We start from the raw sequence: 57671 nt of genomic DNA on the forward strand, positions 1-57671 counted from the left end.
TTCATTCTGAAGCACTAAGTGAGTTCAAGCAAAATAGTTGAGACTAGTTAAGCGCCCACTCCTGGCTAACCTGACGCTGATAAGCACCGGGAGCGGTAGCCAGGTCATCAAAGCTTACAACTTCATACGCATCCGGTTGCGCCAGCAATGCCAGCAACAACTGGTTATTCATCGCATGCCCGGATTTATGTGCGGTATAACTGGCCAATAAAGGGTGGCCAATCAAGTATAAATCGCCAATGGCATCCAGAATTTTATGGCGAACAAATTCATTTTCGTAACGGAGTCCATCGCTGTTTAAAATCCGATACTCATCCATCACAATCGCATTTTCCAACGACCCGCCGCGCGCCAATCCCATTCCACGCAAAGTTTCAACTTCTTGCATAAAACCGAAAGTGCGTGCTCGCGCAATTTCTTTCACATATGAATCAATACTGAAATCGACTTCTGCCGTTTGACCAGTACCATCCACAGCAGGATGATTGAACTCAATAAAAAATTTAAGTTTAAAACCGTTGCATGGCTCCAGACGCGCCCACTTCTCTTTGCTGCCCTGTCCTTCACGCACCTCAACTGTTTTTTTGACGCGGATAAACTTCTTGGCGGCATTTTGCTCTTCCAGACCGGCTTGCTGCAACAAAAAGACAAACGAGGAAGCCGAACCGTCCATAATTGGAATTTCTTCGGCTGTGACATCAATAAAGAGGTTGTCAATACCCAAGCCGGCACAAGCCGACAACAAATGCTCCACCGTCGATACTCTATAGCCATCCTTGGCTAAAACTGAGGCCATGCGTGTATCGCCCACACCCGTCGCGATCGCAGGAAAATCAATCACAGGGTCGAGATCAATTCGGCGAAAAACGATGCCGGTATCGACCGCTGCCGGGCGTAACGTCAGCTCGATTTTGGTCCCGGAGTGAATTCCGATGCCTACCGTTTTGACAATTTTTTTAATGGTGCGTTGTTTTAACATCTGGACATTATAAATGTTACTGGGGAAATCTTCTGTAACTATGTGTAGCGCGATGTAGGTCGGAAACAAAAACGACGCACGCAGCGTCGTTTTTATCAGAACCAGTTTTATTAAAACTTATGCAAGTTGCGCCAGCAGAGTTTCTGCATTCGACACTTTAAACGAACCACCTTCTTCTACATTCAATTGTTTGACAACACCGTTGTCAATTAGCGCAGAAAAACGCTGTGAACGTGTGCCCATGCCAAACTTGCTGAAATCAGCATCCAGACCCAGCGCTTTAACAAAAGCAGCATTGCCATCAGCCAGAAAACGTACTACGCCAACGGCTTTTTGATCGCGCGCCCAAGCGCCCATCACGAATGCATCATTGACTGATACACACCAGATTTCATCAACGCCTTTAGCTTTGAACTCTGCGGCATGTTGAACATAACCAGGTACATGTTGCGCTGAACAGGTCGGCGTAAACGCACCCGGCAAAGCGAACAAAGCAATCTTCTTACCTTTGACTAAATCGCTCACATTAAAAGTATTAGGGCCGAGTGAGCAACCTTCTGTTTCTGTTTCGATGAATTCAGCCAATTGACCGTCTGGTAGCGTATCGCCGATTTTGATTGTCATGATGATTGTCCTTTTATTTCTGAATAATGTTTGGTCGCAAGCGCAGCCCCACAACCACTTTGGCTAGGCGTGATGACGCACTTACAAAAGAAAACGCCGCACCAACAACCAGTTGGCGCGGCGTGGAAACCGAAGTATGCCTTGTTCTACAAATCCTTGCAGAAGCAAGAGCGCATTCGGTTAGTCACTTTAAAACCTCTTATTAAGCGTAGCGAGCATCGCCAACTTGAACCTGTGATGCTCACCGTACCGAGGTACGGTGAGCATCACAGGTTCAAGTTGGCGCTGCGCAGTTGCTTAATCAGCTTGCTTACGTAAAAAGGCTGGAATGTCGTAAGTCTCCATACCATTTTTTTCCAATGCACGCACCGTATCCGAAGCCGATTCACGACGCCATACCGCTGGCGCTTTCATGCCTTCAAATGACGAACTGCCGTGTCCCATACTATGGGTGGCATGACCATGTTGCATCATCGGTTCGTTATGCGTTCCGGTACGCAGCATTTGCGGCTGTACCAGTTGCACTGATTTACGCGCACGACCCAAACCAGTGGCAACCACGGTAACGCGGATGTCATCGCCCATGGTTTCATCGTAAGCAATACCTTGGGCGATCGACGCGTCTGGTGCGGCAAAAGCACGAACAGTTGCCATCACTTCTTTGATCTCTTTACCCTTCAAGCTGCGGCTGGCAGTGACGTTGACCAACACGCCACGCGCGCCAGACAAATCAATCCCATCCAACAATGGCGAAGCCACCGCTTGTTCCGCTGCCAAACGAGCGCGATCTACTCCGTGCGCAGTCGCCGTTCCCATCATGGCTTTACCTTGCTCGCCCATAATGGTTTTGACGTCGTTAAAGTCAACGTTGATATGGCCTGGCACATTGATGATTTCCGCAATCCCGGCCACCGCGTTGTTGAGAACGTCATCGGCATGACCCAACCATTCCATCATGCTGTCGTCTTCGTAAATCTCTTCCAATTTTTCATTGAGAATGATGATCAGCGAATCAACGTTTTGCGATAACGCTTCCAAACCTTCATCAGCGACATCCATGCAACGCTGACCTTCATACGAAAATGGTTTGGAAACCACTGCCACGGTCAATGCGCCCAGCTCTTTGGCAATCTGCGCAATGATAGGCGCAGCGCCAGTACCAGTGCCACCGCCCATACCAGCAGCGATAAACACCATGTGCGCGCCACGTAATGCATCTTCAATTCGCGCACGCGATTCTTCCGCCAATTGACGACCCACTTCCGGTTTCATCCCGGCACCTAAACCGGTTTCGCCAATTTGGATGACGTTGTGCGCCTTCGATTGCAACAACGCTTGCGCATCAGTGTTGGCGACAATGAATTCCACGCCTGATACACCTTTGTTAATCATATGCTGAACCGCATTGCCGCCAGCGCCACCGACGCCAACAACTTTAATCACGGTACCCAGCGTCGCACTATCTAGCATATCGATTTCCATGATATTTCCTTATAAAGTTCAGTATCCAGTCGATAGGCATCACACTTATTCATAGGGCGTGAGGCCTAGCAACTGAGTACTGGTATTACATAAATAAAAAGCCGAAATAAAAATCTAAAATAAAAAACTGAAAACCAAATTCAACATCTAAGTACCCACTGCGCTACCTACTGCAACAGCAACTGCTCAACATAAATAAATCTAAACGACATTTAAAAATTTCCTAAAATCCATTCTTTCATGCGTTGAAAAATCGCCTTTGCCGAACCTTCCTGGCGCGTCACGATATAACCGCGTTGATATTGTTTTTTCGCTTCCAGCAACAAACCCAATACAGTCGAATAGCGAGGGCTACGCACCACGTCAGCCAACTGACCGCTGTAATGCGGTATGCCGATACGTGTCGGTTTGAGGAAAATATCTTCTGCCAGTTCCATCATTCCCGGCATTAATGAAGAACCACCCGTCAACACGATCCCGCTTGACAACACTTCTTCGTAACCGGACTCGCGTACCACTTGGTGCACCAGAGCGAACAACTCTTCCACGCGCGGCTCAATCACCGCAGCCAAGGCCTGACGCGACAAGGTTCGCGCATTACGCTCGCCCAAGCCTGGCACTTCCAATGACTCACTTGGGTCTGTCAAAATTTGCTTGGCAACGCCGTAACGCAGTTTGATTTCTTCCGCTTCCGCTGTCGGCGTACGCAATGCCATTGCAATGTCATTGGTGATCTGATCGCCAGCAATAGGAATCACTGCGGTATGTCGAATCGCTCCTTCGGTAAATACGGCAACGTCGGTAGTGCCGCCACCGATATCTACCAACACCACACCTAATTCTTTTTCGTCTGTGGTCAACACCGCATCCGCCGATGCCATCGGTTGCAAGATCAAATCGGACACTTCCAAACCACAGCGACGAATACACTTCACAATGTTTTGTACTGCTGACACGGCGCCGGTAACGATGTGTACTTTCACTTCCAAGCGTATTCCGCTCATTCCGATCGGCTCGCGCACATCTTCCTGGCTGTCGACAATAAATTCCTGCGGCACGGTATGCAACAATTGCTGATCAGTCGGGATGTTGACCGCCTTGGCGGTTTCTATCACGCGTGACACATCGGCGGCGGTAACTTCTTTATCTTTAATCGCCACCATGCCGCTAGAATTGAAGCTGCGAATATGGCTGCCTGCGATGCCGGTATACACATTATGAATTTTGCAGTCAGCCATCAATTCCGCTTCTTCCAAAGCGCGCTGTATCGATTCAACTGTGGCCTCAATATTGACCACCACGCCCTTCTTCAACCCCTTGGATTCATGCTGGCCCAGACCGATCACTTCATGACGACCATCGGGCAGCACCTCCGCTACGACAGCCACCACTTTGGAAGTCCCGATATCGAGACCAACAATCAAATTTTTCGCATCTTTAGTCATAGGATTCACTTATTTATTGTGCTGCTGTATTTAGCTGTCCGTATTTAGCCGTATCAATTTAGCTAGAATTATTTCGTTTTCTTCTTTAAAGCGGAGACCGAATCAATTGCCAAACCACTCGCCTTTAACGCCAAGCCATTTGCATAACGCATATCGATGCTTTCAATCCGGTCTTGCAAACGCTCCAACAACTGCGGATAAATCTCTACTAAACGATTTGCGCGATCGTGCAAAGTCATACTGTTTTTCTCGCGGCCCAATTGCACTTCCATGCCATTGTCGAGTTTGACACTCCATGCATAACGGCTGGACAAATTCACTTCTGTAGGCGTTAATTTCAATGGTCCAAACCAATTCTTAAAATCTGCTAAACGCGCTACTACATCTTTTTCACTACCTGCCGGCCCGGAAAATACCGGTAATTTTCCATCTTCTTCAGCCTCATCCATATTGGCGATAAAAATGTCGCCTTTGGTCGATATCAAATGCCCGTCATCATCCCAGGTACCCAGCGGTTGATATTCTTCAATATTGACCACTAGCTGATTCGGCCACTCACGCTGCACTGATGCCTTGCGTACCCACGGAACCGATTCAAATGCGGTACGGACCGTATCCAGATTTGTCGTAAAAAAATTACCTTTAATCCTTGGCAGTGCACTGGCGCGTATCGTTAATGGATTAACCCGTCGAACTTCATTCTGCCCTTCGCCCTGCACCCGAATTTCTTTTAACGTAAACATCGGCAACTGCGCGATCCACCAGATTCCAGCCGCCAACAAAACAAGCATAGCCAAGCCGATCAGCGTGTTTGCGATTGCGTTCAACATTTTGATGTCTTGCCACATATTCTCGTCTTCACTTCTTACTTTCAGAACTAGTCTGATTTACTTGTTTGCTTACTGGCGTGCTTTTTCGCTTAAAAGTAAAAATTCGTTCCAGGCCGAATTAAACTGACGTCCAATTTTTAGTCGGGTGCAAATCCAATGTCGCCGATTCCAAAATGGTGTTGCATATTTCTTCGTAACTAATTCCCGTCGCTTTTGCCGACATTGGCACCAACGAATGGCCTGTCATACCTGGCGAAGTATTGATCTCCAACAAAAGCGGTTCGTTATCTACAGTCCGCAACATAAAATCAACCCGTGCCCATCCTCTGCAATCCAAAGCGTTATACGCCTGCACCGCCAGCGCCTGTATCTTTTGGGTCAAGGCATCATCCAATGGCGCCGGGCACAAATATTGAGTGTCGTCAGTAAAATATTTGTTTTGATAGTCGTAATTACCTTCCGGGGCACGAATTTCAACTATAGGCAATGCATACGCTTTGCTCCCACGCCCCAGCACTGGAACAGTTAACTCACGGCCACTGATGAACTCTTCTGCCAGAACCGTTTCATCGTATTTTGCGCATAAGTCAAAACCGCTCTGTATAGCATCGACACTAACGACTTTGCTAATACCAATAGTCGAACCTTCATGCGGTGCCTTTAACATCAATGGCAAGCCCAACGCATCCGGCAATTGGTGCAATTGCTCACTGCTTGCTTCCGCCGCATTCAATACGACAAAACGCGGTGTCGGCAAGCCAGCACTTTGCCAAACCCGCTTGCTCATCACCTTATCCATGGCAATCGCCGATGCCATCACGCCGGGGCCGGTGTACGGAATATGCATTTGTTCCAATGCACCTTGCATGGTGCCGTCTTCACCGTAACGACCGTGCAACGCGATAAACACGCGATCAAATTTTTCCGCAGCCAGCTCTGCCAAGCTACGTTCGCCTGTGTCAAATAAGTGCGCGTCAATGCCACGATGTTGCAAAGCCTGGACTACGCCGTTGCCTGACATCTTAGACACTTCACGCTCGGCCGAGCGTCCACCGAACAACACGCCGACTTTTCCAAATTGACTGCTCATATCTTCTTTATCCTGCTTTTTTTAGGCATTTCTGCCCGTAATATTTCAACCCAATCACCGATTAATCCGGCAACGTCTGATTTGCCAACTGCGCTGGTACCGCACTGATCGAGCCTGCACCCATCGTCATTACGACATCACCGTCACGCACAATGTTCGCTATCGTCGCGGGCATGTCAGTGATATTTTCAACAAATACTAATTCGGCCATACCGGCCACTCGTAATGCGTGCGCCAATGCGCGTCCATCTGCAGCTACAATGGGAGATTCGCCAGCGGCATATACCTCCGCCAACACCAAGACATCAACAGTCGATAAAACTTTGACGAAGTCTTCAAACAAATCGCGAGTACGCGTATAGCGATGCGGCTGAAATGCCAGCACCAATCGTCGTCCGGGATAAGCGCCACGTGCGGCCGATATGGTTGCCGCCGTTTCGACCGGATGATGGCCATAATCATCGACCAGCGCATAAGTACCCGCTGTGCCGTTAGGAGCACCTTCTGCTGCCGGCAATGGAATCTCGCCATAACGGGTAAAGCGACGGCCAACGCCATTAAATTCAGTCAACGCTTTCTGAATAGCTTCATCAGCAACGCCCAATTCACGCGCAATCGCAATTGCGGCGCATGCGTTTTGCACGTTATGCATACCTGGTTGATTCAGACTGATTGCCATCGGCTCGAATTCATCTTGTATGACAGTGAACTGCATATAACCATCCACCGCTTTGGCATCGATCGCCCGCACTTGCGCTTCTTCATGAAAACCGTAAGTGGTAATCGGCTTGGAAATCTGCGGCATGATTTCACGTACATTGGCGTCATCTATACACAGCACTGCGGTGCCATAGAAAGGCAAACGATTGGTGAATTCAACGAATGCATGTTTCAATTTATTGAAATCATGATCATAGGTATCCATATGATCAGCATCAATATTGGTGATGACTTCGATCACCGGTGACAAATTTAAAAATGACGCATCGGATTCGTCGGCTTCTGCCACGATGAAATCACCAGAACCCAGCTTGGCGTTAGCTCCTGCGCTGGTCAGGCGGCCACCGATCACAAAAGTCGGATCCAAACCGCCTTCGGCCAACACGCTGGCGACTAAACTTGTAGTCGTGGTTTTGCCGTGCGTACCGGCAATCGCGATACCCTGCTTAAGACGCATCAATTCTGCCAACATCATCGCGCGCGGCACGATAGGAATTTTCTTATCTCGCGCAGCAACCACTTCCGGGTTATCGGCTTGTACTGCGGTCGACGTCACGATCGCATTGGCGTTTTCTATATTTTCTGCCGCATGACCTTTCAGCACTTTGATACCGAGCTTGGTCAACCGACGTGTCGCAGCATTGCTGCCGAGATCAGAACCAGAAATGGTATAACCGAGGTTGAGCAACACCTCTGCAATGCCGCTCATCCCACTACCGCCGATGCCGACAAAATGTATGTTCTTAACTTTATGTTTCATTCTATTTACCTGCCAATTCTTCTAAGACTTGCGCAATACTGGCATTTGCATCACGGCGACCATTGTCGTAGGCGGCTTGTGCCATCGCTACGCAATCCTGACGCGTCATTCGCATCAACATGCCAGACAAACGCTCTTTACTTAACTCTGTTTGCGGCAAATGGATTGCCGCTTGTTTCGATGCCATCCAACGCGCATTTTCACGTTGATGCGAGGTGGTCGAGACCATCAACGGCACCAACACACTGGCAACGCCAGCTGCCGTCAATTCCGATAACGTAATTGCACCTGCACGACAAATCACTAAATCTGCATCTGCATAACGGCGCGGCATATCGTCAATAAATGCCACCACTTCTGCCGCCACTCCGGCAGTTTTATAAGCGCTTTGCAAAGCCTCAATATGCTGCTTGCCCGATTGATGCGTCACGCTGGGACGCAATTCAGGTGGAATCAGCGCCAACGCTGCTGGCAAACACTCATTCAAGGCTTTCGCACCAAGACTGCCGCCCACAACTAACAAACGCAGAGGGCCGATGCGGCCGCTGTATCGTTGCGGGGGAGCTGGCAAATCCAAAATTTCCTGTCGCACCGGATTGCCGGTCACTTGCGCTTTATCCGCGGCTTTACCGAACTCTGCAGGAAAACCAAATAACACTTTTCGCGCCAGTGGTACCAAAGATTTATTCGACAACAGCAAGGCAGCGTCGGCATTCACCAGCGCCAGCGGCACGCCACGCAAACGCGCCATCACACCGCCCGGCACCGTGACATAGCCGCCCATACCCAGCACCACATCTGGCTGGCGTTTTCCGATAATCTTGAAACAGGCTGGGAAGCTCGCAAGCAAACGCCAAACGCCGCGCACAGTATGTTGCCAACCTTTGCCACGCAAACCGGAAAACGTGATCTTATCCATCTCGATGTCATGCGGCGGCACCAATGTGCCTTCCATTCCATGCGAAGTCCCCAACCAACTAACTTGCCAACCGCGCTCACGCATGGTTTCTGCAATTGCCAGTCCCGGAAAAATATGACCGCCGGTTCCGGCTGCCATAATCAGTAATTTTTTAGGAGGAGTCGTCAGCGCATTGCTCATTGCCGCCCCCCACGCATCAATACGCGATTTTCGTAATCTATTCTCAGCAAAATCGCCAATCCAATACAATTAATCAATACACCAGAACCGCCATAGCTCATCAACGGCAAGGTCAATCCTTTGGTCGGCAGCAACCCCAAATTCACCCCCATATTGATGAAGGTCTGCACACCGATCCAGATACCAATACCTTTAGCGACCAAACCAGCAAAAATTTGATCCATTGCAATCGCTTGCCGACCAATTTCAAATGCCCGTTTGACGATCCAATAGAACATCATGACCACTACCAGCACACCCGCGAATCCAAGTTCTTCGCCGATCACGGCCAACAGAAAGTCGGTATGCGCTTCTGGTAAATAATGCAGTTTTTCTACGCTGGCACCCAGACCAACACCAAATATTTCACCGCGTCCAAATGCAATCAGGGAATGGGTTAATTGATACGATTTACCCAAGGCATTTTCTTCACCCCAAGGATTCAGGTACGCGAAAATTCGCTCCCGACGCCACGGCGATAACCAGATCACACCTGAAAATATGGCCGCCAGCAACGCCGTAATGCCGCCAAACCAAACGCCATTGATACCGCCCAAAAACAGAATTCCCATCGCGATGCAAGCAATCACGCCGAGTGCGCCCAAGTCCGGTTCAAGCATCAGCAATAAACCAACGAAACCTACCGCCACCGTCATCGGCAAAAAGCCCTTGGTCAGCTTGTGCATCACTTCTTGTTTGCGCACCGTGTAATTGGCTGCGTACAATACGATGAACAGCTTCATCAATTCGGATGGCTGCAAATTGAACACTTTGAACGACAACCAGCGCTTGGAACCATTGACGCCCTTGCCCAAACCGGGCACCAGCACCATTACTAACAATATCAGCGTACCTACAAACAAATAAGGCGCCCAACGCTGCCAGGTCGACAACGGGATACGGAAAGTAAACATGCCGGCGACAATCGAAACGCAAATAAAAATCGCCTGCTTGATCACAAAATTCGAGCTGCTGTAATTCGAATATTTTGGTGAATCAGGCAAAGCAATCGATGCCGAATACACCATCACCAAACCGAACAACATCAGTAACACCACCACCCACACCAACGGTTGATCGTATTCCATCATTCTGGAACGCTGAACACCGGGAGTAATTCCATTGGCTGAACTAGTACGCGCACTTGAGCCAGTGCTTGTGCTACTGGCTTTTTTGGCATTTCCGGCCAAACGTGGAAAGGAAAGCGATGGGAATTTCATCAACTGATCTCCCCGCGTGCTAACGCCAATTCGCGTACGGCATCAACAAAAACTTCGGCGCGATGCGCATAATTACGAAACATGTCGAGACTGGCGCACGCTGGCGACAGCAACACTGCATCACCAGCATGCGCATATTCTGCTGCGCGTTGTACCGCCGCTTCCAACGTATCGCAAGCCACAATCTCAATATTTGCGGCCGATAATTCATTGCTGACAGCATGACGAATCGCATCGGCATCACGCCCGATCAAAATCAAAGCACGACCATAATGCGCCAACGGCTCTGCTAGTGGCGTGAAGTCCTGCCCTTTGCCATCACCGCCAGCAATCAACACCAGGCGGTTAGCACTGGCTGTACCGTCAGGGCCACGCCCCAAACCGTTGAGTGCCGCTACTGTCGCACCAACATTAGTCCCTTTGCTGTCATCGTAATATTCGACACCAGCAATAGTCGTAATCAATTCAACCCGATGTGCTTCACCTTGATAGTCACGCAAACCATGCAGTAACGCCGCAAACGGGAGATCTATCGCGCGACACAATGCCAATGCAGCCAAGGCATTGGTAGCGTTATGTTGACCACGTATCTTCAATGCGTCGGCTGGCATCAAACGTTTTATGACAACCGGTAAAACTTCTTCAATCTGATTTTTTTTCTTGCGCTTCTTTTCACCGTCTTCGGATTCAATCGCTTCTGCTACCGCCAGCCACTGCATGCCATTTTCGTTGTATAGTCCAAAGCAGTCGGCATCTTCCGGCGCATCGATGCCGAAAGTAATGCTATTCGCATTGCTGAACGTCATCACGGTAGCGTCATCACGATTCAATATGCGAATGGTGTCTTTGCCGAAAATACGCCCTTTGTCAGCAACGTAATCGGCCATTTCACCATGCCAATCCAAATGATCTTGAGTGATATTCAAAATTGTGGCGGTATCAGCCTGCAGACTGACTGTAGTGTGTAGTTGGAAACTGGATAATTCCAATACCCACACTTGCGGCAAAGTGTTTTCATCCAGGCAGGTACGCAATACATCCAGCGCTGTAGGGCTAATGTTGCCCGCTACCTTGGTCGTCAAACCGGCGCGTTGGCATAGCAAGCCAGTCAGACTGGTCACCGTGGTTTTGCCGTTTGTACCAGTGATGGCAATTATTTTTGGTGTATATGTCGCTGCCGCTTCGACTTTTGTCGATTCGGTTTCCGCAGCTTCTGTTTCTGTCGCGCCTGTTCCTGCGGCTTCTGTTTGTACCGCTTCTGTTTGTGTCGTTTCGACCGGCTGACGTAACGCAGTCAATGCCTGCGCAAATAATTCTATTTCACTCCACACTGGAATCTCAGCAGCCGCTGCTGCAGAAATAATCTCTTTCAACTCACGTAACGGCGACAAGCCTGGGCTGACAGCGACGAAAGTAATACCGTCCAATAACTGCGCATTGAATACGCCATCACTAACACTAACAAACTCAACATCCGGCACAGCCAATTTCAGTTGAGACAAACGATCCGGTGCATTGCGGGTATCGGCAACGCGCAAGGTCGCGCCGCAGCGCGCCAGCCACAATGCCATCGCCAGACCGGATTCTCCCAGTCCCAGCACCAAAACATGTTGTCCCGAATAATTCATTAAATTAACGCAGTTTCAAAGTTGATAAACCAAACAGCACCAAGATGATGGTGATAATCCAGAAGCGCACCACCACTTGCGTTTCTTTCCAGCCTTTTTGTTCGTAATGATGGTGCAGCGGCGCCATCAAAAATACGCGCTTACCAACGCCGTAGCGTTTCTTGGTAAATTTAAACACCATCACCTGCAACATGACCGACAAGGTCTCAACCACGAAAATGCCGCCCATGATGAACAGCAAAATTTCCTGACGTACGATTACTGCAACTACACCCAAGGCTCCGCCCAAAGCTAGCGCACCGACGTCGCCCATGAACACTTGCGCAGGATGCGCGTTATACCAAAGGAAGGCTAAGCCAGCTCCCGCCATCGCACCGCAGAAAATCAACAATTCGCCAGCACCTGGAATGTGGGGGATCAATAGATATTTAGCGTAGGTGACGTTACCCGTCAAATACGCAAACAAACCCAAAGCAGTGCCGACCATCACCGTCGGCATAATCGCCAAACCATCCAAACCATCAGTGAGATTGACCGCATTGCTGGTGCCAACAATGACAAAATAAGTCAATGCCATAAATCCCCATACACCCAAGGGATAGCTGACAGATTTGAAGAAAGGCACAATCAAATCTGCTTTCGGAGGCAAATTCAGATTAAAACCAGATTCGACCCAAGACAAAAACAAACTCCACACTTGATAGTTGGTCGACTCCGAGACCGAGAACGCCAAATAAATCGCTGCCACGATCCCGATCAGCGACTGCCAAAAAAACTTCTCCCGAGAGCGCATCCCGTTCGGGTCTTTATAAACCACCTTACGATAATCATCGACCCAGCCAATCGCGCCAAAACCCAAGGTCACCCACAACACAATCCAGACAAAACGGTTGCTCAAATCACTCCACAACAAAGTGGAAATAGCGATAGAGATCAAAATCAATATGCCGCCCATAGTCGGCGTACCGGATTTAATCAAATGCGTTTGCGGACCATCGGTACGCACTGCCTGTCCCACTTTCAGGCGCGCAAGCATGCGGATCACAGCCGGGCCGGCGATCAAACCTATCCCTAATGCGGTTAGGGTCGCGAACACTGCGCGAAAAGTGATGAAATTAAAAATCCGCAGGAAACCAACGTCCTGATGGAAATAGTGTGCTAACCATAGCAACATTAACGCGCTCCCTTTGTGGGTAAATTAGATGAATCTGTTATAGCCGTATGGCTATCGAGACCATCATTGACCAAATGTTGAACAACACGTTCCATTTTCATAAAGCGCGATCCCTTCACCAACGCCGTAACGTCAGGCGTCATAATGAGATCGACGGCGGAAATTAATTCCGCGATGTAAGAAAAATGTTGTCCTCGTACGCCAAATGCAGCACTTGCATCGATCGCCAGTGTGCCTAAAGTAAGTAAGTGAGTAACGCCTCGCTGGGCAGCGTAAGCGCCTATCTCTTGATGAAATTGTTTTCCTTGATCGCCAACCTCACCCATATCGCCTAATACCAACAAACGTGGAGCGGCGGCTTGTGCAAGCACATCAATGGCGGCGCGAACTGAATCCGGATTGGCGTTGTAGGTATCATCAATCACTAACGCCCCAGCGCAGTTTGGGCGCTGGGCCAACTTGCGCTGCAAGCGACCGCTATAGGGAGCAAAAGATTCGAGGCCACGCACGATCGCTGAAGCATCTATACCGATTGCCAGCGTGCAGGCAATCGCTGCCAGAGCGTTACGAACATTATGTTCGCCGGCGGCATCAAGATGGAGAGAGAATGTTTTACCTGGCGCAATAACATCCAGATCATTACCAAAAGTACCTGATTGATAAGTGCAACGCACGTCAGCATCATCAGAAAAACCAAAAGTAATGCAAGTTGCTGCGTGCGCGGCATAACTGCGCCACAATGCAGTGTACGTATCGTCGGCAGGAAATACCGCAATACCCTGTGCTGGCAAAGCGCGAATCACTGCGCCGTTTTCTTCGGCAACAGCCTCAACGCTCACCATGAATTCCTGATGTTCGCGTTGTGCGTTATTTACTAACGCAACCGTCGGTTGGGCAATCGTTGACAACAAGGCGATCTCGCCCGGATGATTCATACCAAGCTCAATGACTGCCGCCCGATGTGTCGCATTTAATCGTTGCAGCGTCAGCGGCACACCGATTTCATTATTCAAATTGCCGCGCGTAGAAAGATAACCTTCGTCACCAAATGCCGCTGTCAAAATCGACGCAATCATTTCCTTGACCGTGGTTTTGCCATTGCTGCCAGTGACACCGATCAACGGCAAGTTAAATTGACGACGCCAGCCATTCGCTATCGCGCCTAGCGCAACAGTGGTATCTGCAACCAGCAAAGCTGGCACAGCCAAATTTTCGTTTTTTCCGGGTATATGATCCACTACCACTGCTGCAGCGCCCAGCTCCACCACTTGATCGAGAAAATCATGCGCATCGAAACGCTCACCGCGCAAGGCGACAAATAGATTGCCCGCGACGACTGCACGGCTGTCAGTCACCATACCGTTCACACGACAATCAGCATTACTATCAACGCCGACAATGTGAGATTGCAACGATAATGGGAGCCATGATTGCAATGTGGCGAGCGATGTAGAAATCATAGGACTCCGCCTTTCATCACTCGCGATGCGAGTGCCAATGCCGCATGGTCGGCATCTAAGAACGGATATTTTTTCCCTTTGATTTCTTGATAAGTTTCATGCCCCTTACCGGCAAGCAGAACGACGTCGTTTTTATTCGCTTGCGTCACAGCACGCAAAATCGCGCCAGCTCTATCTCCTTGCGTTTGTATTTTGGCGCCCGTCTTCATCCCTTTGAGGATCTGTTCAATAATGGTCGCCGGCTCTTCGCTACGCGGATTATCGCTAGTAACAACGACGTGATCTGCCAGTTCCGCAATCGCGCCCATCTGTGGGCGTTTGCCTGGATCACGATCGCCGCCACAACCAAACACGCACCACAGTTCGCCACCGCGCTGCTCCGCGACCTGGCGCAAAGTCAGCAAAGTTTTTTCTAGTGCATCTGGCGTATGCGCATAGTCAATCACCACCAGCGGTGCCTCATCACCACCAAATTGCTGCATGCGTCCGGGCACGGCCGTTAGTTGTTCAATCGCAGCGATCGCAGCATCCCATTGAACGCCTTTGGCCCACAGTACGCCAAGTATGCCGAGCACATTGCTGACATTAAACTGCCCTACCATCTGAATCTTGATCTGGCCTTGACCAAATGGCGAAGCAAGATGAAATACCGTGCCGCTAGCACTAGTACGAATAGCAGATGCACGCAATATCGGCAACGCGGCATCGTCACTGAGGACACTGTCTTTACCATCACTGACTGTATAGCCAATCACCGATGTAGCACGGTTTTTTAAATGCCGCGCCAGACGCAATCCCATCGCATCATCGAGGTTAATTACCGCGTGCTGCAAATCCGGCCAATCAAACAAAATGCGTTTGGCCGCTTCATAATTTTCTTCGGTGCCGTGATAGTCGAGATGATCTCGGGTGAAGTTGGTGAACAAGGCAATGTCAATGTGCATACCGTCCATGCGGCCTTGCTCAAGACCGATAGACGATGCTTCCATCGCCAGTGCCTGAATACCTTTTTTTTCCATCGCAGCCAATGTACTTTGCATGAGTACGGCATCCGGAGTGGTATATCCGGTGGCATCAAACTGCACGTCTTGTCCTTGCGCAAAAATACCGATACCCAAGGTTCCCACCACGCCAGTCGGCTCGTCCAATAGAGACAAAGCGCGCCCCAGCCATTGGCTGCATGAAGTTTTACCATTAGTGCCGGTAACGGCAATCACCGTCATGGCCTTATCCGGCTGCTGATAAAAGGCATTCGCAATGGCGCCGGCTTTTCTTTTTAAACCATAGACAGCAAAGGATGGAACACCCCACGCATGCTTCCAAGTGAATGCTTCATCGTCATACAACACAGCAGCAGCGCCATTTTGCACCGCTTGTGCAATGTATAAACGGCCATCCGTGGCATCGCCCTGATAGGCAAAAAACACGTCGCCAGGCTTGACCTTACGCGAATCGGAAGTTAAATTTGCCGATGCAAATCCGCGCAGAAAATCAACTGCCGGATGTAACTGAATTTGAAGTTGTTTAGCTGTAGTCATCACATGCTCTCCGGTACTGGTTCGGATGGGATGATGATGTCCGTAATTTTTGAATCAGGCGGAACATTTAGCGCACGCAAAGCGGCAGCGGCCACCTGAGCGAAAACCGGTGCCGCAACATCACCACCAAAATGGGAACCGGTGCTAGGTTCATCCACCATCACTGCAATGATCAGGCGCGGATCAGATGCGGGGGCAAAACCAACGAAATCGGCAATATATTTTTTGACATACTTACCACCTTCAATTTTGTAAGCAGTACCGGTTTTGCCGCCAACCCGGTAACCGGGCACTTGCGCTTTTGGCGCAGTTCCGCCAGGCGCGGTAACAGTTTCCATCATGGCGCGCAATGTAAGTGCCGTTTTTTCCGAAATCACACGCTGCCCGACTGGAGGCGTATCAACCTTCTCAAAACTCAGCGGTATCAAATCACCATTACGTGCAAAAATCGTGTAAGCGTGCGCCATTTGAATCAATGACACGGAAATACCGTGACCATAACTCATCGTTGCCTGCTCAATTGGCCGCCATAATTTGAAGGGGCGCACACGACCAGCAACCGCTCCTGGAAAACCAAACTTTGGTTGCTGTCCAAGACCCACTGTCGTGAACATTTCCCACATTTCTTCGGGTAACAATTTTTCGGAGATTTGAACCGTTCCGAGATTAGAAGATTTTTGAATAATCTGCGCCACACTCATCGTCAACAATGGGTGAGGATGTGAATCCCTGATAATCGCCGGGCCTATCTTCATGGTATCTGGCACCTGAAAAGTGGTGTTTGGCGTCACGCGATTAGTATCCAACGCTAACGCAACTGTAAACGGCTTCAAGGTTGAACCAGGTTCAAACGTATCAGTCATGACACGATTACGCAATTGCGCACCAGTCAATATAGAACGATCATTCGGATTGTAAGATGGCAGATTAGCGAGCGCCAACACCTCGCCGGTTTTGGCATCCACCACGACGATACCGCCCGCTTTGGCATTACTTTTTTCAACCGCTTCTTTCAATTTGGTGAAAGCGATGTATTGGATTTTGCTATCAATCGACAGCACTAAATCTTTACCGTCGTGCGGCTCTTTCACCGCACTAATATCTTCAACAATACGACCCAATCGGTCCTTGATCACACGGCGACTGCCGGTGGTGCCGACTAATGTTTTTTGCTGCGACAGCTCCATGCCGTCCTGGCCGGCATCTTCAACGTTGGTAAACCCTACCACGTGCGCCATCACCTCGCCTTCGGGATAAAAGCGCTTGTATTCTGGTCGGGTTTCAATACCAGGTATCTTCAATTCGGCGATTTTGTCAGAGGTTTCTTTTTCGACCTGACGCTTCAAATAAACAAAGCTGCGATCAGAATCGAGCTTATTATTTAAATCGGCCATGCTCATACCTAAAAAATTGGCCAATTGCCCGAGCTTTTCTTTCGGCGCATCTTGCACATCGTCCGGAATCGCCCAAATCGCCTTCACCGGCACTGACGATGCTAAAACTTTGCCATTACGGTCGGTAATTTTGCCGCGTATGGCAGGCAATTCCAACGTTCTGGCATACCTTGATTCGCCCTGATCAATAAAAAATCCCGGGGAGATTATTTGTACCCATACCGCACGCGCGATCAAGGCCAAAAAAGCGGCGAACAACACGATCAACGCAACCCGCGAGCGCCATAGAGGCAACTTGACGTTTAAGACTGGATTGTTGGAAAAAGGCTGGCCTTTAGAAACGGCTGTACGGGCAGTGCGCCCGGTAGTTTTGCGATCTACTTTTGGGGGATTTTTGGTCACTTCGCCCCCATCGTCAGGTATTGCGTGCGATCCGGTGTCAATGGGACCATATTTAAATCGCCGCGTGCGATCTCTTCTATTCTGGCATTTTTGCCCAGCGTTGATTGATCAAGCTGCAATTGTCTCCAGTCGAGATCCAGTTGCCTCGCTTGACTTTGTGCACGTCCAAGTTCGATAAATAATTGACGCGCCTGATATTGCGAGTTAACGGTCGCCAGTGCGCAAAGCACCAAAGCGATAGTCAGCACGAAATTGATGCGAGCGTTCACGCTTGCTCTCCCAGCTTCCCGGGCAGACGCTCGCCCACACGCATAATGGCCGAACGTGCGCGCGGATTAGCGGCGACTTCGGCATCGGAAGGTTTTACTCTTGCAATCAATTTGAGTTGTGGCTGCGGCAAATCAACAGCGCGAATCGGCAAGCGACGGTCAGGCTGCGGCATGGTGGCCTTGGAAGCCATGTACTGCTTGACGATGCGGTCTTCCAGTGAGTGAAAACTGATCACAGCCAATCTCCCTTGCACAGCCATATGCGCAAACGCCTGATCCAGGACTACTTCGAGTTCTTCCAATTCTTTGTTGATGAAAATCCGTATCGCTTGGAAAGTGCGAGTGGCCGGATCCTTGCCCTTCTCGCGGGTTTTGACAGCGGATGCCACGATGTGGGCAAGCTGTCGTGTGGTTGAAATTGGTTGGATTGCCCTGCCAGCAACAATCGCCTTTGCAATCTGAATAGAAAACCGTTCTTCCCCATAATCACGCACTACCTTTCCGATTATTTGTTCATCCGCTACCGCTAACCACGCCGCTGCGGACATGCCGCGCGTCGTATCCATCCGCATATCCAGTGGTCCGTCAGCACGAAAACTAAACCCCCTGCTGGCATCATCCACTTGCGGTGATGAAATCCCTAAATCCAGTAATACTCCGTCGACTTTGTCGATATTGCGCTCTTGCAGTGCTGCCGCCAGCGTCGCAAAACTGTCATGCACAATCTCAAAACGCGGATCAACAATGGTGTTGGCAGTAGCTATGGCTTGCGGATCTTTATCAAATGCGATCAAACGCCCATTGCTGCCCAACTGCTCCAAAATTTTCCGACTATGGCCGCCACGGCCAAAAGTGCCATCTACATAAATGCCGTCCGCACGAACGCCGGTGATCGCCAAGGCATCAACCGCTTCGTCTAATAGCACCGTTTTGTGCCAGAATTCGCTCAATGATTCAGGCACCACATGTTCAGTCATTTCGCCGCCGTCAGAATGAGAAATTGCTTAACACATCGGGCATGCCGGCCGCCACTGCTTGCGACTCGCTCTCAGCCAATTTGGCCGCATCCCAGATTTCAAAATGACTACCCATTCCTAACAACATCACTTCACGCGACAAACCAACCGCCACGCGTAATTCCGGCGCGATCAAAATCCGCCCGGCCGAATCAAATTCCACATCACAGGCATTACCCAAAAAAATACGCTGCCAGGCACGTGCCGACATCGGCCAGCTGGCAATTTGTTCACGATGACTTTCCCAGGTAGGGCGCGGGAACAGCAGCAGACAGCCATGCGGATGTTTGGTGATCGTGACGCGACCTTCGCATTGCACCATCAGGGCATCACGATGCTTGGACGGAACAGACATCCGCCCTTTCACATCGAGATTTAACGCTGACGCACCTTGAAACACCGCCATCCCCTTTAATAAATTTACATTGCGAAATTTATTGCTTTACAAAATTCAGTGGAATTCAGAAAAATTCCCACAAAAAGACACTTTTTCACACTGAATACCACTTTAGATGATGGCTTCTCACAGGTCAAGCAGTTCGCACAAGAAAAGTGCAATTATTTGTGTAAAGTCAAGGACTTAGCGCAACTTTGGAGAAGTATGAAGAAGAAACGGAAAAGTAAATATTCCATTAAATGAAGGACTTACGGGGGACTGTAAAAGTCATGCTTTAGGTGGTGACAATATTTAACATGTATCACGATTGTTACACTTATTTATTACCGGCCTATCCAATCAATCGACCACCCCGCACCCGCAAACCTTTTTTAGCCAAAGCGGGTGCCAAGGCCCCCAAATTCGCCAGCGCTTCACCACTGTGAGCATGGCAAATCGCGACAGCCAAAGCATCAGCAGCATCAGTACCGGGTAAACCAGGCAAAGATAACAGACGTTGCACCATATCTTGCACCTGCCGTTTTTGAGCTTTTCCATGACCAGCAACGGCTTGCTTGATTTGTAGCGCTGTATACTCCGCCACAGGCAAGTCGGCACTCACCAATGCACAGATCGCCGCTCCACGGGCTTGGCCAAGTAGCAGAGTCGACTGTGGATTGACGTTGACGAAGACTTTTTCGATGGCGGAACAATCGGGCGTGTATGTGCGCACCACTTCTGAGACACTGGCCAGGATGACCTTCAGACGCTGCGGCAAGTCGGCATCGGGGGTTTTGATGGTGCCCGACGCAATATAGCTGAGCTTGTGGCCTTGCTTGTCGATAATGCCAAAGCCAGTAGTGCGTAGACCGGGGTCAATGCCAAGGATTTTCATGTATTCAAGAACAGTAGGATGGGTCGAGTTAGCGAAAATTATGCAGCCACACCCATCCTACACAACAAAGAACTATTAATGACGGAAATGCCGCGTGCCGGTCAACAGCATGACAACACCATGCTCGTCCGCCGCATCAATGACTTCCTGATCGCGCATGGAACCGCCCGGCTGAATCACGCAAGTTGCACCAGCATTGACGACCACATCCAGACCATCACGGAACGGGAAGAACGCGTCCGACGCCACAGCCGATCCAGCTAGCGACAGGCCAGCATTTTGCGCTTTAATCGAAGCAATCCGTGCAGAATCGACACGGCTCATCTGGCCAGCGCCGACACCTAATGTCATACCATTGCCGCAGAAAACGATCGCATTGGACTTAACAAACTTGGCGACACGCCATGCGAACATCAAATCTTGCAACTGTTGTTGCGTTGGCTGCTTTTTGCTGACCACTTTCACATCTGCCAATGCGACGTTTTTCGCATCCGGCGCTTGTACCAGCAAACCGCCGCCAACGCGCTTGAAATCGTAAGCGTTCAACGCCGTGCCAAGCGGAATTTCTAACAACCGAACGTTGAGCTTGCTTGCAAAAACTTCTTTGGCTTCTGCAGTAAATGAAGGCGCAATCAACACTTCGACAAACTGCTTTACGATCGCCTCTGCAGCCACACCATCAACTTCGTGGTTGAAGGCAATGATGCCGCCGAAAGCTGATGTAGGATCAGTTTGGAATGCTTTAGTGTAAGCCTCCAGCGGACTTGCCCCCACTGCAACGCCGCATGGATTGGCATGCTTGACAATGACACAAGCTGCGCTACCAGCACTCTCGAAAGTCTTCACGCATTCCCACGCCGCATCGGCGTCGGCGATATTGTTATACGAGAGTTCTTTACCTTGCAGTTGACGATAATTAGCCAATGCACCATCTACCTGTTTGACATCACGGTAAAATGCGGCAGATTGATGCGGATTTTCGCCGTAACGCATTTCTTGCACTTTTTCAAAATGCAAATTCAGCGTTGCCGGATAAGCGCTACGTGTTGCGTGCTGCTTATCGTCACCCAGAGAAGTGAAATAATTGGTAATCGCGCCATCATATTGCGCAGTGTGAGCAAACACTTTTTTCGCCAAGGCAAACTTGGTTTCGTAAGTCGCTTCGCCTTCATGCGCCTTCAATTCTGCCAGCACCGTCGCGTAATCAGACGGATCGCATAAGACGATCACATCTTTATGATTTTTCGCTGATGAACGCAACATGGCTGGACCACCGATATCAATATTTTCAATCGCGTCTTCCAGAGAGCACTGCTCTTTGGCGATGGTTTGCTGGAATGGATACAAATTCACGACCACCATATCGATGGTTGGAATCTGATGTTGCCCCAGTGCGCTGACATGCTCGGGAAAATCACGGCGCGCCAGAATCCCGCCATGCACTTTCGGATGTAAGGTCTTCACGCGGCCATCCAGCATTTCCGGAAAGCCAGTGTAATCAGCAACTTCAGTCACTTTGATACCGTTATCGGCGAGCAGTTTTGCGGTGCCGCCGGTCGACAAAATATTCACGCCTAACGCGGCTAACTCACGCGAAAATTCGAGAATGCCGGTCTTGTCGGAGACGGAAATAAGAGCTTGTTTAATCATGGTAAAAAAATAGAAAGATGAGTGAAGTTGCGGTGCTGCTTTTTACTGCCAATCGATTACTTATTGATTTACTACGCATTAATCTGCTGCAGTGTCTGACTGCGACTTATAGCAAACCGTGCTGCTGCAATTTTTTACGCAAAGTGTTGCGATTAACGCCCATCATCTCGGCGGCGTAGGATTGATTACCTTCTGCCCGCAGCATAATTGCTTCGAGCATCGGCTTTTCTACCGTGGAGATGACCATATCATAGACATTAGACGGTGTTTGTTCGCCTAAGTCCTTGAAATATTTTTCCAGGCTTTTTTTGACGACTTCTTGAATACTTTCTTTACTCATACTTTTTCTTTGCTTTTATTATTGATAAACTTAATTGATACGCTATGTTGGTACTGCTTATTCCAGCTCGCATTAGGGACAAACAAAGCGTGACGCCAAAGACAGTGCTCTTGCACAACAAAGTCAAACAACGCAGTTATTGCTGTTTAATATGAACCAGAATGTCGACTCGCTCCCCAATTTCTACAAGTCGTCACTTCTTTGAAACTTAACAACTTTTATTTCACGCTGCCAGCGCCGATTCGGCCAGCCCGTATTGTAACCGCTCACCATAGGTAAATTGCATGTCGAAGAAGCTTTTTACCGCTTCCAATTGTTGTCCGCAATCCTCAAGCAAATTCATGCGCTGGCGAAATGCTTCTCCACCTGGCAAATCTTGCACATACCAGCCGATATGCTTGCGCGCCGTGCGTACGCCAAGATAGTCACCGTAAAATTGATAATGTGCGCGCAAATGCTCATCCATCAAAAGCTGCACTTCTCGTACCAGCGGCTGTGGCAAATATTCCCCGGTACGCAAAAAATGGTCAATTTCGCGAAATATCCACGGCCGCCCTTGTGCTGCACGACCAATCATAATGGCGTCGGCCTTGGTGTATTCCAAAACCTGCCGGGCTTTTTCTGGCGTAGTGATATCGCCATTGGCCACCACAGGAATAGACACAGCTGCCTTGACCGCCGCGATCGTGTCATATTCGGCGTCACCTTTATAACCGTCAGCGCGAGTACGGCCATGCATGGTCAACATGGTGATACCGGCCGTTTCTGCCAGACGTGCAACCTTCAAGGCATTTTTATTAAGCCTGTCCCAGCCGGTACGAATTTTTAATGTAACAGGCACATCAACCGCGGACACCACGGCGTCCAAAATGCGCGCAACTAACGGCTCATCTTGTAGCAAAGCAGAGCCGCACCAGCTGTTACACACTTTCTTAACCGGACAGCCCATGTTGATGTCAATGATTTGCGCACCGTGATCAACATTAAACTTTGCGCATTCGGCCAGCATTTGCGGATCGGCACCCGCAATCTGCACTGCGCGCGGCTCCATTTCTCCATCGTGATTGATGCGACGGGAAGTTTTTTCGGTTTTCCATAGACGTGGATTCGACGCCGCCATCTCTGATACGGCATAACCGGCACCGAGCTCTTTGCAAAGTTGTCGGAAAGGCCGATCCGTGACACCCGCCATCGGTGCCACAAAAACATTATTACGCAGGATATAAGGGCCAATATTCACGACAATGGACGCAATGCAAAAGAAAGATATTTCGTGGAAGGGCGTATTTTATCGCGAATGCGAGATGGCGCTCAAAAAATAAGCAGAAATTAATGATTGATTAACTAGTCAATTTCGTCGGAGCACGTGATATTACAAAAACGCATCGCGCCCGAATGACCCACTGATGCCGAAGCAAACGGCGCGCAATAAATTGCCCCCCCCCCTACAAATCCACGAAATTCATCGATCGACTTCATCCAAAGACTGAGCTTGTAAGTGCTCAACATCTCCCCAGCCCGTAATCCGCAATTGCCGTCCATCCCACGCCATGCGATTAATGCTGGCATTGAAAATATCAAAATCTCTGTGTCGCACTAAAGGAATGTTGAGGGCATAACGATAGAAACAATCAAGCACACCACCATGCGTGATGATGGCTATACGCCGATGTGATTGCTGTGACTGCTGCGATTTCGCCAGATCAACGATGCGATGCAGGGCTGCGGTAGTACGCTGAAAAAATTCATTCAAGGTTTCGGCGATATGCGAATCGGGTGGCGCACCGGCTGGATAACGCATATCCACATCGCGCTGGTCCAACGCAGCGTAGGCAGAAGGGAATCGGCTTTTGATTTCCGGGCGGCACAAACCCTCCAGAGCGCCATAACAACGTTCACGCAATCCGGCATCAAGCTGTACTGCTATGCCACTCGCACGCGCCAATGGTGCAGCCGTTTGTTGCGTACGTTGCATATCACTAGAAAAAATAGCGTCTAATGACTCATGCGCCAACCATGATGCTAAAGCCTGCGCTTGACGCTGACCTTCTGCATTAAGAGCAATATCAAGATGACCTTGCAGACGACGATCTTTATTCCAATCGGTTTCGCCGTGGCGAATCACAAGAATTTCCACCAGTGTTTCTGTTATTTGCATCGCCTACCCGATCAGGTTGAACGCACGGCGGGATTCAAAGTATACGTGCCGGTGATTACCGCCTGACCCAAGATATGTCCTTGCAACGCAGCCACTGCTTGCTGTCCTGTGAAATTTCCGCCTACACCTAAACGCTCAACATCCAGCGCATACAACGTAAATATATAGTGGTGCAAAAGTGCATCATTCCAGGGTGGACATGGACCGTCATAGCCGAAGTAATTGCCAGACATGTCTTTATCGCCAGCGAACCAGCCGGTGTAATCATTAATCCCCTGACGCGCAGCTGAAATCGGGCCTTCCGCCGGCTTGCCACGCGCTGTCACTGCGGAACTGAAGCTGGCAGCGGCAATGGACGATATTTGCGGCGGCAAATCGACCAACACCCAATGGAAGAAGTCCACACGCGGCAAATCTGCCGGCACGGTTTTGCCTTCCTGATTCACGTCGTCGCCGCGCGACGGTACATCTGGGTCATGACATATCAACACCAATGATTTCGTACCAGCAGGTAAATCACTCCAGGCCAAATGCGGATTACGATTGTCTGACAAAGCAACATGGGTTTTAGCATCTTGCACACAAAACGCAAATTCGCCGGGGATAGCGGCACCGTCGTTAAAAGAGTCGCTCCAGAGTTTCATTTTAATCTCCTGTCGGTGGTTTAATTTGTAGCCAGAAAGTTACCGGGCCGTCATTGGTGAGAGATACTTTCATATCGGCGCCAAACTGCCCTGTCGCAACTTCTTTATGGCTGCTCTTTGCCTGTTCAACAAAATAGCTAAACAATCGCCGCCCGTCTTCTGGTGACGCGGCAGGGGTAAATGAAGGACGCGTCCCGGAATTGGTATCCGCCGCCAGCGTAAATTGCGGCACGAGCAATATGCCACCAGCGATATCACTCACGCTACGATTCATCTTGCCGGCATCATCGGAAAAAACCCGGTACGCCAATAGCTTACTCAATAAAGCATTCGCTTCTTTTTCTCTATCACCGCGTTCAGCACAGACCAACACCATCAAACCGGCGTTAATTGCACCAATTGTGGCGCCATCAACGATGACGCTGGCGTGACTTACGCGCTGTATTAATGCAATCATTCACGCACCGTTTCAATTCAAGGTCACACGGGCGAACTGCCGCTTGCCAACTTGCAGTACGAAAGTACCGGCTTCGACTTTCAAACCTTTATCGCTAATCACCGTACCATCGATTCTGACGCCGCCCTGCTCAATTTTGCGCTGCGCTTCTGAAGACGATGGCACCAGATTGGCTTGCTTCAATAATTGACCGATACCAAGTGGTGCACCGCTCAATGTCACTTCTGGAATGTCATCGGGGATACCGCCTTTAGCGCGATTATTGAAGTCCGCCAACGCTTCTTCAGCCGCTTGCTGGGTGTGAAAACGCGCCACAATTTCTTGCGCAAGTGCAACTTTGATGTCGCGTGGGTTCTGACCTTCGGCAACCTGCTTTTTATAGCCGTTAATTTCAGCTAACGATTTGAAGGATAGCAATTCGTAATAACGCCACATCATGACATCAGAAATACTCATCACTTTGGCGAACATGGTGTTGCCTGGCTCGGTAATGCCAATGTAATTGCCTTTGGATTTGGACATTTTCTCAACGCCGTCCAAACCTTCCAGCAATGGCATGGTCAAAATACATTGCTGCTCTTGCCCATAATCTTTTTGCAACTCGCGGCCAACCAGCAAGTTGAATTTCTGATCTGTACCGCCGAGCTCTAAATCAGCTTCCAGCGCCACAGAGTCGTACCCTTGCATTAACGGGTACAGTAATTCATGTACCGAAATTGGTGTATTCGCTTTAAAGCGCTTAGTGAAATCCTCGCGTTCCAAAATCCGCGCAACTGTATATTTTGCCGACAATTGAATCATGCCGCGCGCACCCAGCTTGTCCGACCATTCCGAGTTATAGCGAATTTCAGTGCGTGCTGCATCCAACACTAAACTGGCTTGTGCAAAATACGTTTTAGCATTCTCTTCGATCTGCTCGCGCGTTAATGGTGGACGTGTGACATTGCGGCCAGACGGATCGCCGATCATGGAGGTGAAATCACCGATCAGGAAAATCACGGTGTGACCCAAGTCCTGCAATTGACGCATTTTATTCAACACCACGGTATGGCCAAGATGCAAATCCGGCGCGGTCGGGTCTAAACCTAATTTGATGCGCAATGGCTTGCCGGTTTGTTCTGAGCGTTGCAGCTTGCGCGCAAAATCAGCTTCGATCAATAATTCATCAGCACCGCGCTTAGCGATGGCGAGTGCTTCTTGCACCCGGTCAGACAAAATGATAGCTGGCTTTTCAGCTACATCAGTTTGGGAAGTGCTCGGATTTTCTTGATTCATAATGGTTTTCTAGTGTTAATTCACGCTTAAATCACGGATCATTCACACGTAATACGCACGTAAACAAACTAGCTTTTAAAAAATTGTCAGTGAAAAAAATAAGTAAGAACTAAAGCCAATATTCATCAGTCGAACCGACGAAAATTTACGGCAACATGCTTCAACTTGTGTTTTGTAGAGGCGCTATTTGACCGTGATATAATGGTAGATTCCTTTTAACCCCGCCCTTGTGTCCGAAATGTCAGTGTATTGCAGTTAAGTAAGGCAAGCACCGAAGAACAATTAACGAGAATTATCAAAAAGCAAGAAATCGAAACGATACAGAACGGCAGATTTTAACGTATAGCACATGTCTCTAAAAGATAAATTCATAGATTACCGCCCCAGCGCCAAGCTGTTGAACGCGCATCTGCCCAAATCTTCTCGTAAAACCCGCATTGTTTCGGCCTCTGCCTTGTTTTTCGCCGTTTGCGCCTTTGGCGCCTATGGAGTTGCGCCAATCGAGCCCGACACTTCTGATATCCATATCAAAGCCATCTCTCAGGAATTGGCGTTGCCAAACCTGCAACAACAAGTAGAAAAACTGTCAAATCAAGATCAATTGTATGTTGCCGAAGGCACCATGCGAAACAGTGACACACTAGCAAGTTTGATGACGCGATTAGGCATAGATGACAGCCACGCAACCAATTTCATCAAAACGGATAGCGTTGCGCGTGCGGTCATGCGTTTGCCAGCTGGCAGCACCGTGCAAGCGCAAACAGATGCTAACGGCGAGCTGCAGTGGTTACGTGCGAGTTTGCCGGATGCAAAAGCAGCAACAACTAAAGCGAATAAAAAAGATCCGATCGCTGCTGACAGCACCAGTGTCGAAAACGACACCAACACGAATGTCAACAACATCATTATTAGCCGAAGGGACGACAAATTCAGTGCGTCCCAACAATCAGTCGCGCTGGAAAAGCGCATTGAAATGCATTCTGGCGTGATTCGCACATCGCTGTTTGCCGCCACCGATGCTGCAGATATCCCAGATACCATTTCATCGCAGCTGATTGATATTTTTGGCACCAACATCAATTTTGCCAACGACATAAAACGCGGCGACAGCTTTAACATCGCCTACGAAACCTTTTGGCAAAACGGTCAATTTGTTCGTACCGGGAAAATCCTTGCCGGCGAGTTCATTAACGGCGGAAAGACCTATCAGTCTGTCTGGTTTGATGACCCCAAGAACGCGCAAGGCGGCGGTTATTATGGCTTTGACGGCAAATCGATGAAGCAGGCTTTTTTGAAGTCGCCGCTAACTTATACGCGTATTTCTTCAGGCTTCTCAATGCGTTTGCACCCGATACTCGGGACCTGGAAAAAACATGAAGGCGTAGATTTCGCAGCCCCTACTGGCACGCCGATACACGCGGCCAGTGATGGCGTTGTTGATTTTGCAGGCGTTCAAAATGGTTATGGCAACGTGGTCATTCTCAAACATGCGAATAACATCGCTACTGTTTATGGCCACATGAGTCGTTTTGCCGGTCTTCGTAAAGGCAACAAAGTAACGCAAGGTGAAGTGATTGGCTACGTCGGCATGACCGGCTGGGCAACTGGTCCACATTTACATTATGAATTCCGCGTCGCCGACAAACCACTCGATCCGATGACGGTCACGCTGCCAAACGCGCAAGCGCTCACTGGCAATAAACTACAACGCTTCCAAGCAGTCGCAAGTGATATGTCGCATCGTTTTGCCTTGCTGCAGGCCAAAGAGAACACGCCGTTTGAAAAGAAAATGCAGTTAGCCGCCAAATAAATCGTCTCAAACTAAAAACCGTTAGCCGATCAGCACTGTAAAATAAGCTGATCTGCTAACGGTTTTTTTATGACTATACAAACCCCCACAACACATTACATCGGCCTGATGTCAGGCACCAGCCTGGATGGCGTCGATGGCGCTATCGGTGCTTTTTCTAATGATGGTGCACAGATCAGCACGCTGGCGTCCGCTTACGTGCCATTCCCGCCCGAATTACGGCAAGAATTGATGGCGCTGCAAAGTGCTGGTGAAAACGAAATTGAGCGTGAAGCCTTGGTCGCCAACACGTTGGCATCGCACTACGCGACTTGCGTGGAACGCTTGCTAAGCAGCGCCAATTTACGCAAGGATCAAATTCGCGCCATTGGCGTACATGGGCAAACTGTTCGTCATCGTCCCGAACTTGGTTTTACACGTCAGACCAACAATCCCGCACTATTAGCCGAATTAACCGGCATAAATGTGATCGCTGATTTTCGCAGTCGCGACATTGCCGCCGGCGGCCAAGGTGCACCGTTAGTTCCAGCATTTCATCAGGCTGTATTCGCCGATCCGACTGAAACGCGCGTAGTGGTGAATATTGGCGGCATTGCCAATATCAGCATATTGCGGGGCGAAAATGGCAGCAGCGATGGCGACAGCGCAAACATTGGCTTTGACACCGGCCCTGGTAACGTTCTGATGGATGCCTGGATTAAACACCATCTAGGCAAAGACTATGACGACAACGGCGCCTGGGCGGCAAGTGGCAAAGTACTCCCGGCATTATTGGCGGCTTGTCGTCATGAGCCTTACTTTGCCTCCGCACCTCCCAAAAGCACTGGACGGGATTTGTTTCATAATGCGTGGCTGGCAAATAAGTTAACGTCATTCCATCACGTTGCAGCAGCCGATGTACAAGCAACACTCACAGCACTGACAGCAACGACCATAGCGGATGCAATTGCAGCGTATGCCGCCGATGTAAAAATGATTACCATCTGTGGCGGTGGCGCGTACAACACTTATCTGATGCAGCAATTAGATATGGCACTTCAGCAGCATGGCGTATGCACGTCAGTACAATCGACTGCGGCACTGGGAATCGCACCTAATCACGTGGAAGCACTGGCATTTGCCTGGCTTGCACAACGCTTCACGTTACATTTATCTGGGAATTTGCCAAGAGTGACGGGCGCGCGAGGTGAAAGAATTTTGGGCGCTTTGTATCCTGCATAGTAACAAGCGATGCAAAAACGACAAAGGACGCGAAGAGATATCTTCGCGTCCTTTTATTTTTCCGACCTCGGTGATGCCTATCGGAAATTAAACAATAATTAAGCCGAAAACGATGATCCGCAACCGCAAGTGGTAGTTGCATTTGGATTTTTAATGACGAATTGCGCGCCTTCCAAATCATCCTTGTAGTCAATCTCAGCGCCAACCAAATATTGGTAGCTCATCGAATCGACCAGTAATTGCACACCATTCTTGATCATAGTGGTGTCGTCTTCGTTGACAATTTCATCGAATGTGAAACCGTACTGGAAGCCAGAACAACCGCCGCCCTGCACAAAAACGCGCAATTTCAAATCGGGATTGCCTTCTTCTTCGATCAACTGCGCCACTTTGGCGGCAGCACTATCGGAGAAAATAATAGGCGAAGGTGCAACTTCACGGGTAATTTCTTTGATTTCGGCAACTGCATTCATTTTTTAGCTCCTGCAAGACAAACAATCCATATGGTGAACCATTATAGGCGTTTCACTGCACTTATGCAGACTCCGCCACTTTTTCAGACTTGGTAACATCGACTTCTTTGTCGGCTTTATTCGAAACCGGTGTTACATCAACCGTTTGCGCTATCTGCGGCACTGGTGTCGTTGCCAACAATTTCAACGCAGATGGCGCTGAAATGCCTTGATCATGCGTTAATTTCCCACTCACCACAGCGCCGCTATGCATTTCTAATGCTTTGTAATGCACATCTCCAGTTATGCGGGTTTTCGGCTGCAATTCAAGTAACTCCGATGAATAAACATTGCCGCAGATTTCACCATTCACTACCAGATGCGCCACCCGCACTTCACCCTCAACTTTGGCACTTTCTGAAATCACTAACATACTGCTTGTTCCAGATTCGGCGATCACATTGCCTTTAATATGGCCATCAATACGCAATCCGCCTTTAAAGTGCACATCACCTTTAATACTTGCTGACACACCAATCAAACTATCAATGGTACTTTTCGCTTTTCGATTGAACATGATGCTCCCTTTTCGTTTCATTTATTTAGGTGTAATGATGTCTATAACGGAATGCCTGCAACTATCATGGAAGGTCGGTTTTATAGCTGTGCTGATTCTTGAACCTGCGTTTGACCATTTACCAGCACCTTTGCCTGCAATGATTTGACTACTGCGTCATCGGGCAGCGTCAGTATGCCGTCGACCCGTTGATAATATTTAAAATCCAGTTTGAAACCCGCTTTGTCACTGGCGCTGGCATTTTGAGCCGGGAAGTTCAACACCACACTCTTGCCCTGCACCATCGCCGTCACCGCGAGCTGCAGATTGCCAGAAAAATCGCGTCCGACCTTGCCGCCTTGCATCACTAATAAGCGATAACGCAGTTGCGTCGGCGCCTGCAACTCCAGACTCAAACGTTGAATCGCCAAGCCTTGATTACCCATAGCGGTAGGCAGCAAACCCTCGAAAAATGCCAGATCTTCTTTGAGCTTGGTGTTTTCGCCTTCCATTGCAGCGATTTGCGAACTTAATTGCGCCTGCGTTGCATGATCCATCATCGCCTGGCTTTCTGCCGCATTCGCGATGGTTGAGTAATGATCCCGCTCAGCCGTCAGGTTTTTCACTTGCTCACTTAAACTCTGAAATTGCTGCTTATCCAGAGCTGGATTGCTGCCCGTGAAATGACGGCCGGAATCATATAGCCACATCGCGCAAGCACCGCCCAAGCCGATCACCGCCACCCAAAAAATCGCTTTGAGTGGCCACGGAGAATGGCTTTTTATCGTCATTTTTGGTGGCGATACAGACATCCGTCGACGCCATAACTTGAATTTCATGGTGTCGAGATCTCAGTGACAGCGAATGGCAAGTAAAGACATTGCCATCATGCACGTCATCATGGAAGCACAGGTACGTGCATCAAACCGGTCGTTTCTTCCAGGCCAAACATCAAATTCATACATTGCACTGCCTGACCGGCAGAGCCTTTGACCAGATTATCCTGCACCACCAATACCACCACCGTGTCACCATCATTGGGACGGTGAAGCGCAATGCGAAGCATGTTGGAGCTGCGAGTTGAACGCGTTTCCGGATGCGAACCAAAAGGCATCACGTCAACAAATGGCTCATTTTTATAGGCATCTTCAAACAGCGCTTGCAGAGTCGCGTCGTCGGTTTTTTGGGTTAAACGCGCATACAGTGTCGAATGCATGCCGCGTATCATCGGCACCAAGTGCGGCGTAAATAATAGCCCGATTTTTTCACTAGTCAGCTTACTTAACTGCTCAACTGTTTCTGGCAAATGTCGATGACCGGAAACACCGTATGCCTTGAAATTATCGCTCGCTTCAGAGAACAGCATTGCCACTTCCGCTTTACGACCCGCGCCAGAAACACCCGATTTGCAATCTGCAATCAACGAGCCCGCATCAATGATGCCGGCTTTCAGCAGAGGCGCAAAACCGAGCTGCATGGTCGTTGGATAACAACCCGGATTGCCAATCACTCGCGCTTTTTTAATCGCATCGCGATTCAGTTCCGGCAAACCATAAGCTGATTCTTTCAGCAATTCTGGGCAGCTATGCGCCAGTTTGTACCACTTCTCAAATACCGCAGTATCTTGCAAACGGAAATCGGCTGCCAGATCAATCACTTTAACGCCTGCCGCGAGCAGCTCTTGCGCTTGTGCCATCGCAACACCATGAGGCGTTGCAAAAAATACCACATCGCATTCTGTCAAACTGGCTTTTTCGGGGCTCGAAAATGCCAGCGACACACGACCGCGTAACGAAGGATACATATCAGCAATCGGCATCCCGTCTTCTTTACGCGATGTCACCGCAATCAATTGCGCCTGTGGATGAGTTGCCAACAAACGCAACAATTCAACCCCTGTGTAGCCTGTACCGCCTACGATGCCGATTTTGATCATTTTTTGTCCTTGCATGAATTCTGTAGAGAACGATTAATTATGTAAGTGCTTAGAAGCGCCGGAAAACAGCAAGTTCACTCACCGTTTAACAACTCGCCTGGTCACTACCCATTTTTCAAAGCTCCCGTGTCAAAGCCAACAACATAGTTCGCGAATAATGGAAAAATGGAACTAAGTATTTTATCAGTCTCGCGACCAATACTTGCAGCACGGAAAATAAGTTACAAAAAACCAAAAATTAAACTTACGCAAAATTGTCCCACCAAGACATAGCACCGCTGAGGCGATTTTGAGTAAGTTATTATAAAAGCAAAAAACCGCCAGGTATGGAACCTGACGGCTTTTCTTGATACCCAAAAGACATAGAATTTTTTGTAGTCGAAAATACGACTGAAAAAAATTAACGCTTCGAGAATTGTTTTGCGCGACGTGCTTTGCGCAGACCAACTTTTTTACGCTCAACTTCACGTGCGTCACGAGTAACGAAGCCTGCTTTAGACAGTTCCGATTTCAGTGTTGCATCGTAGTCGATCAAAGCACGAGTGATACCGTGGCGAACTGCACCAGCCTGGCCAGACTCGCCGCCGCCGCTGACGTTGACTTTGATGTCGAAAGTTTCAACATGGTTAGTCAATTCCAACGGTTGACGGATGACCATCAAACCAGTTTCGCGTGAAAAATATTCGCTTGCTGGCTTACCGTTAACAATGATTTGGCCAGAGCCAGATTTGATAAAGACACGAGCTACAGCACTCTTGCGACGGCCGGTCCCGTAATTGTAGTTACCGATCATATCCGTTCCTTAGATGTCGAGTACTTGTGGTTGCTGTGCAGTGTGCGGATGATTACCATCTGCGTACACTTTCAGCTTCTTGATCATTGCGTAGCCAAGCGGGCCTTTAGGCAACATGCCTTTGACTGCTTTTTCTAACGCACGACCTGGAAAACGCTGTTGCATTTTCTGGAAATTTGTTTCGTAGATCCCACCTGGATAACCAGAGTGACGGAAATACGTTCTATCAGTTGCTTTAGCACCGGTCACACGCAGTTTGCCTGCATTGATAACGACGATGAAATCGCCTGTATCGACGTGAGGAGTAAATTCTGGTTTGTGTTTGCCGCGCAATCGGAGTGCCACTTCGCTGGCAACACGTCCGAGGACTTTGTCCGTCGCGTCAACCACGTACCAATTACGCTGGACTTCATGTCCTTTAGCGGAAAAAGTTTTCATGTTGACTTCCTAAATAATAAAATTCGCTCAAATGGTGGTTCCATCGCCTTAAAAATACAGTTTTCACCGTAGTTTTATCCAACCCTGACAACAGACTCGGCCTTATCATCTTTTCCTGAGCAATCGGGAAAGCCGCAAATTATAACGGAATCAAGGACTTGGCGTCAATTTGATATCGCGAATTTGCTTAAATGTTGTGCATTCTTAACGATTGAGCTTATTTAAGCGTTACTTTTTTGCCACTTTTTCTTGCGTGCCGGCGCACGCAGGGCGGCTGCCAAGGCTTTTCTCGCCCAAACCAATAATTCCTGCTGATCTTCCAAAGCGGCTTCCGGCGGCATGTAATATTTCATTGCCCCTATCCGGCCATTGCTCAATTCATAAGTAAACTGTTCCAAACCCTGCGCCACCCATTCTGCTTCGCTCATGCTGTCTGCTTTCAAAAAAAGCATGTCATCATAAATAATGGCAAAAAATAACTCATCGCAATACAAACCATAGCCACCAAACATGCTTTTGACGCGCAAACTACCGAGTGGGGCAAGTTGCTCGCACAACCATGCAACGTATTCATTTTTCTTAGCCATCGTAGAGAAAACACTAGAAATAAAGAGCAGTTAGAATAGCTGCAAATTTACTACTTTTACAGGATTGACGCATATGGAATGCACAGTACGCTGGACCGGCTTGTCCGGGATGACATTTGTAGCTGAAACCGGCTCCGGTCACGCAGTAACGATGGACGGCGCTCCCGATGGCGGCGGTCGCAATCTGGCACCGCGTCCGATGGAAATGGTGTTGCTCGGCACCGGCGGCTGCACTGCCTATGATGTGGTGTTAATTCTGCGCAAAAGCAAACAAGATATTCGCGGTTGTGAAGTTACGCTGACATCTGAACGCGCGGATAAAGAACCGAAAGTGTTTACCAAAATTCACTTCCACTTCACTGTCACTGGCCGTAATCTGAAACCGAATCTGGTAGAGCGTGCGATTAATCTGTCGCATGAAAAATACTGTTCAGCATCAATCATGCTGGAAAAAACCGCTGCGATAACGCATAGCTTTGAAATCGTGGATGATTTGGCGGAATTACCGCCTAGCGAATAAGCACCACTATCGTCTCATGCATGTCGGCAAGCGCTGCGCTTCCCGACATGCGCCACCGGAGAGGCAAATGAATCTGATCGAAAATGATGAAAAAACAGATTTTTATGCGGTGTTAACCGCACGTAATCTGAACGCAGATGATTTTTCGCTAAAGGAGCTCGATACGACCGATCCAAAAACGGACGAAATACTCGCGCTCAAAGGATTTGTTACAGTGACGCGAAAGAGCACGCAAAAACAGGCGCAATATCCCATCGGAGACGGATCAATCTGGGTCCAGGAATTTCAGCGAGATCTGGACGAGGGGCTATTTAATAGTTGACGTTCACATACACCACCGTCATTCCCGCGAATGCGGGAATGACGGTGGTGTGATTATGGGCCTGCGTAACGTCAATAGGTAACTCATTAAACGTAATACGCAACCGTCGTCATCACTTTCGACATCGCCTGCATCGCCTTTTGTACCGGCAACGGCATGTCACTTCCACCCAACGTTTTGGCGGCCTCGCCATGCGCTATTTCGTCTTCGCGCATTTGCTGCACGATCGCCCGTGATTTTGCATCTTGCACCGGCAACTCTGTCAAATGACTGGTTAAATGCGCTTCCACTTGTCGCTCTGTTTCTGCGACAAATCCCAAACTACGTGCATCACCTAAACGCGCAGCAACTGTACCAAGCGCGTACGATCCGGCGTACCACAGCGGGTTCAAGAAACTAATATGCGATCCCAACTCACGCAAGCGCTCTGCAGTCCAGGCTAAATGGTCTTCTTCTTCACGACCAGCATCAGCAAATTGCTGCTTGACCGCCAGACCATGCGCAAAGCGGCCTTGCGCGTCATATAAAGCTTGCGCGCAAACTTCACCGACATGATTGACACGCATTAAACCTGCACTATGTCGGCGTGATTTATCATCCAGCTTCTCTTCATCGCTATCTATAATTTGTGCGGCAGGATTGGGACGCGATGCAGTGGCGATGCCTCCTATCACGCGTAATGCGCGGTCAACGTCAATGATGGCTTGGTCTATTAGTGACATGATATGAAGAACTAAAAAGAAGATGGCGCGATTTTATCAGACCGCACGTTTAGGCCGAAACACTGACGTATCCGCATAGAATTCATCATCCTGATTTTCCGCCCAGCCCGGCACACCTAATACTGGTAGTGGCGTCAATTGGCCAATGCTACACCCTTCCGTCGCCAGGAGCGTTGCGACATGCTCGTCTATCCAGTTTCTTTTGACGGCATCAGACCAGCTAAAGAAATCATCTGGTGCTGACACCACCAAAGTATGTGCGGTAATCGCTTTATACGGCCGCACCAATTTTTCTATCAAAGCATGGCCAAACAGCCATACCTCAGCCTCGTTGCCAAACAACGCTCGTTGCTGAACAAAAGCTGACTGCCATTGATGCCCGCGTAAAGCTGCAACCAAGGGCTGCGCTGTCGCGCCTTCCCGCACCACTAACAATGCCGCATTTTCGTCAAAAATTGTTACCGCATCGCGTGTGGCACCTCGTGGCTTACCGCTGCCCGATAAAGTGCCAGCTTTCGCCAATTCTGCCGCTTGCAAAGCATTTAAGCGCGCTTTCGTTGCAGGAAAAGATAACCAGATTAAGGCGTTAAAAAAATCATGCAAATTTTCTCGCGTCGGCACCAATCCCGTGTCACTGATAAACGCTTCATACGCCATCGTTTCAGGCAGCGCAGTTTGCGGCACAAAGCTGATAGGTAAGCCTCGCGGATTATGGATAGCCGCTGCCGTTGCAAGTTGATTCAGCAATTGCTGCCAATCCGGCGCTTGCACCAGTTGCATACCGACAGCGCGTAACGGTGCCAGCCATGGCTGCTGCCAGTCTATTGTGTCGAGAAAGTGAGAGTTTGATGAGGAAATTTGAATGCGCATATTGCGCGTATTTTACAGCTTCCAACTGACTCCATCTCCCACATCCGAGAGATGGCTTAAAAAATCATTGCATATTGATCAAGCTGCGCCAGCCGCCAACCAAGGCGGTGCTGCATCATGCACATTGATTTTTTTGGGGATCAATTTCAAATTAAAGAAGGTGTCTGCAACCACCTGCTGCTCTCCTAAAATCGCATTGGTCACAGGCAGTGTTCCAAACCCGGAACGCTTGATCATGACATCCACTATCGGTTTTGGCAGACCTAGTACAGCGGAATATTCTGCGGCTAAATCACTCGGATGATCCCTTCCCCATAAATCAATTTTATTCACTTCTTCAATCACAATTTTGAGAACATCGGCATTCTGCTTTGCATAGTCTTTTGAAGAAAAATAATATTGCCGATTTTGCACCACACCAGTTGCATCCACTAAAATCCGCGCCGACATGGTTTTTTCAGCTGCAGCCAAATACGGCTCCCAAATCACCCAGGCATCCACCGCACCTCTCTCAAAAGCCGCTCGCGCATCAGCCGGGGCAAGGAATGCAATATCCACATCGTTATAATGCAAACCATTTTTCTCTAACAACTTCACCAGAAAATAATGCACGTTGGAACCTTTGTTCAACGCGACTTTTTTTCCTTTCAGATCACGCACGGTTTTAATCGCAGAGGCATTCTGCACCAACACCGCTTCCATCGAAGGATGCGGCACCGTCGCTGCCGCATAGATCAACGGAGAGCCGGCTGCTTGTGAAAAAATCGGGGGTGCCTCACCAACATCACCAAAGTCGATTGATCCCACATTAAGCGCTTCCAATTGCACTGGCCCAGCGGTGAACTCAGTCCACGTAATGGTGACGCCCAACGGCGCCAGACGCTTTTCCAAAGTGCCGCGATTTTTCAACAGGCTTAACAAACCTTTTTGATTACCGATACGGAGCACTCGTTGCGCAGCCCTCGCATTAAACGGCGTGAAAGCCGCTACTGCAACGACACTCAGTCCCGCTGCCAACCAGCGACGACGTTGCTCGGCATGAAGATTACTTGGCTTTTTCGAAATATTCATAGTCTTGTCTTTATCATTCATAGGGTAAATCATCATCAGACGGCACTTAATCTTTCCAACGCCTGCCAATCAAAAATCGTCACTTTGTTGTATTCAATCGCTACAATATTTTTCTCTGCTAACCAGCGCAATTCTTTGCCAATACTTTGACGCGATGCCACCAATAATGACGCTAAATTTTCTTGCGATAATTTGATATCGATATCAATACCATTTTGTCCATCCTGCCTTGTTCGCCCGTATTTCCCTCCAAGATAAAGCAAGCGTGCCGCCAGTTTGCTGCGAAATGATGCCAAGGAAAGATAGCTGGCGTAATCCTGCAATTGGCGATTACGCTGACACAGCATCGTCACCACAGATGACATCAACTGCGGGGAATTCACCAACTGCTGAAGAAAAATGGTTTTCGGAATATAGGCCAACACCGTTTTGCCATGCGTACGATAATCATGTGCAATCGGTGCGCCATCCATCACCGGCACGATGTTGCTGATTTCCATCGGCGGTATGTAGTTCATCACCACCCGCTTACCTTCGACATTGCCAATCGACAGTTCCAGTGAGCCGGAAATAACCAACAATAGAGATGCGCCAATCTCACCTTTGGCATAGATTAAAGTTGAATCAAAATGCGATTGCATTCTGGCCGCAGCACACAGCACTTCCAGCGTTGCATCCGGCCAGCCAGGGAAGTTTTTTCTCAACGATTCAGCCAAAATACGCCGCCAATTTCTTGGATGAATCTCTTCGACATATGCACTTGCACGTTTCGACTCTGTTTTATCTAAGAAGTTATCTACGTTTTCTATATTCTCAGCATCGTGCGACTCTAATTGGACAACACTCATTGCCATTCCCCGGAAAAATCTCCTTTCCAGTATAAAGAGAGTTCAACCAACTAAAATAGAATAAAAATACGTATGCATATATGATTTCTAGAAGTTATTTGCAATCCAATTACGCAGCTAAAAAATCTCTCACCAAAGCGACTTGTTCGCGATGCAAAAATGTTGGTGCATGCCCGACACCAACGACTTCTACCAACGCGGCGCGCGGGCCACGCTGCGTCAGTTCCATCGCCGTTTCTCGCGACAACATGGTGGATTGCTCACCACGAATCAGCAGAACGCGGCAAGAAAGTGCGTCATATAACTTCCACAATGCTTGCTCGCCCTGCTGCGCAGTCACTTGCGTTGCCGCCAACAACGGTACTGATAAAGCGGGGTCGTAATGCAACTCCCAAGCGCCGTCCGCGGATTGACGTAATGCGTTGCTCGCCAACACCTGCCATTGCGCAGCACTATGCGGCCCTACTCCTGCAGAGATTTTTTGCACATATGCTGCAGCCTCATCAAATGATGAAAACTGCAAATTCTGTGCAACATGAGTTCCCAATGCTCGCATGGCATCTGCACGTAATGCCATACCTACATCGTTCAAAATCAAATTGGTGACGATGTATCCGGATAAGGAAGCAAGTACCATGGCGACAATTCCGCCTAACGATGTTCCCAATATTGAAAACTGCCGGAGCTGCAAATCGTCCAGCAACGTTACGACATCTTTTACATATTGTTCTACTTGATAATACTGAGGATCAGCCAACCTGTCAGATAGGCCGCGCCCCACCAAATCCGGGCAAATGATGCGATATGTTTGCGCCAATTCTTGCGCTATAAAATCAAAATCACCTGATGCCCGCACCAAGCCATGCAGACATAACAGCACGCGCGGGTTATTGATGTCTCCCCACTCTTTGTAATGTACCGTGTGCGTTCCAGCAGGCGAAGACGATGCGACAAAACGTGATTGAAATGAAGTCATAAAAAGTAAATCTATATCAGTTATTTTGCAGTAAATGCGGACGCAACAAAGGAAACACTAATTCAGCGAAACGCTCTGCCTCTTCCAAATGTGGGTATCCTGAAAAAATAAAACTATCGATCCCCAGATCAGCATATTCATGGATACGATCCGCCACCGTTTGCGGATCACCCACCAACGCAGTTCCTGCGCCGTTTCTGACTAAACCAATCCCTGCCCACAAATTCGGAGACACTTCCAAGTTGTCCCGCTTACCGCCATGCAAAGCAGTCATACGCTGTTGACCAACCGAATCATGACGCGCAATCGCCCGCTGCGTGGTTGCAATCACTTCGTCAGATAGATGCGCAATCAAAGCGTGCGCATCGGTCCAAGCCTGATCGCTGGTTTTACGCACGATGGTGTGCAAGCGAATTCCAAAGCGCAATGTGCGTCCTTTGTTTTCTGCTTTTTCTTTGACTTGACGAATTTTCTCAGCAACAGCTGCGGGCGGCTCTCCCCACGTCAAATACACATCCACATGGTCAGCGGCGATATCGTGCGCCGCCAGCGACGAACCTCCGAAATACACTGGAGGATGCGGTTGCTGCACCGGCGGATAAAATATTTTGGCATTTTCCACATGCAGATGTCTTCCTTTGTGACTGACACCTTCCTCACTAAAAAAATTGTTCCTGGATGCGTCTTTTAACGTGTTTTTCCAGATGTGCAAAAACTCATCAGTCACCTCATATCGCTGGTCATGCTCAAGAAACACGCCGTCCCCATGCGCTTCATCCACATCAGCGCCCGTGACAAAGTTGATCAACAAACGGCCATTGGAATAGCGATCTAAAGTTGCCGTCATGCGTGCTGCAAAAGTCGGCGATATCACCCCTGGCCGGATCGCTATCAAATAGCGCAAATTTTCCGTCCATGGCACCAGACTTGACGCAACTACCCATGAGTCTTCACAAAATCTGCCGGTGGGAATCAGCACGCCGTAATAACCTAATCGGTCCACCGTTTGCGCAATCCGCTTCATGTATTCCAGGCTTGCGGGACGGGCACCAGCAGCACCCAAATCATGCCCATCACCGTGGGTAGGAAGAAACCAGAAAATACTCATCACGCCTCCGTTTAAAAGTTATAGCGTGCAGTCACGCCAAGCGTACGCGATTGCCCCACCGATGCGTTGTAATACAAGCCGCTAGCCTGGGTTCCGGCACCTGCGGAATAGACCGCCAGGTAGTAATGCTTATCGAGCAGATTACGTGCCCACAACGACAGTTCCCATGATTGATTTCCATTGAGATTTACTCGCCATCCGGTCGCCAGATTTACTAAGCCATACGCTGGAATTTCAGAATAGATGGAGTTATCGGCGGCACCGAATGTTGAAGAGCGCCAGGCATAGCTGCCCGCTACATACTGATTCACGTTATCGCTCACACGATATTGATATTCCGCCGACAAGTTTGCAGTCCAGCGTGGAACACCTGCCAACGGCTGCCCTGTCAAATTGCAACTGGCTGGCGCATGCGGCAAATCAGCGATTTCGGCCGGACATGGGGCTTTTTCATAGGACAAATAGGTTGCGTCAGTAAAGGATGTGTTGAAGCCCAATGTCAAACCTTGGCTCGGCTTGGCTTTCACCTCCAGTTCCGCACCGCGACTACGAACATCACCAACATTGACTAAGGTCGGTAAGCTGACACCATTTGCACCAGCCAGGAAGGTGGTGGCTTGATAATTGTTAACGCCAGTCCAGAAGAGATTGGCGTTAATTTGCAAACGCCTGTCTAGTAATTCGCTTTTGATACCCAACTCAGCAGAATTGGCGCGTTCGGGACCAATCAATAACGAACTACTACCCAGCGCAGGCGCATTGGAAACGCCGACGATACTCAGTCCGCCCGATTTTTCACCATGCGACAAAGTGACATACCCCAACACATCCTGATCAAGCTTATAGCTCAAGTTCAACAATGCCGAAGGACTGAAATTATGTATCGTCAAATTGCCCGAATCATAGGGACTCAAGCCAAAGGTGCTCCAGTACGGTGCCGTGCCTGGAAGCGTATTGAGTGGCGCCTCCCGGTTAACCCAGCCACTTTTTTCTTCATAGGTTCCTCGCAACCCCGTGGTCACATCAAAGCGACTGGTGGCATGCCAGGTATCCTGCGCAAACAAAGCATAGCTATTGGTATCGATTTCTCCGGGAGAGTTTGAAATGACATTATTCAAAATACCCAGATTTTTACCGACGATACCAATATCCGCCTTGGGACCATAATCAAGAAAAGTATCGTTGTTCAGATGTTGATGGAAATAATAAGCTCCCACGACGTAATCAAAAGCCCCGCCAGTCGGCGAAGCCAAACGCACTTCTTGTGAAAACTGATTGTCGTTGTCGGAGGTGCCGTAATTGACCAATGTTGGTGCGAACACGCCGTTAACAGGTGTGTAATCCCAATAACGCCACGCTGTCACTGACGTTAATTTGAAGCCATCCGTCAAGCGCCAGTTTGCTTCCGCGGAAGCGCCACCTTGATGGACGCTGACGTTTTGATTCCCGTTGAAATTGAGTCGATACAAATCTGGATTGGTAACCGGTTCATTGCCAAGCAATTTACTCACCGCCAGATATTTATTCACGCCATTCACGGTGGGGCCGATGCTATATAACACTGGCACACCGTTGGTAAAATTTTCTTCGCTATAGTCGGCGATCAGACGCAGGCTAAAACTATCATCCGGCTTATACAACAATTGGCCGCGAATGCCACGCCGCGTACCACCGTTGAGATTCTCGCCATTGGCAAGATTTTCCACATTGCCGTCTTGATGGGTGTCCGTAACCGTTAAACGACCAGCCAGGGTTGCGCTAATCGGCCCGGACACGGTCGCTTTTCCTTGATAATAGCCATGCGAACCAGCGGCAGCCTCAATGCTGTTTTCCGGCGTAAAAGTAGGTTCGCGCGTGCTGATATTCAACAATCCGGCAGTGGTGTTTTTGCCAAACAAGGTTCCTTGCGGGCCGCGCAATAAAGCGATTTGATCGATATCGAGCAGATCGGTGACCGCCATACTGGCGCGACCTAAATACACATTGTCGAGATAAATCCCGACACTGCCGTCAATCCCGTCGCTGTTGCCGGAATTATTGCCAATGCCGCGCACGCCAATACTGGCTTGACGCGGTTGCGCCAGCGTGACTGTGGTATTGGGCAGCAGCTGTTGCAAATCCTGTACGGTATAGACCCGCTGATCTTCCAGCGTTTTGCCACTTAAGACACTGATAGCAACTGGCACATTCTGCGCATTTTCATCACGTCGGCGCGCACTAACTGTCACTGTTTGCAGTGTTTCTGCTGTTGTTTCTGCCGCTTGTGCTTGATCGTATTTATTGGCGTCGGTGATTTTTGCCGCACTGTTGATACTATCGTCAGCCGCTTGCGCATATACCGGATAAGCGGCCATCAACGCCGGCATAACGATGATTAAACCTGCCGACGAGCGCCAGGATGGATGTCGTAACTTCGTTGCTATGATATTCAATGCATCACTCCCAGTGTCGATTTTTCACATCATTTGATGAGAAAATTATCGCTGGGGATTGCTATCGAATCTGGTGTGGAGGCGTCATTTCAACATATGCAATTGGCATATGTTTATGTCGATCTGATTCATAAGGCTTCTGAAAAAAGAGTCGGAGAATTGTCTTTACAGACGCCCTGACAGCTTAAGGTAATGGTGGAATCTGTCTTGGCTTTCTATCAGGGCCAGTCGCCACATAGGTCAAAGTAGCCTCAGTCACTTTGACGATTTCTTTTTGCAAGCGATTGCGTTCAGCATAGACCTCGACGCTGACGGTAATAGAAGTATTGCCAACTTTGATGATATCGACATAAAACGACAATAAATCGCCAATGAATACTGGTTGTTTAAATACAAACGAATTCACTGCAATGGTGGCTACCCGTCCGTTCGAACGACGGGTGGCGGGCAATGAGCCTGCAATATCGACTTGCGCCATAATCCAACCGCCAAAAACGTCACCGTATACGTTAGCATCGGCCGGCATCGGCATAACGCGCAATTGCGGCATTTTATTGGCTGGTAATGAATCAGGGGCACTACTTTTATTTTGTTCGGACATATCAATTCCTCTGAGTAAGCGCATCTAAACGCAATGATGACTACAATGCTACATTGCTGCACAGCATAAACTATCTCACAATAAATTAATTGTCTCCATGCGAAATCGCTCCGCCTCATCTGCCCCATTATCACCAGACACACCATCAAAACGTAATGACTGGGCAACCTTAAAAACACTGCTTCCATATTTATGGACGTATAAATGGCGCGTGTCGCTGGCGTTGCTGTTTTTGATCGGCGCCAAACTGGCCAGCGTTGGCGTGCCGTTAGTCTTGAAACGCTTGATCGACAGCATGACCATCACGCCAACGCACTCGATATTGGTGTTGCCGCTGGCGATCTTGCTTGCCTATGGCGCATTACGGTTAAGCACTACGCTGTTCACTGAATTAAGAGAATTTGTCTTTGCCAGAGTCACGCAACGCGCGGTACGCACCATCGCATTGCAAGTGTTCCGCCATTTGCACTCGCTCTCGTTACGCTTTCATTTGAATCGCCAGACCGGCGGCATGACACGCGATATAGAACGTGGCACGCGTGCCGTTTCTTCCTTGGTGTCGTATGCGTTATTCAGCATCTTACCAACCCTGGTTGAGATCACTTTAGTACTCAGTTATTTGGTACTGCACTACGATATCTGGTTCACCGTTATTGCCGGTGGCGCGTTAGTCACTTACATCAGTTTCACCGTGATCGTGACAGAATGGCGTACGCATTTTCGCCGCACGATGAACTCCTTGGAATCACGCGCAAGCACCAAAGCGATTGATGCGCTGATCAATTATGAAACCGTTAAATATTTCAGCAATGAAGAATATGAAGCGAATCGCTACGATGAAGGATTAAAACAATACGAAACAGCCGCAGTCAAATCACAGACGTCGCTATCGCTTTTGAACACCGGACAATCGCTGATTATCGCCATCGCCGTGACGTTGATTTTATGGCGTGCAACACAAGGTGTGATCGACAAAAAAATGACGCTTGGCGATTTGGTATTGGTGAATTCGTTCATGCTCCAACTCTATGTACCGCTCAATTTTCTTGGTGTCATTTACCGCGAAATCAAACAAAGTCTGGCCGATATGGAACGCCTGTTTGCAGTACTTGATGAGGGGCGCGAAATTGCGGATGCGGACGATGCCAAACCTCTCGTTATTCACAATAGTCCACAGATTAATTTCTCGCACGTCGACTTCAGCTATGAAAGCAAGCGCCAAATTTTGTTCGACGTTGATTTCACCATCACCGCTGGCACCACCACCGCCGTAGTAGGACATAGCGGCTCAGGTAAATCGACGTTATCGCGTTTGCTATTTCGGTTTTACGACATTAATGATGGCTGCATCACTATCGCAGGACAAGACATACGTGACATCACCCAAGCCTCATTGCGGCAAGCGATTGGCATTGTGCCGCAAGATACTGTCCTATTTAACGATAGCATCGAATACAACATCGCCTATGGCAAACCCGGCGCATCGAAAGAAGAAATCATTGCCGTCGCCAAGGCTGCGCATATCCACGACTTTATCGTATCACTGCCGGATGGTTATGCCTCCATGGTCGGTGAACGCGGTTTGAAATTATCAGGTGGTGAAAAGCAACGCGTCGCGATTGCCCGCACCTTGCTCAAAAATCCAGCACTGTTAATTTTCGATGAAGCGACTTCCGCTCTCGATTCCAAATCGGAGCAAGCGATACAAAGCCAGCTAAAAGAAATCGCCAAGAATCGCACTACGCTAGTCATCGCTCATCGCTTATCAACGATCGCGGATGCTGAACAAATTTTGGTACTGGATCACGGTCGAATTATTGAACGCGGCACGCACACACAACTACTGGTTGCCGATGGTGCCTATGCGCAAATGTGGGCGCGGCAGCAGGCACATCCTGAGGAGTTGGAGAAAAATTTGCCATCCTCTGCGTCACCGGTACCGCTTTCCGAAGACGTAACGACGTTGAGTACGTTAGGATAGCGCCCATGGAAAGCAAATGGTTAGAAGACTTTATTTCGTTGGCTGAGACACATAGTTTTAGCCGTTCAGCAGAGTTGCGTCACGTCACGCAACCTGCGTTCTCACGCCGGATTCAATCGCTGGAAGCGTGGCTGGGGGCGGATCTGATTGATCGCACATCGTATCCGACGCGACTGACCGCTGCGGGTGAAGTGTTTTATGAACAGGCGATGGAAATGTTGGGGCAAATAAATAATGCCCGAGCGTTAATGCGCGGCAAGCGACCAACGGCGTTGAGCACCGTGGATTTCGCGGTCCCTCATACTTTGTCGCTGACGTATATGCCACGCTGGATACGCATGCTGGAAAACGATTTTGGGCCGTTGAGTACGCGTTTAATTGCGTTGAATGTGCATGATGCGGTAATGGCGATGATTGATGGTGGTTGCGATTTGCTGTTGTGCTATCACCATCCGCGTCAACCTGTGCAGCTAGATACCAGTCGTTATGACATGCTGACTTTGGGCACAGAAGTATTGCGCGCATATTCTCACTGCAGTAAAGCCGGCGTTCCCGATTATATGTTTCCAGGGAAGGCTGATGAGCCGTTACCTTTTTTGTCTTACACCAGCAATGCCTATCTTGGCCGTATGGTGGAATTAATTTTGGCGGATGTGAAAAAGCCTTTGTATCTGGAAAAACGTTACGAAACCGATATGGCAGAAGGTTTAAAAATGATGGCGCTGGAAGGTCACGGGGTAGCGTTCTTACCGGAGTCTGCTGTCACACGAGAAGTGAAGTTAAAGCACTTGGCACGTGCCGATGGCAATTCACCTGAATGGGAAGCAGCGATGGAAATTCGCTTGTATCGAGAACGCCCAACACCGCAGCGACCTGGCAAACCAGTGGTAGAGCGATTGTGGAATTATTTGGTGCAACAACCTAGTAAAAAATTGAAGTAATGAAGCGGTAATTCAGGACACCGCTTTGCCTGCACATTCAAAATCAACAACTATGCGCAGATTGCATAGATACATGCGCACAAAGCATTGGAATTGCTGCACTGCCGTGTTCTACGATGCGGCACGGCTTTTGGATATACTCACAAGTTGCTAATTCAACTGAATTGGCGGGATAGAAATTGATGTATTTTTTCGTCTGGCAAGGCGCGACGAGGAGTCATAGCAAGCTATGGCGACGACGAGCAACGCAGGCAGGAGAAAAAAGACGCAATTTATACGCGCTAATTCAGTTGAAATAACGACTCGAGTACCCGGCCACCCGATTGTAATCAAGGAGCAGAGGTTCACTATGACTAGCAAGCATGAAGTCCCATCCTATTTAACCTCACATGGCATTGGTCCATGGGGTGATTATCTCGAACAAATTGACCGCGTTACACCTTATCTGGGCAACTTGGCCCGTTGGGTAGAAACCATGAAGCGGCCGAAGCGTATTTTGATCGTTGATGTACCGATTGAACGCGACAACGGCACAATTGCCCACTTCGAAGGTTATCGCGTACAGCACAATACTTCACGTGGTCCAGGTAAAGGTGGCGTGCGTTTCCACCAAGACGTCACACTGTCTGAAGTAATGGCCTTATCCGCTTGGATGACGGTTAAAAATGCGGCTGTGAACGTTCCATACGGCGGTGCAAAAGGCGGTATTCGTGTTGATCCAAAAACACTGTCCCGCGGCGAATTGATGCGTCTGACGCGTCGCTATACCAGCGAAATTAACATCATCATTGGCCCTAATAAAGACATCCCTGCACCAGACGTTGGCACCAACGAGCAAATCATGGCGTGGATGATGGATACTTTCTCGATGAATCAAGGTAGCACTTCATCGGGCGTGGTCACGGGCAAGCCAATCTCACTGGGCGGTAGCTTGGGTCGCCGTGAAGCGACTGGCCGTGGCGTGTTTGTGGTCGGTTGCGAAGCTGCGGTAAAACGCGGTCTTGAGATCAAAGGCGCAAAAGTCGCGGTCCAAGGTTTTGGTAACGTTGGCGGTATTGCAGCACGTTTATTCGTTGACGCTGGCGCCAAAGTGGTGGCAGTACAAGATCACCTTTCGACTGTCGTCCGTGATAGCGGCCTGGATATCGATGCGTTACATGCGCATATAGAAAAAACTGGCAGCGTCAAAGGTTTCAGCGGCGGTGATGAGGTTGCAGATCGTCAACAGTTCTGGGCAACCGACTGTGACATCTTGATTCCAGCAGCGTTGGAACAGCAAATCACTGCAGAGAATGCCGGATCAATCCGCGCAAAAATCATCCTGGAAGGTGCGAACGGCCCAACCTCACCAGCAGCTGACGATATCTTGCACGATAAAGGTGTACTGATTGTGCCAGACGTAATCGCCAATGCTGGCGGCGTCACGGTAAGTTATTTTGAATGGGTGCAGGATTTCTCAAGCTTCTTCTGGACTGAAGATGAGATCAATTTGCGTCTGACTCGCATCATGCGTGAAGCTTTCGCCTCGGTATGGCATTTGGCCGAAGAGAAAAATGTATCATTGCGCACTGCAGCATTCATTACAGCTTGTACCCGTGTTCTACAAGCGCGTGAGATGCGTGGTTTGTACCCTTAATTGCTTTACCTAGTAGTCTGTCCAATTGAATCCAAAGGATAGAAGTTGCTAGTTTTTTCGCCTGGCATATGTAAATCGTCGTCATAGTTAATTACGACCATGATGAGCAGCACAGCCAGGCGAAAAAGCGTAATTTCCCCTTACCGATTCAACTGAACGAACAACTATCATTACAACGTATCTTTGGTTTTGAGGATGCGCTATAGTCGAATGTTTTCTAATTGCAATTTATTGCAATGCGGAAAAACATGTCATCTGTGTAATTTCCATTGCACGCACTGCATTTTGGCACATGGAAAATCAGCGAACACAGTTGGCATTGATGCGTTCATTCAATGCCAGCTGTGTTGGCTTGAATTTTGCATAATCCACAAAGTGGCAAAACAACATAGCGACACTTAAGCGTATACCTTAAAGGAGAATAGTTTGATGATGGTGGCCAATAACAAAAATAGCAGCCTGACGAAGTCAACAAAATCGTCAGTACAACGTCTTGCCGAACTTAGTGGATTAGCCGTTTTGCTCAGTGTCAGTGTAGCCAGTTTTGCGGCAAATGTAGCGCCTAACACTGGCAACAACAGCGTTATCAATAGAATTCGCGACACCAAAACTCTCACGATTGCTTATCGTGATGCAGCAATTCCGTTTTCGTTTTTAGATCAGAATAAAAAGCCGGTTGGCTACACGATTGACTTATGCTTGCAAATTGCTGAGGCGATTAAACAGCAATTGAAATTGTCGCAGTTAACAATTGCTTATGTCCCAGTGAGCACTTCCAATCGTATTGATGTCATCGCAAGTGGCAAAGCTGATTTGGAATGTGGCACCACTACCAACACGGCGGAACGACGCCAGCATGTTGCGTTTACCATTCCCCATTTTATGGCTGCGACACGGATGGTGGTAAGAACAAATTCAGGTATCAAAAACTGGCCGGATTTACGTGACAAAAAAGTCGCTACGACCAAAGGTACTACCAGCGTGAAATCGTTGGCTGACCGTGGTCAAGTACGCGCATTGAACATGACCGTAGTTGAAGGGAGTGATCACAATGAATCGTTTGGCATGGTGGTAAATAAAACCGCCGATGCTTTTGCGATGGATGATGTGTTGCTATATGGTTTACGCGCTGCGGCCAAAGATCCTGAGGCCTATATGGTTGTCGGCGACCCGCTGACTACCGAGCCGTACGCCATAATGCTGTCGAAACAAGATCCGGCATTTAAAGCCCTGGTTGACCAGGACATGGCAAGCATTATCCAGGATGGAGAATTAAATAGTCTCTATAAAAAATGGTTTTTAAGTCCGATACCAGCGAAAAACATGATGAATATGAACATGCCTATGGGTTATTTGTTCAAAGAGTCATTACGTTTCCCGTCTGACAAGGTCGCTAATTAAAAGCCGACATAAGTATGCCAAAAAAAACAAGAGCCAAAAAGCCAAAAACTACAGCACCAACGTTTTAATGAGATTGCGAATTAATAAAAGTACAGGAAACATGTGCATTATTTCGCAAGAATTTTGTTAAACTACACGAACATTTACATCAGGAGTCATTATGAAGGCATCAAAGTTAATCGTCGCTTTACTAAGCGTAGGTTTAGTTTCTATTGCTAGTTCGGCACAAGCTCAAGCGCTGACCGGCACATTGAAAAAAATCAAAGACACCGGCACAATCACGCTGGGCGTACGCGATTCCTCCATTCCATTTTCTTACATTGACGATAAACAAAACTACATCGGTTACTCAATCGACCTATGCTTGAAAGCCGCCGATGCCGTTCAGAAGCAGCTTGGCCTTGCAAAACTCAATGTCAAAATGGTGCCAGTGACTTCTGCTACTCGTATCCCTTTGATTACTAACGGTACAGTCGATCTTTCTTGTGACTCCGCCACCAACAATATCGAACGTCAAAAGCAAGTCGCTTTTGCACCGACGATGTTCGTGACTTCTAACCGTATCCTTGCCAAGAAATCAGCCAACGTCAAATCTCTGGCGGATTTAAAAGGTAAAACAGTTGTTTCAACTTCTGGTACATCCAATCTGAAGCAATTGACTATCCTGAACGGCGAGCGCAACCTTGGCATGAACATCTTGGCTGCAAAAGATCATGCAGAGGCATTCTTGATGGTTGAAACTGGCCGTGCAACAGCATTTGTGATGGATGACATTCTGTTATCTTCATTGGCTGCAAGCTCAAGAAACCCTAACGATTACTTCATCGCTCCGGAAGCTTTGTCGGTTGAGCCATACGGCATTATCGAACGTAAAGATGATCCGGACTTCAAAAAGGTCGTCGATGCAGCTTTAGCGCATGTGTATCAATCGGGTGAAGTGAATGCCATCTATGCAAAATGGTTCCTGAAGCCAGTTCCACCAAAAGGCGTTAATTTGAATGTGCCTATGAGCCCGGCACTAAAAGCCGCACTTGCTAAGCCGACTGATTCTGGCGATCCTGCAGCCTATGCTGTTGAGCCTGCAGCACAAAAAGAATCAAATAAACAGAAGTAAGCTAAGGTCGAAATAAATTTTAGCTAAATAAAACAGGGGGGCGTAAGCCTCCCTGTTTTGTTATTTTGACAAATAAATAATGTAAAGGTATCTCGACAAACCGTCGTCGCCTTAAGGTGCGCAGTAGGTTTGCAGAGGTACTAACAGGGGGATTTAATATGCATTACAACTGGAACTGGGGCATCTTTTGGCAAGACTCCCCAGACGGTGTTCATACTTACATGGATACCTTGCTTGAAGGTCTGAAATGGACAATTGCGCTGTCCGTTTCTGCCTGGATTATGGCACTCATTATCGGCACTATTGTCGGCACTATTCGTACTATGCCGAACAAATGGGCTGTGCGTATCGCCAATGGCTACGTCGAATTATTCCGCAACATCCCACTGCTAGTGCAAATGTTCCTGTGGTACTACGTCATGCCGGAATTGGTGCCAGCAGGTTTAGGCGACTGGATCAAAGCCTTGCCAAACGCATCGTTCATCACGGCATTTTTGGCGCTGGGTTTTTTCACGTCATCGCGGGTGGCGGTACAGGTTTCTGCCGGTATCAACGCTTTGCCGCGCGGACAAAAATTGGCTGGAACCGCACTCGGTTTGACGCTGCCACAGACATACCGTTATGTGCTGCTGCCGATGTCGTTTCGCATCATCGTGCCGGCGTTAACCAATGAATTCGCAGCGATTATCAAAAACAGCTCGGTCGCACTAACCATCGGTTTGGTCGAACTGACTGCAGCAACTTACTCGATGCGTGAATTTACATTCCAGACTTTCGAATCACTCACTGGGGCGACGGTTATTTACATCATCATCTCTGGTTTAGCTTTGCTGTTTGCACGCTTCGTCGAGAAAAAAATTGCCATTCCAGGTTTCATTACCTCCGGCAGTGCTAGCGCGGGAGGTCATTAATCATGTTTTCACATTTTGATTTTAATGTCATTGAACGCTCTTGGTATTACCTGTTTACTACTGGTTTGAAATTTACCTTGATGCTGACAATTTCCGCGATGGTGGGCGGAATTATTTTCGGTACGATATTGGCGATGATGCGTTTGTCGCACAACAAAATCATTTCGCTGATTGCAACTAGCTACGTCAATTTGATCCGTTCGGTTCCTTTGGTGCTGGTGATTTTCTGGTTCTACTTCCTCGTGCCATTTATCTTCGCGTGGATGACCGGCGCATCGGAACCGATTCCTGTCGGCGCATTTTCATCAGCATTGATTACCTTCATCTTGTTTGAAGCTGCGTACTATTGCGAGATCATGCGCTCCGGTATTCAATCGATTCCACGTGGCCAGGTTTCGGCCGGCTATGCGTTGGGAATGAATTACTGGCAAATGATGGGCAGTGTCGTATTGCCGCAAGCGTTCCGCAATATGATTCCGATTTTGTTCACACAAACCATCGTGCTTTTCCAGGACGTTTCACTGGTTTATGTATTAGGTTCAGTGCCAGAATTTGTCACCGTTGCGTCAAAAATTGCGCAGCGTGATGGTCGTTTAGTGGAAATGTATGTATTTGTCGCAGTGGTGTATTTCGTGATGAGTCTCGGTTTGTCACTGTTGGTCAAGAAACTGCAAACCAAAACGGCAATCATTCGCTAACCGCTGGCAAAACAAACGTCATTTGGCGTTAACGTACAATAGCGCCAAAATTGTAAAACAGCATTCGAGCATTAAGTCATTAAGTATTAGGAGAAATATCCATGATTAAACTTAACAACGTCAGTAAATGGTACGGTCAATTTCAAGTCTTGACCGATTGCACCACTAGCGTCTCCAAGGGCGATGTGGTGGTGGTGTGCGGCCCTTCCGGCTCTGGTAAATCGACCTTGATCAAAACAGTAAATGGTCTTGAGCCTTTTCAAAAGGGCGATATCACGGTAGATGGCGTTTCGGTTGGCGATCCAAAAACCAATTTATCTAAACTGCGCGCGCGCATTGGTATGGTGTTTCAGAATTTTGAACTGTTTCCCCATATGTCGATTCGTGAAAACTTGACCATCGGTCAAGTTAAAGTGTTAGGCCGCAGCCAAGATGAAGCGAATGAAAAAGGCTTGAAATATCTGGACCGCGTAGGTTTGATCGCGCAAAAAGATAAATTCCCAGGCCAGCTATCGGGAGGTCAGCAGCAGCGTGTTGCTATCGCCCGCGCCTTGTCGATGGATCCGATTGCAATGTTGTTCGATGAACCAACGTCCGCACTCGACCCAGAAATGATTAACGAAGTATTGGACGTGATGGTCGGCCTGGCACAAGAAGGCATGACCATGATGGTGGTAACCCACGAAATGGGATTCGCCAAGAAAGTCGCCAATCGCGTGATCTTTATGGACAAGGGCTTGATTGTCGAAGATGACAAGAAAGAAGACTTCTTTGGTTCGCCACGTTCAGACCGTGCGCGTGATTTCCTGGCGAAGATTATTCATTAATTATTCGTCAAATATTCACTACGCTTGTTTTTCGCTTTATCGAAAGCCGCTACGGTCTCAACCGTGGCGGCTTTTTTCATTGCTGTAAAATAGCGCACCATGCTTGCTGCCAAACCCTATTTACGCTCATTACAATTCAATCCGGAAAAAACGATTGATTTTGACACCTATCCGTTTAGTATCCCGGCAGTACGTGAATTGGAGCAAATAGATTTTCATGCTGACGTGACATTTTTAGTAGGGGAAAACGGCGCTGGAAAATCGACATTGCTAGAAGCAATCGCGGTAGCTTGGGGCTTCAATGCTGAAGGTGGCAATCAAAATAATGCCTTTTCAACAGCGAATGCCCATTCTGATTTGCATAGTTATTTACGTACCGTTAAGAGTTATAGACGGCCTAAGACAGGTTATTTTTTGCGGGCCGAAAGTTTTTTTAATGTTGCCACCAGCATTGCCGAGCTTGACGCAATTCCTGGCGCTGGACCAAAGATCGGCCCGTCATACGGTGATAAAGCGCTACATGAGCAATCGCATGGCGAGTCTTTCCTGGCGTTGTTGCAAAATAAATTCCGGCCCGATGGCATCTACATGTTGGATGAGCCGGAAGCTGCACTGTCACCTAATCGACAATTGGCAGCGCTGACAATTATTCATCGTCTGGTGCAGCGTCAGTGTCAGTTTATTATCGCTACGCATTCGCCTATCTTGCTTGCTTACCCAGACGCGAAAATTTATGTATTAGATCATACTGGGCTGACCGAAACACACTATAAAGATACTGAGCATTACGCCGTGACGCGCGACTTTCTGAATAATCCGGAAGGCATACTAAGACACCTTTTTGCAGAAGAAAACGAAGATGACTAACACTATAAACACCACCATCAATTCCATCACCATCACCCGTCCCGACGATTGGCATTTACATGTGCGCGATGGCGTTGCACTGGCCAGCGTATTACCCGATAGCGCACGTCAGTTTGGCCGCGCAATCATTATGCCGAATCTGAAGCCGCCAGTTACTACCACTGAGCAAGCCGCGGCTTATCGTCAGCGCATTTTGGCAGCACTGCCATCGGGATCAACCTTTGAGCCATTGATGACTTTGTACTTGACCAACAACACGCCGCCAGATGAAATTCGTCGCGCTAAAGATAGCGGTTTCGTGCATGCTGTGAAGTTGTACCCTGCCGGTGCAACCACGAACTCTGATGCTGGCGTGAGTGATTTGAGCAAGTGCTATAAAACACTAGAAGTGATGCAAGAGCTCGGCATGCCATTTTTAGTACATGGTGAAGTGACGGATCCAAGTGTGGATATCTTCGATCGCGAAGCAGTATTCATTGACCGCGTGATGCAGCCGCTGCGTCGTGATATCCCGGAATTAAAAGTGGTGTTTGAACACATCACCACCAAACAAGCCGCGCAATATGTCGCCACTGCAGAAGGTCCGATTGCAGCAACAGTCACCGCCCATCATTTACTGTACAACCGCAATGAAATCTTCAAAGGCGGGATACGTCCTCATTATTATTGCTTGCCAATCTTGAAGCGCGAAGAGCACCGCTTGGCATTAGTACAAGCAGCCACTTCTGGCAATGCACGTTTTTTCCTTGGCACCGACTCTGCACCACATGCTAAAGGCTTGAAAGAGCACGCGTGTGGATGTGCTGGTTGCTACACCGCGTTGCATGCGATGGAACTGTACACGGAGGCTTTTGATCAGGCCGACGCGCTTGATAAGTTGGAAGCATTCGCCAGTGTGAATGGGCCGGCGTTTTATAACTTGCCGCGCAATCAGACTACCATCACATTGGAACGCGAAACCTGGACGATTCCGGCAGAGCTGCCGATGGGTGATGCCACTATCGTACCGTTGAATGGCGGCGAGACAATTAACTGGAAGTTAGTATAAAAACGTAGGTCGGAAAAGCATCGTGCCTTCCGACCTGCATATGACGCGTATTGCGCTTAATTCAAACCTATCTCTACATGCAGTTTGTTCCCATGCGTATCCACCACGCTTCCAATTTCATGCACTACGCGGGCTTGTACTAAATCGGGCAAGCGAATGAAATCCAGGCTATCGGCGATCAAATCGCCATTCATGAACGCCCAGGTAAAGAACTGCAGCACTGAAGCGGTGCGCTCAGGTTGACTAGTTACTCGCGGCACATAGATATACGTGCTGCCAGTAATCGGCCAACTACCCGCACCAGCTTTGTCGGTCAACATCTCTTCGAACTGTCCGGTTTTAGTCCAGCCACTGTTGGCCAATGCAACGCGGAACGATGCTGCATTCGGTTTGACGTACAAGCCATCATGATTTTTGAGCTGCACGTAGTTCAAGCTGTTTTCGATAATATAGGCATATTCAGTGTAACCAATCGAACCCGGCGTTTTCTTCAAAACGTCCACCATGCCGCTTGATCCTTTGGCTGCCACGACATTCGCTGGCCAGGCGATGGTGAAATTAGTGCCGAATTTTTGTTTCCATTCCGGGCTGACGCGACTCAAATAATCGCTGAATGTAAATGTCGTACCTGAACCATCAGAACGCACCAACGGCACAACTGTCAGATTCGGCAGATGCAATTGAGGATTTTCTTTCTCAATCAGCGCATCATTCCATTTCGTAATTTTGCCGCTATAAATACCCACCAGGATTTCTGCTGAGAGACGCAACTCACCAACCCGCACACCCGGCAAATTGACAAAAGGGACAACTCCAGAAATCACTGTAGGAAATGCCAACATGTTAATTTTTTTCAACTCTTCCAACGACATCGGCGCATCACTGGCGGCAAAGTCGACCGAGTTTTCTTTCATTTTCTTTATCCCTGCCGACGAACCGACAGATTGATATTCCACTTTATTGCCTATCTTGCCAGTGTAAGCGGCTTTCCATTTGATATAAAGCGGTGCAGCCGCAGTCGAACCGGCACCAGTGATATCGCTGGCGGCGAAAGACACAGGGGCACTTGCACATAAGAAACAAGTCAGTAGAAGAGCGATAGATTTCATCTTATTTATTGAGTGTGAAATGTTAATGTCTGAATGAGAAGTAGAACCAAGTCGTCTCACATAACTGTTCAGACAGTCACGACGCAGACAGTACCTTAGTACGATAATGCGACGACAACGACGTATGCAGTTATGCGGGATTACCTACCTTGCGCTGCATCATACCGCAGCACTAATTGCAGTCAAGAAATAATCAAATGCTTGTTTTTGCTGTGAATAAAAAACAACCCTGAATCAATCAATGCTGATTCAGGGTTGTTTTATGTTAGAGACTTCCGTCAGAAATGCACTTGCTTAGATAGTGACTTTTAGCTCAACTTTCTTCTCATCTCGCAATTCGCGACGCAAAATTTTACCTACGTTAGTCTTAGGAAGCTCGCTCCGAAACTCGATATATTTGGGCCGTTTGTAGCCGGTCAATTGCTCACGGCAATAAGCCATCAGCTGCTCGGACGTTAATGTCGGATCTTTGCGCACCACAAAAATCTTCACCACTTCGCCGGCATGTTCGTCTGGAACACCAACACAAGCGCATTCCAATACGCCAGGATGCTCAGCCACCACCGCTTCGATTTCATTCGGATAGACATTAAATCCAGAAACCAAAATCATGTCTTTCTTGCGATCGACAATCTTGGTGTAACCGCGCTCATCCATGAAACCGATGTCACCCGTTTTAAAGAAGCCATCTGCAGTCATCACTTTGGCAGTCTCGTCCGGACGATTCCAATATCCCATCATTACCTGTGGGCCGCGGATGGCAATTTCACCGGACTGACCAAGCGGAACTGGCTGGCCATCATCATCGAGTATCACAATTTCTGTCGATGGCAACGGCAAACCTATCGTGCCAGTTGCTTCAGTAATGGTGACTGGATTGGCGCTTGCAATCGGAGAAGTTTCTGATAAAC

The 57671-nt window shown here is 48.6% G+C and carries 54 protein-coding genes and 2 pseudogenes (1 of these 56 running past the window's edge); 14 read left to right on the forward strand and 42 right to left on the reverse strand.

The features are described 5' to 3' along the window. Positions 1-43 precede the first annotated feature (43 nt). From lpxC to tyrS, 25 genes are all read right to left on the reverse strand, one after another. On the reverse strand, positions 44-979 hold the full coding sequence (gene lpxC, locus GEV47_RS16440) for a UDP-3-O-acyl-N-acetylglucosamine deacetylase (RefSeq protein WP_153235862.1): 936 nt from the start codon (positions 977-979) through the stop codon (positions 44-46). A 117-nt stretch (positions 980-1096) separates the two neighbouring features. Next, positions 1097-1603, reverse strand: a complete 507-nt coding sequence (locus GEV47_RS16445) for a peroxiredoxin (RefSeq protein WP_153235863.1) — start codon at positions 1601-1603, stop codon at positions 1097-1099. 297 nt (positions 1604-1900) lie between these two features. After that, the gene (gene ftsZ / locus GEV47_RS16450) at positions 1901-3085 is read right to left on the reverse strand and encodes a cell division protein FtsZ (RefSeq protein WP_153235864.1); all 1185 of its coding nucleotides are present in this window, start codon (positions 3083-3085) and stop codon (positions 1901-1903) included. 212 nt (positions 3086-3297) lie between these two features. After that, the gene (gene ftsA, locus GEV47_RS16455; RefSeq protein ID WP_153235865.1) at positions 3298-4530 is read right to left on the reverse strand and encodes a cell division protein FtsA; all 1233 of its coding nucleotides are present in this window, start codon (positions 4528-4530) and stop codon (positions 3298-3300) included. A 68-nt stretch (positions 4531-4598) separates the two neighbouring features. After that, complete coding sequence (locus GEV47_RS16460; RefSeq protein ID WP_153235866.1) at positions 4599-5378, reverse strand: cell division protein FtsQ/DivIB; 780 nt, start codon at positions 5376-5378, stop codon at positions 4599-4601. Between the two features lie 100 nt (positions 5379-5478). After that, positions 5479-6450: a D-alanine--D-alanine ligase gene (locus GEV47_RS16465; RefSeq protein ID WP_153235867.1), complete on the reverse strand. Its 972-nt coding sequence runs from the start codon at positions 6448-6450 to the stop codon at positions 5479-5481. 61 nt (positions 6451-6511) lie between these two features. Then, positions 6512-7930, reverse strand: coding sequence for a UDP-N-acetylmuramate--L-alanine ligase (gene murC / locus GEV47_RS16470; RefSeq protein WP_153235868.1), 1419 nt, complete (start codon positions 7928-7930; stop codon positions 6512-6514). Between the two features lies 1 nt (position 7931). Beyond that, on the reverse strand, positions 7932-9029 hold the full coding sequence (murG, locus tag GEV47_RS16475) for an undecaprenyldiphospho-muramoylpentapeptide beta-N-acetylglucosaminyltransferase (protein WP_153235869.1): 1098 nt from the start codon (positions 9027-9029) through the stop codon (positions 7932-7934). Beyond that, entirely contained in the window at positions 9026-10288 is a 1263-nt protein-coding gene (gene ftsW / locus GEV47_RS16480) for a putative lipid II flippase FtsW (RefSeq protein WP_153235870.1), read from the reverse strand. The genes murG and ftsW overlap by 4 nt, the downstream gene beginning before the upstream one ends. Then, positions 10288-11916 (reverse strand): UDP-N-acetylmuramoyl-L-alanine--D-glutamate ligase, encoded by a 1629-nt coding sequence (murD, locus tag GEV47_RS16485; RefSeq protein ID WP_153235871.1) that lies wholly within the window; start codon positions 11914-11916, stop codon positions 10288-10290. Before murD ends, ftsW begins: the two co-directional genes overlap by 1 nt. Before the next feature lie 4 nt (positions 11917-11920). Beyond that, positions 11921-13090: a phospho-N-acetylmuramoyl-pentapeptide-transferase gene (gene mraY / locus GEV47_RS16490; RefSeq protein WP_153235872.1), complete on the reverse strand. Its 1170-nt coding sequence runs from the start codon at positions 13088-13090 to the stop codon at positions 11921-11923. Further along, the gene (locus GEV47_RS16495; RefSeq protein ID WP_407646269.1) at positions 13090-14547 is read right to left on the reverse strand and encodes a UDP-N-acetylmuramoyl-tripeptide--D-alanyl-D-alanine ligase; all 1458 of its coding nucleotides are present in this window, start codon (positions 14545-14547) and stop codon (positions 13090-13092) included. Before GEV47_RS16495 ends, mraY begins: the two co-directional genes overlap by 1 nt. Then, on the reverse strand, positions 14547-16088 hold the full coding sequence (locus tag GEV47_RS16500) for a UDP-N-acetylmuramoyl-L-alanyl-D-glutamate--2,6-diaminopimelate ligase (RefSeq protein WP_153235874.1): 1542 nt from the start codon (positions 16086-16088) through the stop codon (positions 14547-14549). The genes GEV47_RS16495 and GEV47_RS16500 overlap by 1 nt, the downstream gene beginning before the upstream one ends. Next, positions 16088-17884: a peptidoglycan D,D-transpeptidase FtsI family protein gene (locus GEV47_RS16505; protein WP_322741676.1), complete on the reverse strand. Its 1797-nt coding sequence runs from the start codon at positions 17882-17884 to the stop codon at positions 16088-16090. The genes GEV47_RS16500 and GEV47_RS16505 overlap by 1 nt, the downstream gene beginning before the upstream one ends. Continuing rightward, positions 17881-18153 carry a cell division protein FtsL gene (gene ftsL, locus GEV47_RS16510; RefSeq protein WP_322741677.1) on the reverse strand — a complete coding sequence of 91 codons (273 nt, stop codon included), beginning with the start codon at positions 18151-18153 and terminating at the stop codon, positions 17881-17883. The genes GEV47_RS16505 and ftsL overlap by 4 nt, the downstream gene beginning before the upstream one ends. After that, positions 18150-19130 carry a 16S rRNA (cytosine(1402)-N(4))-methyltransferase RsmH gene (rsmH, locus tag GEV47_RS16515; protein ID WP_153235875.1) on the reverse strand — a complete coding sequence of 327 codons (981 nt, stop codon included), beginning with the start codon at positions 19128-19130 and terminating at the stop codon, positions 18150-18152. The genes ftsL and rsmH overlap by 4 nt, the downstream gene beginning before the upstream one ends. 10 nt (positions 19131-19140) lie before the next feature. Next, positions 19141-19569: a division/cell wall cluster transcriptional repressor MraZ gene (mraZ, locus tag GEV47_RS16520; protein ID WP_322741682.1), complete on the reverse strand. Its 429-nt coding sequence runs from the start codon at positions 19567-19569 to the stop codon at positions 19141-19143. Positions 19570-19897: 328 nt separating this feature from the next. Then, positions 19898-20440, reverse strand: coding sequence for a crossover junction endodeoxyribonuclease RuvC (ruvC, locus tag GEV47_RS16525; RefSeq protein ID WP_153235877.1), 543 nt, complete (start codon positions 20438-20440; stop codon positions 19898-19900). Between the two features lie 75 nt (positions 20441-20515). Then, entirely contained in the window at positions 20516-22090 is a 1575-nt protein-coding gene (gene purH, locus GEV47_RS16530; RefSeq protein WP_153235878.1) for a bifunctional phosphoribosylaminoimidazolecarboxamide formyltransferase/IMP cyclohydrolase, read from the reverse strand. Between the two features lie 106 nt (positions 22091-22196). After that, positions 22197-22430 (reverse strand): Fis family transcriptional regulator, encoded by a 234-nt coding sequence (locus GEV47_RS16535; RefSeq protein ID WP_153235879.1) that lies wholly within the window; start codon positions 22428-22430, stop codon positions 22197-22199. Positions 22431-22653: 223 nt separating this feature from the next. Next, positions 22654-23670 (reverse strand): tRNA dihydrouridine synthase DusB, encoded by a 1017-nt coding sequence (gene dusB, locus GEV47_RS16540; RefSeq protein WP_322741678.1) that lies wholly within the window; start codon positions 23668-23670, stop codon positions 22654-22656. Positions 23671-23892: 222 nt separating this feature from the next. Further along, a complete protein-coding gene (locus tag GEV47_RS16545) occupies positions 23893-24588 on the reverse strand; it encodes a histidine phosphatase family protein (protein WP_228124759.1) in 696 nt (231 codons plus the stop codon). 11 nt (positions 24589-24599) lie between these two features. Continuing rightward, positions 24600-25232, reverse strand: a complete 633-nt coding sequence (locus GEV47_RS16550) for a YbhB/YbcL family Raf kinase inhibitor-like protein (RefSeq protein WP_153235880.1) — start codon at positions 25230-25232, stop codon at positions 24600-24602. Position 25233: 1 nt separating this feature from the next. Beyond that, the gene (gene dtd, locus GEV47_RS16555; RefSeq protein WP_153235881.1) at positions 25234-25689 is read right to left on the reverse strand and encodes a D-aminoacyl-tRNA deacylase; all 456 of its coding nucleotides are present in this window, start codon (positions 25687-25689) and stop codon (positions 25234-25236) included. 12 nt (positions 25690-25701) lie between these two features. Further along, positions 25702-26964: a tyrosine--tRNA ligase gene (tyrS, locus tag GEV47_RS16560; RefSeq protein ID WP_153235882.1), complete on the reverse strand. Its 1263-nt coding sequence runs from the start codon at positions 26962-26964 to the stop codon at positions 25702-25704. Positions 26965-27313: 349 nt separating this feature from the next. Here tyrS and GEV47_RS16565 point away from each other — a divergent pair, with 349 nt between their 5' ends. Beyond that, complete coding sequence (locus GEV47_RS16565; protein ID WP_153235883.1) at positions 27314-28774, forward strand: M23 family metallopeptidase; 1461 nt, start codon at positions 27314-27316, stop codon at positions 28772-28774. Positions 28775-28843: 69 nt separating this feature from the next. Next, positions 28844-29995, forward strand: a complete 1152-nt coding sequence (locus GEV47_RS16570; RefSeq protein WP_153235884.1) for an anhydro-N-acetylmuramic acid kinase — start codon at positions 28844-28846, stop codon at positions 29993-29995. Positions 29996-30093: 98 nt separating this feature from the next. Here the strand turns inward: GEV47_RS16570 and erpA are convergent, their stop codons facing one another. The 7 genes and pseudogenes from erpA to GEV47_RS16605 all read right to left on the reverse strand — a co-directional run bounded on the left by erpA (position 30094) and on the right by GEV47_RS16605 (position 34757). Beyond that, positions 30094-30468 carry an iron-sulfur cluster insertion protein ErpA gene (gene erpA / locus GEV47_RS16575; RefSeq protein WP_153235885.1) on the reverse strand — a complete coding sequence of 125 codons (375 nt, stop codon included), beginning with the start codon at positions 30466-30468 and terminating at the stop codon, positions 30094-30096. 169 nt (positions 30469-30637) lie between these two features. After that, positions 30638-31024: pseudogene (locus GEV47_RS16580) on the reverse strand (bactofilin family protein); the annotation flags it as partial. 80 nt (positions 31025-31104) lie between these two features. Beyond that, positions 31105-31842, reverse strand: a complete 738-nt coding sequence (locus tag GEV47_RS16585) for a DUF6776 family protein (protein ID WP_228124760.1) — start codon at positions 31840-31842, stop codon at positions 31105-31107. 59 nt (positions 31843-31901) lie between these two features. Further along, positions 31902-32939: an N-acetyl-gamma-glutamyl-phosphate reductase gene (gene argC / locus GEV47_RS16590; RefSeq protein ID WP_153235887.1), complete on the reverse strand. Its 1038-nt coding sequence runs from the start codon at positions 32937-32939 to the stop codon at positions 31902-31904. Between the two features lie 400 nt (positions 32940-33339). Further along, entirely contained in the window at positions 33340-33732 is a 393-nt protein-coding gene (rpsI, locus tag GEV47_RS16595; RefSeq protein ID WP_153235888.1) for a 30S ribosomal protein S9, read from the reverse strand. Positions 33733-33741: 9 nt separating this feature from the next. Next, positions 33742-34170 (reverse strand): 50S ribosomal protein L13, encoded by a 429-nt coding sequence (gene rplM / locus GEV47_RS16600; protein ID WP_153235889.1) that lies wholly within the window; start codon positions 34168-34170, stop codon positions 33742-33744. Between the two features lie 221 nt (positions 34171-34391). Continuing rightward, positions 34392-34757, reverse strand: coding sequence for a TfoX/Sxy family protein (locus tag GEV47_RS16605; RefSeq protein WP_153235890.1), 366 nt, complete (start codon positions 34755-34757; stop codon positions 34392-34394). A 73-nt stretch (positions 34758-34830) separates the two neighbouring features. Between GEV47_RS16605 and GEV47_RS16610 the strand changes: the two genes are divergently transcribed. Both GEV47_RS16610 and GEV47_RS16615 read left to right on the forward strand, forming a co-directional pair. Further along, complete coding sequence (locus GEV47_RS16610) at positions 34831-35277, forward strand: OsmC family protein (protein ID WP_153235891.1); 447 nt, start codon at positions 34831-34833, stop codon at positions 35275-35277. A 67-nt stretch (positions 35278-35344) separates the two neighbouring features. Then, the gene (locus tag GEV47_RS16615) at positions 35345-35599 is read left to right on the forward strand and encodes a transcriptional regulator (protein ID WP_153235892.1); all 255 of its coding nucleotides are present in this window, start codon (positions 35345-35347) and stop codon (positions 35597-35599) included. Between the two features lie 86 nt (positions 35600-35685). Here the strand turns inward: GEV47_RS16615 and coq7 are convergent, their stop codons facing one another. From coq7 to GEV47_RS16655, 8 genes and pseudogenes are all read right to left on the reverse strand, one after another. Beyond that, entirely contained in the window at positions 35686-36321 is a 636-nt protein-coding gene (gene coq7 / locus GEV47_RS16620) for a 2-polyprenyl-3-methyl-6-methoxy-1,4-benzoquinone monooxygenase (protein WP_153235893.1), read from the reverse strand. A gap of 36 nt (positions 36322-36357) precedes the next feature. Next, complete coding sequence (locus GEV47_RS16625; protein WP_228124761.1) at positions 36358-37191, reverse strand: DUF3025 domain-containing protein; 834 nt, start codon at positions 37189-37191, stop codon at positions 36358-36360. A 78-nt stretch (positions 37192-37269) separates the two neighbouring features. Beyond that, complete coding sequence (locus GEV47_RS16630) at positions 37270-38262, reverse strand: sulfonate ABC transporter substrate-binding protein (protein ID WP_153235894.1); 993 nt, start codon at positions 38260-38262, stop codon at positions 37270-37272. A gap of 35 nt (positions 38263-38297) precedes the next feature. Beyond that, positions 38298-39110: a Crp/Fnr family transcriptional regulator gene (locus GEV47_RS16635; RefSeq protein ID WP_194270690.1), complete on the reverse strand. Its 813-nt coding sequence runs from the start codon at positions 39108-39110 to the stop codon at positions 38298-38300. A 109-nt stretch (positions 39111-39219) separates the two neighbouring features. Next, the gene (locus tag GEV47_RS16640) at positions 39220-40086 is read right to left on the reverse strand and encodes an alpha/beta fold hydrolase (RefSeq protein WP_153235896.1); all 867 of its coding nucleotides are present in this window, start codon (positions 40084-40086) and stop codon (positions 39220-39222) included. 40 nt (positions 40087-40126) lie between these two features. After that, positions 40127-41194, reverse strand: a pseudogene (gene ssuD / locus GEV47_RS16645) (FMNH2-dependent alkanesulfonate monooxygenase); the annotation flags it as partial. Positions 41195-41205: 11 nt separating this feature from the next. Then, positions 41206-43626 (reverse strand): TonB-dependent receptor, encoded by a 2421-nt coding sequence (locus tag GEV47_RS16650; RefSeq protein ID WP_228124762.1) that lies wholly within the window; start codon positions 43624-43626, stop codon positions 41206-41208. 184 nt (positions 43627-43810) lie between these two features. Beyond that, positions 43811-44227, reverse strand: a complete 417-nt coding sequence (locus GEV47_RS16655; RefSeq protein ID WP_153235898.1) for an acyl-CoA thioesterase — start codon at positions 44225-44227, stop codon at positions 43811-43813. Between the two features lie 97 nt (positions 44228-44324). Between GEV47_RS16655 and GEV47_RS16660 the strand changes: the two genes are divergently transcribed. From GEV47_RS16660 to pyrC, 10 genes are all read left to right on the forward strand, one after another. Further along, positions 44325-46208 (forward strand): ABCB family ABC transporter ATP-binding protein/permease, encoded by a 1884-nt coding sequence (locus GEV47_RS16660; RefSeq protein ID WP_153235899.1) that lies wholly within the window; start codon positions 44325-44327, stop codon positions 46206-46208. Between the two features lie 5 nt (positions 46209-46213). Further along, entirely contained in the window at positions 46214-47149 is a 936-nt protein-coding gene (locus tag GEV47_RS16665) for a LysR family transcriptional regulator (RefSeq protein WP_153235900.1), read from the forward strand. Positions 47150-47498: 349 nt separating this feature from the next. Beyond that, a complete protein-coding gene (locus GEV47_RS16670) occupies positions 47499-48785 on the forward strand; it encodes a Glu/Leu/Phe/Val family dehydrogenase (RefSeq protein ID WP_153235901.1) in 1287 nt (428 codons plus the stop codon). Positions 48786-49214: 429 nt separating this feature from the next. Next, on the forward strand, positions 49215-50186 hold the full coding sequence (locus tag GEV47_RS16675) for an amino acid ABC transporter substrate-binding protein (RefSeq protein ID WP_228124763.1): 972 nt from the start codon (positions 49215-49217) through the stop codon (positions 50184-50186). A gap of 160 nt (positions 50187-50346) precedes the next feature. After that, the gene (locus GEV47_RS16680) at positions 50347-51300 is read left to right on the forward strand and encodes an amino acid ABC transporter substrate-binding protein (protein ID WP_153235902.1); all 954 of its coding nucleotides are present in this window, start codon (positions 50347-50349) and stop codon (positions 51298-51300) included. A gap of 158 nt (positions 51301-51458) precedes the next feature. After that, positions 51459-52211 carry an amino acid ABC transporter permease gene (locus tag GEV47_RS16685; RefSeq protein ID WP_153235903.1) on the forward strand — a complete coding sequence of 251 codons (753 nt, stop codon included), beginning with the start codon at positions 51459-51461 and terminating at the stop codon, positions 52209-52211. Positions 52212-52213: 2 nt separating this feature from the next. Continuing rightward, positions 52214-52909: an amino acid ABC transporter permease gene (locus tag GEV47_RS16690; RefSeq protein WP_153235904.1), complete on the forward strand. Its 696-nt coding sequence runs from the start codon at positions 52214-52216 to the stop codon at positions 52907-52909. 101 nt (positions 52910-53010) lie between these two features. Next, on the forward strand, positions 53011-53736 hold the full coding sequence (locus GEV47_RS16695; protein ID WP_153235905.1) for an amino acid ABC transporter ATP-binding protein: 726 nt from the start codon (positions 53011-53013) through the stop codon (positions 53734-53736). Between the two features lie 99 nt (positions 53737-53835). Continuing rightward, positions 53836-54603, forward strand: a complete 768-nt coding sequence (locus GEV47_RS16700) for an AAA family ATPase (RefSeq protein ID WP_153235906.1) — start codon at positions 53836-53838, stop codon at positions 54601-54603. Further along, the gene (gene pyrC / locus GEV47_RS16705; protein ID WP_153235907.1) at positions 54596-55651 is read left to right on the forward strand and encodes a dihydroorotase; all 1056 of its coding nucleotides are present in this window, start codon (positions 54596-54598) and stop codon (positions 55649-55651) included. Before GEV47_RS16700 ends, pyrC begins: the two co-directional genes overlap by 8 nt. A gap of 56 nt (positions 55652-55707) precedes the next feature. Here pyrC and pstS read toward each other — a convergent pair whose 3' ends face one another. Together pstS and GEV47_RS16715 are read right to left on the reverse strand one after the other, a co-directional pair. Further along, complete coding sequence (gene pstS, locus GEV47_RS16710) at positions 55708-56709, reverse strand: phosphate ABC transporter substrate-binding protein PstS (RefSeq protein ID WP_194270691.1); 1002 nt, start codon at positions 56707-56709, stop codon at positions 55708-55710. 345 nt (positions 56710-57054) lie between these two features. After that, positions 57055-57671, reverse strand: partial view of a long-chain fatty acid--CoA ligase gene (locus tag GEV47_RS16715; protein WP_153235909.1) — the 3' portion only. The gene runs 1078 nt beyond the window's last position; only the last 617 of its 1695 coding nucleotides appear in the window; its start codon lies beyond the right edge, outside the window; its stop codon occupies positions 57055-57057.

The organism is Glaciimonas soli (assembly GCF_009497155.1).
Lineage (GTDB): Bacteria > Pseudomonadota > Gammaproteobacteria > Burkholderiales > Burkholderiaceae_D > Glaciimonas > Glaciimonas soli.

Bases quoted from the DNA above. Each gene is read 5' to 3' on its own strand.
- GEV47_RS16680 (WP_153235902.1), top strand. From the start codon at position 50,347: ATGAAGGCATCAAAGTTAATCGTCGCTTTACTAAGCGTAGGTTTAGTT.
- GEV47_RS16690 (WP_153235904.1), top strand. From the start codon at position 52,214: ATGTTTTCACATTTTGATTTTAATGTCATTGAACGCTCTTGGTATTAC.
- tyrS (WP_153235882.1), bottom strand. From the start codon at position 26,964: ATGAATCAAGAAAATCCGAGCACTTCCCAAACTGATGTAGCTGAAAAG.
- GEV47_RS16535 (WP_153235879.1), bottom strand. From the start codon at position 22,430: ATGAGTAAAGAAAGTATTCAAGAAGTCGTCAAAAAAAGCCTGGAAAAA.
- GEV47_RS16570 (WP_153235884.1), top strand. From the start codon at position 28,844: ATGACTATACAAACCCCCACAACACATTACATCGGCCTGATGTCAGGC.
- GEV47_RS16460 (WP_153235866.1), bottom strand. From the start codon at position 5,378: ATGTGGCAAGACATCAAAATGTTGAACGCAATCGCAAACACGCTGATC.
- GEV47_RS16565 (WP_153235883.1), top strand. From the start codon at position 27,314: ATGTCTCTAAAAGATAAATTCATAGATTACCGCCCCAGCGCCAAGCTG.
- ftsA (WP_153235865.1), bottom strand. From the start codon at position 4,530: ATGACTAAAGATGCGAAAAATTTGATTGTTGGTCTCGATATCGGGACT.
- GEV47_RS16445 (WP_153235863.1), bottom strand. From the start codon at position 1,603: ATGACAATCAAAATCGGCGATACGCTACCAGACGGTCAATTGGCTGAA.
- GEV47_RS16615 (WP_153235892.1), top strand. From the start codon at position 35,345: ATGAATCTGATCGAAAATGATGAAAAAACAGATTTTTATGCGGTGTTA.
- GEV47_RS16550 (WP_153235880.1), bottom strand. From the start codon at position 25,232: ATGAAACTCTGGAGCGACTCTTTTAACGACGGTGCCGCTATCCCCGGC.
- argC (WP_153235887.1), bottom strand. From the start codon at position 32,939: ATGATCAAAATCGGCATCGTAGGCGGTACAGGCTACACAGGGGTTGAA.
- GEV47_RS16695 (WP_153235905.1), top strand. From the start codon at position 53,011: ATGATTAAACTTAACAACGTCAGTAAATGGTACGGTCAATTTCAAGTC.
- lpxC (WP_153235862.1), bottom strand. From the start codon at position 979: ATGTTAAAACAACGCACCATTAAAAAAATTGTCAAAACGGTAGGCATC.
- GEV47_RS16660 (WP_153235899.1), top strand. From the start codon at position 44,325: ATGCGAAATCGCTCCGCCTCATCTGCCCCATTATCACCAGACACACCA.
- GEV47_RS16610 (WP_153235891.1), top strand. From the start codon at position 34,831: ATGGAATGCACAGTACGCTGGACCGGCTTGTCCGGGATGACATTTGTA.
- GEV47_RS16665 (WP_153235900.1), top strand. From the start codon at position 46,214: ATGGAAAGCAAATGGTTAGAAGACTTTATTTCGTTGGCTGAGACACAT.
- ruvC (WP_153235877.1), bottom strand. From the start codon at position 20,440: ATGAAAATCCTTGGCATTGACCCCGGTCTACGCACTACTGGCTTTGGC.
- GEV47_RS16465 (WP_153235867.1), bottom strand. From the start codon at position 6,450: ATGAGCAGTCAATTTGGAAAAGTCGGCGTGTTGTTCGGTGGACGCTCG.
- rpsI (WP_153235888.1), bottom strand. From the start codon at position 33,732: ATGATCGGTAACTACAATTACGGGACCGGCCGTCGCAAGAGTGCTGTA.
- GEV47_RS16655 (WP_153235898.1), bottom strand. From the start codon at position 44,227: ATGTCCGAACAAAATAAAAGTAGTGCCCCTGATTCATTACCAGCCAAT.
- ftsW (WP_153235870.1), bottom strand. From the start codon at position 10,288: ATGAAATTCCCATCGCTTTCCTTTCCACGTTTGGCCGGAAATGCCAAA.
- murG (WP_153235869.1), bottom strand. From the start codon at position 9,029: ATGAGCAATGCGCTGACGACTCCTCCTAAAAAATTACTGATTATGGCA.
- ftsZ (WP_153235864.1), bottom strand. From the start codon at position 3,085: ATGGAAATCGATATGCTAGATAGTGCGACGCTGGGTACCGTGATTAAA.
- GEV47_RS16605 (WP_153235890.1), bottom strand. From the start codon at position 34,757: ATGGCTAAGAAAAATGAATACGTTGCATGGTTGTGCGAGCAACTTGCC.
- erpA (WP_153235885.1), bottom strand. From the start codon at position 30,468: ATGAATGCAGTTGCCGAAATCAAAGAAATTACCCGTGAAGTTGCACCT.
- GEV47_RS16700 (WP_153235906.1), top strand. From the start codon at position 53,836: ATGCTTGCTGCCAAACCCTATTTACGCTCATTACAATTCAATCCGGAA.
- rplM (WP_153235889.1), bottom strand. From the start codon at position 34,170: ATGAAAACTTTTTCCGCTAAAGGACATGAAGTCCAGCGTAATTGGTAC.
- GEV47_RS16685 (WP_153235903.1), top strand. From the start codon at position 51,459: ATGCATTACAACTGGAACTGGGGCATCTTTTGGCAAGACTCCCCAGAC.
- GEV47_RS16585 (WP_228124760.1), bottom strand. From the start codon at position 31,842: ATGAAATTCAAGTTATGGCGTCGACGGATGTCTGTATCGCCACCAAAA.
- GEV47_RS16545 (WP_228124759.1), bottom strand. From the start codon at position 24,588: ATGCAAATAACAGAAACACTGGTGGAAATTCTTGTGATTCGCCACGGC.
- GEV47_RS16675 (WP_228124763.1), top strand. From the start codon at position 49,215: ATGATGGTGGCCAATAACAAAAATAGCAGCCTGACGAAGTCAACAAAA.
- coq7 (WP_153235893.1), bottom strand. From the start codon at position 36,321: ATGTCACTAATAGACCAAGCCATCATTGACGTTGACCGCGCATTACGC.
- GEV47_RS16670 (WP_153235901.1), top strand. From the start codon at position 47,499: ATGACTAGCAAGCATGAAGTCCCATCCTATTTAACCTCACATGGCATT.
- dtd (WP_153235881.1), bottom strand. From the start codon at position 25,689: ATGATTGCATTAATACAGCGCGTAAGTCACGCCAGCGTCATCGTTGAT.
- GEV47_RS16500 (WP_153235874.1), bottom strand. From the start codon at position 16,088: ATGACTACAGCTAAACAACTTCAAATTCAGTTACATCCGGCAGTTGAT.
- GEV47_RS16625 (WP_228124761.1), bottom strand. From the start codon at position 37,191: ATGCGCATTCAAATTTCCTCATCAAACTCTCACTTTCTCGACACAATA.
- mraY (WP_153235872.1), bottom strand. From the start codon at position 13,090: ATGTTGCTATGGTTAGCACACTATTTCCATCAGGACGTTGGTTTCCTG.
- pyrC (WP_153235907.1), top strand. From the start codon at position 54,596: ATGACTAACACTATAAACACCACCATCAATTCCATCACCATCACCCGT.
- murC (WP_153235868.1), bottom strand. From the start codon at position 7,930: ATGAAACATAAAGTTAAGAACATACATTTTGTCGGCATCGGCGGTAGT.
- GEV47_RS16635 (WP_194270690.1), bottom strand. From the start codon at position 39,110: ATGAGTGTTGTCCAATTAGAGTCGCACGATGCTGAGAATATAGAAAAC.
- GEV47_RS16630 (WP_153235894.1), bottom strand. From the start codon at position 38,262: ATGAATATTTCGAAAAAGCCAAGTAATCTTCATGCCGAGCAACGTCGT.
- purH (WP_153235878.1), bottom strand. From the start codon at position 22,090: ATGATTAAACAAGCTCTTATTTCCGTCTCCGACAAGACCGGCATTCTC.
- murD (WP_153235871.1), bottom strand. From the start codon at position 11,916: ATGAATTATTCGGGACAACATGTTTTGGTGCTGGGACTGGGAGAATCC.
- GEV47_RS16640 (WP_153235896.1), bottom strand. From the start codon at position 40,086: ATGACTTCATTTCAATCACGTTTTGTCGCATCGTCTTCGCCTGCTGGA.
- rsmH (WP_153235875.1), bottom strand. From the start codon at position 19,130: ATGACTGAACATGTGGTGCCTGAATCATTGAGCGAATTCTGGCACAAA.